The sequence below is a fragment of the Herbiconiux moechotypicola genome, assembly GCF_024979255.1.
Taxonomy (GTDB): domain Bacteria; phylum Actinomycetota; class Actinomycetes; order Actinomycetales; family Microbacteriaceae; genus Herbiconiux; species Herbiconiux moechotypicola.
Map to the genome: position 1 here is coordinate 397,681 of NZ_JANLCN010000002.1, position 56,833 is coordinate 454,513.

Consider the following 56,833-nt stretch of genomic DNA (forward strand, 5'->3'; position numbering starts at 1 on the left):
AGGCGTCACGGTTGCTCTACGGCGAGATCCCGGTGCTCGAGCGCTCGCTCGCCGAGGCCGAGGCCGCCGAGATCGACGCCGAGGGCGGCGAGCGCATGGTCAATGACCAGGTGGGCTCCGACGACATCGCCTCGGTGATCGCGGCCTGGACGGGCATCCCGGTCGACCGCCTCACCCAGGGCGAGACCGAGAAGCTGCTGAACCTCGAGGCCGAGCTCGGCCGCAGGCTCATCGGGCAGAAGGAGGCCGTGAAGGCGGTCGCCGACGCGGTGCGCCGCTCGCGGGCGGGCATCGCCGACGCCGACCGGCCCACGGGCTCGTTCCTCTTCCTCGGCCCCACCGGCGTGGGCAAGACCGAGCTGGCGAAGGCGCTCGCCGAGTTCCTCTTCGACGACGACCGCGCGCTCGTGCGCATCGACATGTCGGAGTACGGCGAGAAGCACTCCGTCGCCCGCCTGCTCGGTGCTCCTCCCGGCTACATCGGCTACGAGCAGGGTGGTCAGCTCACCGAGGCGGTGCGGCGCCGACCCTACTCGGTGGTGCTGCTCGACGAGGTCGAGAAGGCCCACCCCGAGGTGTTCGACGTGCTGCTGCAGGTGCTCGACGACGGCCGGCTCACCGACGGTCAGGGGCGCACGGTCGACTTCCGCAACACCATCCTCATCCTCACCTCGAACCTCGGTTCGCAGTTCCTGGTCGACCCGTCGCTCTCGGCCTCCGACGCGCGGGCGCTGGTGGATGCGGCGGTGCGGCAGGCCTTCAAGCCCGAGTTCGTCAACCGGCTCGACGACATCGTCGTGTTCCAGGCTCTCTCGGCCGACGACCTGGCGCAGATCGTGTCGCTCTACGTCGACCGCCTCGAGCGGCGGCTGGCGGGTCGCCGGCTCTCGCTCGCGGTGACTCCGGATGCGCGGGCCTGGCTGGCCTCGCACGGCTACGACCCCATCTACGGGGCACGCCCTCTGCGCCGGCTCATGCAGCACGAGATCGACGACCGCCTCGCCACCGCACTCCTCTCGGGCGCCGTGCGCGACGGCGACACGGTGCGCGTCGAAGTGTCGGGCGACGGGGAGGGGCTCGTGGTCGTCACGCCCTGAGTAGAAAGTACTCGGGTGCGATGCGCTCACCCCTGAGGCATCCTCCCAACAGTCGGACCGCCACTCTGCGGCCGGCTGTTGGGAGAGATCATGAGCCGGACACTCTGGCGAACACTGCTCGCGTCGACGGTGGTCGCCGCGGTGGGGTCGGTCGGCGCCCTCGTGGTGCCGACATCCGTGTCGGCCGAAGAGGCGCGACTCGGGCCCATCGATCCCGGGTCACGACTCGTGGAGTTCGACCTGCCCAACACCTCGAGCCTCCCGACCGACATCGAAGCGGGTGCCGACGGGTCGGTGTGGGTGTCGATGTTCGCCGAGAAGGCCGTCGTGCATCTCGACCGCGACGGGAGGCTGATCGCGAAGGCGCCGCTCACGGGGATGGTGACATCGCTGGCCACAGATCATGAGGGCGGCGTCTGGGGTGTCGAGCTCCTCGCGAACTACATCGTGCACGTCACCGCCGATCATCTGGCTATCGAGTACACGCTCCGACCGGACGGCGCGTTTCCCACCGGCATCTGGGACGGGGGTGATCAGGTCTACTTCACCCAACCCGGCGCGGGCGGCATCGGTATCCTCACCGAGTCCACGGGCACCATCACGGAACACCCGATCGCGGGCTCGGTCACACCGAGCGGGATCAGCGGTCTGGACGACCAGGTGTGGGTGACAGATCCCAATGCCGAACGTGTCTGGATGCTGGACCGCGCGGGTGCCGTGCTGCCGGGTGGACCGAGGTCCGAGGCATACCTCGAGGCTCGGCTGACCGGCATCGAGTCCGGCCAGCCGAAGGCCATCTACTACACAGAACGATCTGCGGGTCTCGTTACCTCCGCCTCGAGAACTGCGCTGTTCAACGCTCGCGGATCGCTGAAGGGGATCGTCCAGATCGGCGGCACCTTCTGGTCTGCCGATGCCGTCTCCAACACGATCCTCTATCTCGGCTCACGAAATTGGGGCGAGTACGTGCTGCCCTCTCCGAACAGCGGCATCACCGCTCTGACGGTCACTGAAGGTCGATTCCTCTGGGCCCTCGAGAAACGCACCGGTCGGTTGGCCCGTCTCGACACGCTAGTCGGAGTCGAGATGATGCGGAAGGGTGGAACTGATCGGTACGAGGCCGCATCGGTCATCGGGGAAGATGACCTGGCAGCGTCTGGAACGGCGTATCTGGTCAGCGGGGAGAAGTTCGCCGACGCCCTGAGTGCCGGTGCGACGGCAGCCGCCGAGGGAGCTCCGATCCTGCTCACCCGCGGCACCGAACTGCCCGCTGTCGTTCGGGCCCAGTTGTCTCGACTCAAGCCGAGAAAGATCGTGGTGGTCGGCGGGCCGTCGTCCGTGTCCGAGGGGGTGCTCGCAGCGGTCCGGGCCGCGGTGCCCGGTGCTGATCTCACCCGTGTCTCAGGAGCGGATCGTTACGAGGTCTCTCGCACGCTCGTGCGCTCGATGGACCTGCCCGACGGAGATGTTGGACTCTACCTGGCCAACGGCCAGAACTACCCCGATGCACTCTCGAGCACACCGGCTGCGGTGCATCTGGGCACAGGAGTGTTGCTGATCGACGGCTCCAAGCCGTTGCTCTCAGATGCCGATCTCGCAATCGTGAAGTCGAGGGTCACCAGAGGCAAATACGTCAAGATCGTCGGAGGGGAACTCTCGGTGAGTTCTGGAATCGAGGCCCAACTACGGGGCGTTGTACTGGTACAACGAATTGCAGGTCCCGATCGCTACGCCGTCTCTGCCGCAGTCAACGAGGATGCATTCGATGAGGCGGGCCTCCACTCGCTTTCACCGAGTTCCGGCTCGAGTGCGTACCTCGCCAGCGGCGAGAACTTTCCGGATGCGCTTGCCGGTGGGGCCGCTGCGGCGATCAGCGACTCGCCTCTCTTCCTCGCCCGCCGGGCGTGCGTACCCGAAGCGGCACTCGAGCGGATCGCATCCCAGGGTGTTGAACTCGGTGTCATTCTCGGGGGCGTGAACACCCTCAGCGAGCGGATAGAGTCACTCACCTCGTGCGGGTGATCGGACTGTGCGAAGAAGGCGCCGTCCCCTGACGGGGCGGCGCCTTCTGTCATGTGGCCCGCGGATCTCCGTGTGCCCGTGTGTGCCGACTTACGCGTCGGCGAGGAGGAGGTCGGCGAGGGGGAGGCGGGTGCGGGGGGCGGACTCGCGGGCGATGAGGGTCTCGTTGGCGAGGGCTTCGGCGGGCGCGAGGGTGCCGACGGCGGCGACCGTGAGGGGCACGTAGCGCTCCGAGAGGCCGAAGGCCGTGCGCACGGCGTCGGCGTCGAAGCCGCCCATCTGGTGCACGTGCAGGCCGTCGTGGTGGGCCTGGAAGGTGAAGCTCGCCATGGCCTGGCCGAGGTCGTACTCGGCCCAGCGGCGAGGCTGCCCCTCGTCGTCGGTCACCTCGGCCACGGCCACGAGCAGCACCGAGGCGGAGCCGGCCCAGACCGAGTTGAAGCCCATGAGCGAGTCGGCGATCTTCGAGAAGGCCTCCGATCCGCGGCGCGCCACGATGAAGCGGGCGGGCTGGGTGTTCGCAGCCGAGGGCGCCCAGCGGGCGGCTTCGAGCGCGGCCGCTAGTGCCACCTCGTCGATCGGGGTGGTCGCCTCGAACGAGCGCGGGCTCCAGCGCGAGGCGAGGGTGGGGTGGATGGGCGTCGCGGTGTCTGCGGCACGGGCGGCGGTGTCGGTGATGGTCATGATGATCGGCTCTCCAGATCGTTCGGCGGAGGCTGCACACCGTTGGACAGTCGAATCAGGCGAAGTGGACTCCGGTCCGCTTCGTGTCGATCAACCCGGGAGGGGCGGCGTCTATTCCGCCGCGGTGCCCCGCTGCGACTCGTCGGTCTGACCGGCGCGGTGCTTGCGCACCCGGGCCACGACGAACCAGAGCACCGCCAGCACCACGGCGCCGATCACCACGTACTGCAGCACATCCGTGTACTGCTCCACCACGTGCCACTGCTCGCCCAGCCAGAACCCGGCGAGGATGAACACGGTGTTCCAGATGAGCGACCCCGCCGCCGTGAGCAGTAGGAACTTCCACAGCGTCATGCGCTCGATGCCCGCCGGAATCGAGATGAAGCTGCGGAACAGCGGCAGCATGCGGCCGAAGAACACGGCCTTCGTGCCGTGCCGGGCGAACCACGCCTCGGTGCGGTCGACGTCGTGCACGTCGACCAGCGGCAGCCGGCGTGCGATGGCGCGCATCCGCTCGCGCCCGAGCCAGGCGCCCAGCCCGTAGAGCGCGAGGGCTCCGAGCACCGAGCCGAGCGTGCAGAACACGATCGCCGCCACCAGGTCGAGCTCGCCCCGGCTGGCCGCGAACCCGGCCAACGGCAGGATGACCTCGCTCGGGATGGGCGGGAACAGGTTCTCGGCGAAGACCGCGAGCCCCGCGCCGGGGGCGCCGAGCACCTCCATGAGCCCGACCGCCGTGTCGCCGATCACGCCGAGGCTCTCGTCGGAGTCGGCCGGCGCATCCGGTTCGACCGTCGCGGGTGCGGCGACGGATGCGGGCGCGACGGCAGCTGCGGGCTCGACGGCACTCACGGATGCGGGGGTGGAGATGAGGAAGGGATTCGGGTCGGCGAAGGCCAGGCTCATGCGCTCAGGTTAGGGGGCCCGCCTGGCAGAGCTCTGAGGGATGCGCTCTACGACTTCACGAGGCGGGCGATCGCGGCGGAGGCCTCTTTGAGCTTCTCCTCGGCGACCGGGCCGCCCTCGGCCACGGCCTCGACCACGCAGTGGTTGAGGTGCTCGTCGAGGAGGCCGAGCGCCACCGACTCGAGGGCGCTGGTGACCGCCGAGATCTGCGTGAGGATGTCGATGCAGTACTTCTCGTCGGCCACCATGTTCTGCAGACCGCGGGTCTGCCCCTCGATGCGCTTGAGGCGCTTGAGGTAGGCGTCCTTGTTCGAGATGTAGCCGTGGTGGGCGTGCGCGTCGCTCATGCACCGATCCTCTCAGGGACGATCGTCTCCGGGCTGAGGTCGAGGCGCCGGAGCAGCTGGGCGTTGAGCGCCACGATGATGGTCGACAGCGACATGAGGATCGCCCCGACCGCCATCGGCAGCACGAACCCGATCGGCGCGAGCACGCCGGCCGCGAGCGGCACCGACAGCAGGTTGTAGCCGGCGGCCCACCAGAGGTTCTGCGTCATCTTGCGGTAGCTCGCCTTCGACAGCGCGATGATCGACAGCACCGATCGCGGGTCGTCGCTGGCCAGGATGACACCGGCCGAGGCGATGGCCACGTCGGTGCCCGCTCCGATCGCGATGCCCACGTCTGCCCGGGCGAGAGCGGGCGCGTCGTTGACGCCGTCGCCGACCATCGCGACCGTGCGACCCTCGGCCTGCAGCTCGGCGACCTTGTCGGACTTGTCCTCGGGCCTCACCCCGGCGAACACCCGCTCGATGCCGAGCGAGGCCGCCACGGCGCGCGCCACAGGCTCGGCGTCGCCCGTGATCATCACGACCTCGACACCGCGCTGCCGCAGCGCGTCGACCGCGGCGCGCGACTCGGGCCGCACCTCGTCGGCCAGGGCGAGCCTGCCGATCACGGCGCCGTCGCGCAGCACGTGCAGCACCGTCTGCCCGTCGAGCGCGGGCTCGGGCGCGGGCTCGACGGTCTCCGTCGCCGGTCGCCCTGCCGCCGCGCTCTGCTCGAGCAGCCGCGGCCCGCCCACCTCGATCGTCGCCCCGTCGACCACGGCCGACACGCCGACCGCCGCCGAAGCGCGGAAGCCGGTGGCATCCGGGATCGCGACCCCGCGCATCCGGGCGGCCTCGACGATCGCCTTGGCCAGCGGATGCTCGCTGTCGGCCTCGGCCGCCGCGGCCAGCGCCAGCAGCTCGGCCTCGCTCGTGCCCTCGGCGGGCAGCACCGCGGTGACGGCGGGGCGGCCGAGGGTGAGGGTGCCGGTCTTGTCGAACAGGACGGTGTCGACGGTGCGCATGGTCTCCAGCGCGAGGCGGTCTTTCACGAGGATGCCCGCCTTGGCGGCGCGCTCGGTGGAGATCGAGACCACGAGCGGGATGGCGAGCCCGAGCGCGTGCGGGCAGGCGATGACGAGCACGGTGATCGTGCGGATGACCGCGTCGTCGGGGCTGCCGACGAGCGTCCACACGACGGCGGTGATGACCGCGGCACCGAGCGCGAACCAGAAGAGCCACGCCGCGGCGCGGTCGGCGATGCGCTGCGCCCGCGAGCTGGAGTTCTGCGCCTCGGTGACCAGGCGCTGGATGCCGGCGAGCGCGGTGTCGTCGCCGACGGCGGTGATGCGGATGCGCAGGGCGGTGTCGGTGGCGACGGTGCCGGCCACGACGTGGTCGCCTGGGGCGCGCGTGACCGGGCGGGACTCGCCGGTGATCATGGACTCGTCGACCGCGGCTGTGCCGTCGACGACCTCGCCGTCGGCCGGAACCCGGCCCCCGGGGCGAACGATGACGAGGTCGCCCACCCGGAGCTCGGAGGGCGCGACGGTGGAGGTGGTGCCGTCGGCGTCGAGGCGCTCGGCCTGGTCGGGCAGGAGTGCGGCGAGGGAGTCGAGGGCCGAGGTGGTCTGCGCGAGGGAGCGCATCTCGATCCAGTGGCCGAGCAGCATGATGACGATGAGGAGGGCGAGCTCCCACCAGAAGTCGAGCTCGTGGTCGAGGAGGCCGAGGGTGGCGCCCCAGCTGGCGACGAAGGCGACCGTGATGGCCAGCGCGATGAGCAGCATCATGCCGGGCTGCTTGGCGCGGAGCTCGTCGACGCCGCCGGTGAGGAACGGGCGGCCGCCGAACACGAACATGACGGTGCCGAGCACGGGGGAGATCCAGGTGGTGAAGCCCTCGCTCGGGAGGGGGTAACCGAGGATCATGGCGAACATGCCGCTGAAGCCCACGACGGGCAGTGCGATGATGAGCATCACCCAGAAGAGGCGGCGGAAGACGGCGACGTGCCCGGAGTGGTCGTGGCCGCCGTGGCCCCCGTGGTGGCCGGAGTGGTCGTGGTGGGCCGAGTGGTCGTGGTGGCCGGTGTGACCCTGGTGACCGGAGGCGGGGTTCGCCTGCGAGTGGTCGTGACCCGTGTGTGCCGAGGAGTGGTCGTGATGCGCCGAGTGGTCATGGCCGGCGTGCGTGGTGGAGTGGTCGTGCACGTCGCTGTGGTCATGGCCGTGGTGCGTGGTGTGGTCGTGCTCGGTGCTCATGGCCTCGACGGTATACCCCCTAGGGGTACTGGTGCAACCGGATGCGGGAGTTCCGCTGTCTGCGAACGTCGCGCATACGGGTGTCTACGATGGAGCATGAGCGAGCCCACCGCACCCTCTCCGGCCCCCGAACCCGAGCCCCTGTGGCGCCATCTCGTGGGGGAGAGTCTGCGGGAGCGCCGGCACGATCTCGGCGAGAAGCTCACCGAGACGGCGGGGCGGGCCGGGGTCTCGCCGCAGTACCTGTCCGAGATCGAGCGCGGCGTGAAGGAGCCCTCGAGCGAGATGATCGCGGCGGTCGCGGGCGCGCTCGGTCTCACCCTGGTCGACCTCACACTCGACGTCGCCGAGCGGCTCCGCCCGCCCGCGAGCGCGGGTGCCCAGCCGGCGGCACACCGGAGCGCCTTCGCCCTCGCGGCCTGACTGGCCCGCGCATCCCGCCCCGCCCACCGCGCGTCCCTCAGACGTCGGCGCCTCGCTCCTCGACCTCGCGCTGCTCGATGATGGCGTCGATGAGTCCGTACTCCTTCGCGGCGGTGGCCGTGAACACCCGGTCGTGATCGGTGTCGGCGCGCAGTTCGGCGGTGCTGCGCCCGGTATGCCTGGCGAGGATGTGCTCGATGTCGGCGCGCACCCGCACCACCTCGTCGGCCTGGAGGATGAGGTCGGGGATGGTGCCCCGCCCCTGCGCCGCCGGCTGGTGCAGCACCACCCGCGCGTGCGGCAGTGCCGATCGGCGCCCCTCCGCTCCCGCGGCGAGCAGTACCGCCCCGACCGCGATCGCCTGCCCCACGCCGATGGTGGCCACGGGCGGTCGGATGTAGCGCATCGTGTCGTAGACGGCCAGCATCGCGCTCGGGTCGCCGCCCTCGCAGTTGATGTAGAACTGGATCTCACGGTCGGGGTTCTCCGACTCCAGGTGCAGCAGCTGCGCCACGAGGGCGTTGGCGACGCCCGCGTCGATCGCGGTGCCGAGGTAGACCACGCGCTCGGAGAGCAGGTGTGAGTACACGTCCATCGCACGGTCGCCGTTCGGGTGCCGGGCGATGACGGTGGGGATGGTGTAGCTGCTCATCGCGACGCCTCCGCTCCGAAGCCGGTGCCGGTGAGGGCGCCGAAGCCTGACGGCGTGCCGAAACCCGCCTGCGACCGCGGTCGCGGCGCGATGGTGGCGAAGTCGCCGACGATCTCGTCGATGAAGCCGTAGTCGAGCGCCTCGGCCGCCGTGTACCAGCGGTCGTGCAGCGAGTCCTCGAACACGCGCTCGATCGGCTGTCCCGTGTCGGCGGCGATGAGTCCGAGCACGGTGTCTCGGGTGTGGCGCAGGTCGCCCGCCTGCAGCTCGATGTCGACCGCGGTGCCGCCGATTCCGGCCGACCCCTGGTGCATGAGCACGCGCGAGTGCGGCAGGGCGCGCCGCTTGCCCGGGGTGCCCGACGACAGCAAGAACTGGCCCGCGCTGTAGGCGATTCCGAGCACCAGCGTCGACACGTCGCACGGGATGAGGTGCATGACGTCGCGGATGGCGAGCATGGCGGGAACGGAGCCGCCGGGGGACTGGATCCAGAGTGCGATCTCGGCGTGCGGGTCGTCGACCGCGAGCGCCAGCAGTTGCGTGGTGAGGAGGGTGCCGTTGTCGTCGTCGAGCGGTCCGTCGAGCACGAGGACGCGCTGCTGACGGAGGGCGTGCCTGGTGCGTTCGTCGAAGCGGGGCGGGGGTGGGGGTGCGGTGTCGGTCATGCCGCCAGTCTGCGACCGGAGGCGCGGGGCGTGGCCACGATGCTGCTCACGGCGGATCCGCCGAGAGCAGCGCACCGCGACCGGTTACACGTCACACGCGCCCGAGCTCGCGCTCGAGTGCGGCGGCGAACGCGTCGACGTCGGCCTCGGTGGTGTCGAACGCGCACATCCACCGCACCTCGCCGGTGGCGGGGTTCCAGTCGTAGAAGCGGAACGACTCCCGCAACCGGTCGGCCACCCCGGGCGGCACGATCGCGAACACCGCGTTCGACTGCGTCTCCTGCGTGAGCGTCACCCCGTCGAGCCCCGCCACCGCCGCCCGGAGCCGCGCCGCCATCGCATTGGCGTGCGAAGCCGACTCGAGCCACAGCGAACCCTCGTAGAGCGCGATGAGCTGTGCCGACACGAACCGCATCTTCGAGGCCAGCTGCATGTCGAGCTTGCGCAGGAACGGGATGCCCTCCGCCGCCGACGGGTTCAGCACCACGACGGCCTCGCCGTAGAGCAGCCCGTTCTTCGTGCCCCCGAGCGACACCACGTCGACTCCGGCGTCGGTGGTGAACGCCCGGAGCGGCACCCCGAGCGAGGCCGCGGCGTTGGAGATGCGCGATCCGTCGAGGTGCACCGTCATACCCAGCGAGTGCGCATGAGCGGTGATGGCCGTGATCTCCTCGACCGTGTAGGCGGTGCCGAGCTCGGTGGTCTGCGTGATCGACACGGCGAGCGGCTGCGCACGGTGCTCGTCGCCCCAGCCCCACGCCTCCATGTCGATGAGCTCGGGCGTGAGCTTGCCGTCGGGCGTCGGCACGGTGAGCAGCTTCAGCCCCGCCACCCGCTCGGGCGCCGCGTTCTCGTCGGTGTGGATGTGCGCCGTGGTCGAGCACACCACCGCACCCCACCGCGGCAGCATCGACTGCAGCGACACCACGTTGGCGCCCGTGCCGTTGAACACGGGAAAGGCCTCCGCCTGCTCACCGAAGTGCCCGCGCAGCACGCGCTGCAGCTCGGCGGTGTAGACGTCTTCTCCGTAGGCGATCTGGTGCCCACCGTTCGCCCGGGCGATCGCCTCGAGAACCTCGGGATGCGCGCCCGCGTAGTTGTCGGAGGCGAAGCCCCGGTACGCGGTGTCGTGCAGCGGATGCGCGGGGGCGTTGATCGGTTCGGTCACCGGTCCAGTCTCTCAAACCGGCCCCGCGCATCCGTTGCGCCGCGATCAGCCTTTGAGCGCATCCAGCAGCTTCACCCTCGAACCCGTGCGCAGGAGCGAGTTGGAGTAGATGCGCGAGCCGATGAGCACGACCACGACGGTGGTGGCGAGCAGGATGACGAGGGAGAGCAGGGGCTCCCACCACGAGGCGTCGCCGAGGAACAGTCGCAGCGGCATGCCGATCGGCGCCGAGAAGGGCACGTACGACATCACGCCCATCACCGCCTCGTTGGAGTTGAAGAAGATGACGAGGAAGTACGGGATCATGACGAGCATCATCACGGGGGAGGTGACCGAGCCCACGTCCTCCTGGCGGGAGACCAGGGCCGCCGTGGCGGCGAAGAGTGCGGCGATGAGCACGAAGCCGAACACGAAGAACACCACGAACCACAGGATGGCCGGGCCGAGCATGCCGAGCAGGGCCGACTGCCCGGTGATGGTGAGGCCGAGGGCCGAGATGAGGGCGATGAGGGCGATCTGACCGAAGGCGAGGATGCTGTTGCCCACGACCTTGCCGGCCATCAGCTCGCGCGCGCTGATGGTGCTGAGCAGGATCTCCACGACGCGCGTCTGCTTCTCTTCGACCACGCTCTGTGCGATGGTGGCGCCGAAGGTGACGGCCGACATGAAGAACACCACGCCGAAGGCGATTCCGATGATGTAGGAGAGGAAGCCGTCGCCGTCGTCGGTGGGTTCGAGCAGCACGACCTCGGGGGAGGTGCTGAGCAGCTGCACGAGGGTGGTCGGCGTGGAGTCGAGGGCGACGATCTCGTAGGGGAGGGCGCCGGTCGTGCTGGTGCTCGAGGTTCCGGCGGGCAGTATGGCGGCGTCGACTTCGCCGCTGCGCACGAGCTCTTCGGCGGCGTCGGCGCTCGCCGCCTCGGTGACCTCGAGGCCCGGCACCTCGGCGGTGACGGAGGCGGTGCCCGCGACGGTCGCGACCTTCGTGGTGGAGGCCGTGGCTCCGAGGATGCCGCCCACGATGATGGAGGCGAGGATGGCGAGCATCAGGATGCCGGTGGAGATGAGGAAGGCCTTGCTGCGCAGGCGCATCGACATCTCGCGGCGGGCGACCAGCCAGGTCGCCTGGGCGGGGCCGAGGGGACGCGGGCGAGGGGTGCGGGGTGCCGTGGTGTGGGGTGCCGTGGTCACTGGACGACCTCCTTGAAGATCTGCGAGAGGGTGGGATGCACGCGGCCGAATCGCACGACCGGGCCGGTGGCCAAGGCGCGGCTGAGCACCGTCTGGGCGAGCGCGCTGCCCGCATCGCCGCGCGGCACCTCGAACAGGGCGTAGTCGCCGTCGAGCTCGATCACCTGCACACCCTCGAGGGTGCGCACCCAGCCGGCGTCGGCCGACATCTCGATCTCGTAGCGCGGCGTCGAGTGCTCATCGCGGAGGGCCTCGCGGGAGCCCGTCGCCCGGATGGAGCCGTCGGCGATGACGACGAGGTCGTCGCAGAGGCGCTCGACGATGTCGAGCTGATGGCTGGAGAACAGCACCGGGGCGCCGCCGGCGGCGTGCTCGGCGAGCACGGACTGCACCGTCTCGACGGCCATCGGGTCAAGGCCCGAGAACGGCTCGTCGAGCACGAGCACCTCGGGGTCGTGCACGAGGGCGGCGGCGATCTGCGCGCGCTGCTGGTTTCCCAGCGAGAGGCTCTCCACCGGAGCTCCGGCGCGCTCGGCCAGACCGAGCCGGTCGAGGAGGCGGTCGGTGCTGGCGGCGGCCGCGGCGGAGCTCATGCCGTGCAGTCGTCCGAGGTAGGCGATCTGCTCGGCGACCTTCATCTTCGGGTACAGGCCGCGCTCCTCGGGCATGTAGCCGAAGAGCGCCCGGTCGGCGGAGGTGAGGCGGGTGCCGTCGAGGGTGACGGTGCCGGAGTCGCTGGCGAGCACGCCCAGGATGATGCGCATGGTCGTGGTCTTGCCGGCACCGTTTCCGCCGACGAACCCGGTCATGCGACCGTCGCCGACCGTGAAGGAGACGTCGTGCAGCACCTGGCGCGACCCGAACGAGCGGGAGACACCGGAGACTTCGAGCATGGGAAGCACCTTTCTCGGGGGTGCTTCCCACGCTAGGGGTGGGGGTGTGGCGTCACATCAGCCGAGCGACGGGGAGGGCTCCACCTCGGGGGTGAGTTCGGAGCCGGGCTCTGCGCCGACGGCGGCGCCGGTGCCGGTGCCGTTGGTGACGGCGGGCGCGCAGCGGGTGAGCGAGTTGAGCGGCGAACCGAGGCTCGAGAGACCCCCGATGAGGGTGGCGTAGCCCGTGTGCAGCGACAGCATCTCTCGCCAGACCTCGTCGGGCAGGCACTCGACCGGCGACAGGAACAGGGGTGCCTCGTCGGCCGCGGCGAGGGGGCCCGACCCGAGGGCGTCGGGGAAGGTGGTGCCCGAGGCGATGTAGACGTGGGAGGTGGGGCCGAAGAAGGCCGCGGCGAGGGCGACGGAGGTCGCGTAGCGGCCGTCGCCGGCGATGCGGGTGGTGTCGGGCACCGCGGCGAGGAGGGTGCCGTACGCGGCGGCCGAGATGCTCGCCTCTCCGCCGACCGCGGTGGCCTCGGCGACTCCGAGCGTCTGCAGCAGCGTGAGGGTCGGTTCGTCCACGCCGTCCGGGGGGAGGAGGATCACGGGGCCGTCGGCCGCGGCCGCCGCCGGACCCGCCGCGAGGGCGTCGGCGAAGCCAGCGCCGCTGGCGAACAATGCCTCCGGGGCGGAGCACCCGGCACCCGGACCCGGGCTCGGTGAGCAGAAGGCGTCGGCCGCCACCAGGCGCGAGGTCTCGAAGCGGTCGGCTCCACCGAGCCGCACGGTGGCATCGGCCGGCGCGAGGGCGGAGGCCTGGGTGAAGAGCTGCGCAGACATCGAGCCCTCGCCGCCCACGACGACGATGCGCCCGGGCTGGAGGTCGGTGAGCTGCTGGGTGATGGAGGCGGAGAGAGACGTGCCGTCGGTCAGCACCACCGCGCCTCCGGCGTGGGCGGCAGCGGGCCCGGCGCTCAGCGCGTCGGGAAAGCTGAGGCCGTTCGCAAGGTAGATGGTGGGCGACTCGGGTGGGCCGTCGGGCCAGAGCTCGTCGTTCACGAGTCGATTCGTGTCGAAGCGGTCGGCACCCGCGATGCGGTCGACCCGCACGCTCCGGTACGACAGGCTGGCATCGACGTCGGCCACGGGGGAGGCGGTGCTGAGCGCGATCGGCTCGGCATCGTCGAGGTCGTAGCGCTGGGGCCAGTACACGTCGAAGTACCGGTTGCTGGTCTCGGTGAACTTCACCACGTACGAACCGGCCGGAACCCGGGCGAAACTGTAGTCGCCTGTCTCAGTCGAGGCGAGTGCCGTCGCGGTCGGCGTGGTCGACACGATCGGGTCGCCCTCGGCGGTCTCGCCCGTGACGGCGTAGAGCCAGACCTTCGGCCTCCCCTCGTGGGCCGCCGTCGGATAGGTGACGGTGCCGCTGAGGGCCGGAGCGCTCTCCTCGGCGGCCGCGGCACCTGCCGGAACGCCGGCGAGCGCGGCAGCGGCCAGCGCGATGACGAGTGTGGCTGCGGATGGCAGGAGTCGCCGCATTCTGTCCTCCATGTTGCTACGGATGTCGATCAGAGTCGGGTTGGGACAGCATAACAACGCCGTGTTACAGCTGATCGCTCGATGACGAGAACGGTGCGAGCAGGAGTCACTGCCGGTCTCCCGGAACCGTGATGCCGTTCTCGTAGGCGAAGATGACGGCCTGGATGCGATCTCGGAGCCCGAGCTTCTGCAGGATCTTCGAGACGTGCGTCTTCACCGTGGCCTCCCCCAGGTACAACTCCGCGGCGATCTCGGAGTTGGATCGACCGGTGGCGAGAAGCTGGAGCACCTCGCGTTCGCGGTCAGTGAGGTCTTCGATCGGCTCGGCTCGCCCGGCCGGCTCGACAGGCCCGCTCGGCGTCGCCTCCGCGCGCGGCGACCCCTGGCGTGCGACCGACTCGATGACCCGCCTGGTGACGTCGGGAGAGAGGAGCGCGTCTCCGCGGGCGATGATCTGCACGGCGGCGACCAGGTCTTCGGGGGTCGAGTTCTTCAGCACGAAACCGCTCGCCCCCGCCGTGAGCGCATCGAACAGGTAATCGTCGCGGTCGAAGGTGGTGAGGATGAGGACGCCGGCCGTCGTGCCCGCGGCGACGAGCTCGCGGGTGGCCGCCAAGCCGTCGAGGTCGGGCATCTGCACGTCCATGCACACCACGTCGGGTGCCAGCTCGCGCACGATCGCCACCGCCTCGCGCCCGCTGCGGGCCTCTCCCACCACCTCGATGCCGTCCTCGGACTCGAGGATGATGCGCAGGCCCACCCGCACCAGGTCTTGATCGTCGGCGAGCACCACCCGGATGGGTGCGTCGGCGCTGATCTCGGTGCTCACGACTCCACCTCCGCCGACCGTGGCGCGAGGGGGAGTCGTGCGCGCACCCGGTACCCTCCGCGGGGTTTCGCCTCCATCGTGATCTCGCCTCCGACCGCCGCCACCCTTTCGCGCATCCCCACCTGCCCCAGTCCCTTCGTCGACGCCCCCGCGACCGGTGGGCGCCCCGATCCGGTGTCGCTCACCTCGATCTCGACTCCGCTGTCGAGGAACCTCACACGCACGTCGGCCGTGGCCCGGATACCCCCGTGCTTGCGCACGTTGGTGAGCGATTCCTGCACGATGCGGTAGGCGCTCAGACCGATCACCGGGGGTACCGCCGTCGCGGGACCCACGGTGGTGAGGGTGACCGGCAGGCCCGCGGCCTCCGCTTCGGCGACCAATTCGGGGAGCTGGTCGAGCCCTCGCGTGGAGGCCGAGACCGCGGCATCGTCGTCGTCGCCCTGGCGGAGCGCACCGAGCATGCGGTGCAGCTCGTCGACCGCCTCCCGCGCGTTCTCCTCGATCTGAGCCAGGGCCTCCATCGCGCGCGGGTCGACGGCGTCGGCGGTGGCGCCAGAGGGATCGGCACGACGATCGGCGCCACCAGACGGCTCAGCACCACCACCGGCCGAACGAGTCGCCGCGGGCGCTGCGCGGCCACGGGTGAGCACGCGACGGGCCGCCCCGGCCTGCAACCCCATCACGGAGACATGGTGCGCCACGACGTCGTGCAGTTCGCGGGCGATGCGCACTCTCTCGAGGGCGACAGCCTGACGGCTGCTGACCTCGCGCTCCTGCTCCAGCTCGACGGTGCGCAGCTCGAGAGCGTCGCGTTGCCGGGCGGCGGCGTACGCGGCGTTGCCGAACACGAAGGCCGCGCCGAAGTAGAGCAGGTTGGTGATGAGCTGGATGAGGCCGATGGCGGCGAACTGCGAGAACCAGCCGTCTCGCGACACGTCGGGCGTCGACTCGGGTGTGAGCGCCTGGTAGACGATCACCGCCACGAGCCAGAGCACCATGCCCACCGTGATGATGACCCGCTCCACGGTGGCGAGAAGCCGGTTGCGCCCCCACGCCCCGAGCGAGTAGAGCGCGACGAAGAGGCAGATGTTGGCGAAGAGCTGCTCGTAGACCCCCGCGTACTGGCCCACCACGAAGGTGGCGGCCACTACGAGCGCCGTGAGCTCGGGGGCGAGTCGGCGAAACGCGAGCGAACCGGCGATCACGACCGCCCAGATGAGCGCACCCCACCACGGAGCGTGCTCCTCGTCGATCGCGCCCACGTAGAGCCACCAGCTCAGCCAGGCGGCCGCCACGAGCAACCCCGCCACGAGTGCGTCGCGGCGGAGCCCGCGGGCACTCGGTCGAGGACGCACCCAGTCGTCTGCGGTGGAGTCGGTCATGTCTCCACGGTACCCAGGCGGGTGGCGCTCGCCATCCGCCTAACGACGGATGTGCAATTCGGGGCAGTCAGCCCGAACTGTGCAGGACTACTCGCCGGCACCCGGTGCGAAACCCGCGCCGGCGATTAGACCGCTCACAGGCGGATGCGCGAACCGTTCAGCCCACCCGCATCCCGCTCGCCGCTCCACAGCTCCACAACGGCCCCGGCGAGCACGCCCACGTCGGTGAACCCGTCGAAGCTCTTCTCGGGTGCCGCTGCCCGCATGCTCTCGTCGACCAGCGCCGTCACCACGAACACGACCGCGGCCGCCCGCGCGTCGCCGCCCTGATCGGCCCGGAACCCCTGTGCCACCGATCGCATCCACGACTCGGAGGCGGCCTTCGAGGCGGTGTAGCTGGCCCCGGATGCGGTGGGCGCGTCGACCGAGGCCGACGACACGAACGCCACCCGCCCCGCGGGCGACGCCACGAGCGCGGGGTAGAACGCCCGCGTCGTGTTGCGCAGCGTGCGGAATCCGCGCTCCATCGCGGCCCAGGCTTCGTCGGTCTGCCCCGGGATACCCCGCCCGCCGACCCAGCCGCCCACCAGGTGCACGAGGCCGTCCACGCCGCCGGCCGTCGTCAGGGCGCCGGCCAGCTCATCGACCGCGGCGCTGTCGGAGAGGTCGCAGACGACCGTCTCCACGCCCGGCACCCGTGCCGCGAGCGCGGCGAGCTTCTCGGCCGACGACCCGATGCCCAGCACCGTCGCCCCGCCCGCCACGAGGGCTGCGCACACGGCCGCCCCCGACTCGCTGGTCGCCCCGGCCACCACCACACGCCGGCCGGGCAGATCGCTCACGTCAGTCATCTGCTCATCCTGTCACCGCCGGCCGCGCGAAGGGTGGGTGGAAGGGGGTCCCCACGGACGTGGACGGGACAGGGCCCGACGGTGGATGGCGGGGAGTGGGGCGTCGGCGGTCGGCGAGCGGCACGGGGGTCTGACGGCGGTCGGCGGCCCCCTACGCCCGCCCCGTGATGCCCGAGGTCGAGTCGATGACCTCGCGCATCTTCTTGTCGAGGGCCTCGTAGAACATCGAGAGCGGGAACTCGTCGTCGAGCACCGCGTCGGTGAGTCCGCGCGGCGGGCCGCCGAGCGGCAGCGCCTCGGGCCCGCGCGCCCACACCGAAGCCGGGTTGGGCGTGAGCGTCTCGGTGATGAGCGCGTACGCCGCCAGCCAGTGCGCCGTCTTCGGGCGGTCGATCGAGCGCCAGTACAGCTCGTCGATGGCGTCGCCGAGAGCTGTCACGGCGTCGGCCACGTGCTCCCAGTCGAGGGTGAGTCGCGTGTCGGTCCAGTGCAGCACACCGCGCTGGTGCAGCCAGGCGAACAGCAGCTGCCCGCCCAGTCCGTCGTAGTTGCGCACCCGCGACCCCGTGATGGCGAAGCGGAAGATGCGGTCGAACAGCACCGCGTACTGCACCAGCCTCGCGTGATCGAGCAGTTCGGCGTCGTCGTGGCCGGGTCGCCCGACCTCCGCCGCGTCGCGGGCGGCCGTGAGCGAGCGCTCGATGCGCACCGCCTCGCGGAACGCCGTGAGGTCGCACCGCAGCTCCTCCAGCGAGTAGAGGAAGTAGGGCATGCGCTGCTTGATCATGAACGGGTCGAACGGCAGGTCGCCGCGCATGTGCGTGCGGTCGTGGATGAGGTCCCACATCACGAAGGTACGCTCGGCGAGCTCCTGGTCGTCGAGCAGGCGCTCCGCGTCGGCCGGCAGCGACAGCCGGGTGACGGATGCCGCCTCCCGCACCACCCGCCGGAACCGTGCGGCCTCGCGATCGGCGAAGATGGCCCCCCAGGTGTACGCCGGGATCGACGAGGTGGCCACCGACTCCGGGAACAGCACCGCCGAGTTCGTGTCGTAACCGGCGGTGAAGTCGAGGAACCGGATGGGCACGAACAGCTCGTTGGAGTAGTCGCCGGCCTCGAGCGCGGCGATGAACGAGGGCCACAGCACCTCCACCAGCACCGCCTCCATGTGCCGGTCGGTGCTGCCGTTCTGCGTGTACATGGGGAACACGACCAGGTGACGGATGCCATCGGCGCGCTGCGCCGCCGGGGCGAACGCCACGAGCGACGCGAGGAAGTCGGGCACGCCGAAGCCACCGGCGGCCCAGGCGCCGAAGTCTGCCTGCAGGGCGGTGAGGTAGTCGGCATCGTGCGGGAAGAGCGGAGCGAGCGAGGCGATCGACCCGGCGATCGACTCGACCAGTGCGGAGGCCGCCGGATGGTCGACGGGATCGGGCACCGATCCGTCGTGCGCCTGCAGCGGCTGAAGGGCCATGACCGCCGCCTTGAGCGAGAGCCAGGCGGGCAGCGCGGCCAGGTCTTCTACGACCTCGGGTTCTCCGATGATCGATGCGGACTGTGCAGATGCAGACACCGCGGATGCGGACTGTGCGGACATGGTGGAACCTCCAATCGGTCGTCCTTTCGAGACTAGGCACAACGCATCCGCTCTTCTTTGCCCACTCCGCAGCTTCGTTGCGCATCCGCCCCGTACCTGCGCCGATTCTGTGCGCCACCGCCCGAACGGCCGAACAGAAGACCCCCGGGTAGCATGGACCCGATGGAGACGAAGACCGGCCGGGCACCCACCGCCACCCGCCCCGACCACTTCCTCCCCCATCTTCAGGGGCTGCGCGCCATCGCCGTGCTGCTCGTGGTGGTGTACCACTTCTGGCCCGGCCGTCTCACCGGCGGGTACATCGGCGTGGACGTGTTCTTCGTGATCTCGGGCTTCCTCATCACGCAGCAGCTCACCCGACAGCTCGAACGCACCGATCGCATCGCTCTGCCCTCCTTCTACGCCAAACGGGCGCGCAGACTCCTCCCCGCCGCGATCACCGTGCTGATCTTCGCGAGCCTCATGACGCTGTTCGTCATGCCGCTGTCGAGTCTGACGGAGAACGTGCGAGAAATCCTCGCCTCCACGTTCTATGTGGAGAACTGGGTGCTCGCCCTCAACTCTGTGGATTACTTGGCGGCCGCCAACGAGGCCAGCCTGGTGCAGCACTACTGGTCGCTCTCGCTCGAGGAGCAGTTCTACCTGTTCTGGCCCGTGCTGCTGCTCGGCGCCTCCGTCTTCGCGGTCAAGTTCCTCAAGGGGCGCCGCTGGGCCGCTCTCATCACCGTGCTCGCCGTGGTCGGCGTCGTCTCGTTCGCCCTCTCCGTCGTCATGACGGCGGTCGACCCGGCGGCCGCCTACTTCGTCACCTACACCCGGGTGTGGGAGTTCGCAGTGGGCGGCGCCCTGGCCCTCCTGCCGAGGTTGCGACCCACCCGCGCGTGGCAGTCCAACCTGCTCGGTTACGGCGGCATCGTCGTGGTGCTCGCCTGCGGCTACCTCTTCGACGCCGCCACGCCCTTCCCCGGCTACATGGCCGCCATCCCCGTGCTCGGCACCGCCGCGATCATCGTGGCCCACCACCGCGAGCGACCCTGGGATGCGGGCCGCGTGCTCTCCTTCCGCCCCGTGAGCTTCATCGGCGACATCTCCTACTCGCTCTACCTGTGGCACTGGCCGCTGATCGTCATCGCCCCCTACATCCCGGGCTGGGGCCTCAGCATCTGGAACCGCATCGCGCTGTTCCTGTTCTGCTTCGTGATCGCCTGGGCCACCAAGCGCTTCATCGAAGACCCGGCGCGCACCTGGCGCTTCTTCACGGTGCGCCGGCCGCGCACGACTCTCTTCGCCGTGATCGGGGCGATGGCGGTCTCCACCCTCGTGGTCACCGGTGCCTGGGCGGTGCAGCAGCCGAAGTACGAGGCCGAGGCCACCCAGCTCGCCGCCACGCTCGCCGACCCGCCCGACTGCTTCGGCGCCGCATCCGGACCCACCGACGGCCTGACCGCGATCGACCCGCTCTGCGTGAACCCCGAGCTGGCCGACGTCATCATCCCGAGCCCCGGCTTCGGCAACGCCGACCGGCCCGACCACCCCGAATGCCTCTCCACCCTCAACGACGCGACGGTGCGCGACTGCGAGTTCGGCAGCGACGACCCGGATGCGCCCCGCATCGCCCTCATCGGCGACAGCCACGCCTACGCGCTCATGGACCCCTTCATCGAGATGGCGGAGCGGAACGGCTGGCACCTCACCACCTACCTCAAGGGCGGCTGCCCGTGGACCACGACGCCGCTCTCGGCCCGCGACGCGTTCGCCGTGTCGTGCGACGACTGGCGCGCATCCCTCACCGCCGATCTCACCGCCGCCGAGCCCTTCGACGCCGTGTTCACCGCCGCGCTCACCGACCGCAACGTGCCGAACACGGCGAACGACGAAGAAGTCGGCGCCGTCGGCTACGCCGCAGCCTGGTCGCAGGTGCTCGACGCCGGTACGCCGATCGTGACCGTGGTCGACAACCCCGGTTGGCCCGACGACCCCAACAAGTGCCTGCGCACCGAGGACGCGTCGAGCTGCACCGTTCCGCGTGACGAGGGCCTCGCCGAACTCGATCCCATCGCGATCGCCGCCCGCTCGGCCATCGACTCGGGGCAGGACGTGACGCTGCTCGACTTCAGCGACACCTACTGCACCGCCACCGAGTGCCCCGCGGTCGTGGGCGGCGCCAACGTGTACCGCGACACCGACCACCTCACCCGCACCTTCGCGTTCACGCTCGAGCCGTTCCTCGAGCGTGCGATGACGGATGCGCTCACCCGGTCGCCCGCGGCCGTCGCGGCCGGCTGATGCTCGGGGTTCTCACCGGCTTCGGCATCATCGGGTTCGTCATCGCGGTCGGGTACCTCGTGGAGCGGCTCGGGTTCCTGCCGGGCGACACGCGGCTCGTGCTCAACCGGGTCGCGTTCTTCGTCGCGACCCCCGCGCTGCTGTTCTCGGTGCTGGCCGAGTCGCATCCGTCGACCGTGTTCTCAGGACCCATCCTCGTGACCTTCATCACGGTCATCATCTCGGGTGGGCTGTACGTGGCCATCTCGCGCATCTGGTTCAAGCGGCCCGTGGCCGAGACCACGATCGGCACCGCGTCGTCGGCCTACGTGAACGCGAACAACATCGGGCTGCCTGTGGCCACCTACGTGCTCGGCAACCCGCAGCTGGTGGCGCCGCTGTTGCTGCTGCAGCTCATCGTGATGGCGCCGACGACGCTCGGCATCCTCGACATCTCCACCCGGGGCAAGGCCTCGTTCGGTGCGATCGTGTCGCAACCGCTGCGCAACCCCATGATCATCGCGTCGCTCGCGGGGCTGCTGCTGGCGCTCTTCCACGTGCAGGTGCCCCCGCCGGTCATGGCGCCGTTCGAGCTCATCGGCGGCGCGGCGATCCCGATGGTACTGATGGCGTTCGGCATGTCGCTCGTGGGGCAGCGGCCGCTGCAGGCGGGGTCGGGGCGCGCGGAGATCGTGGTGGCGAGCACGATCAAGGTGGCGGTGATGCCGATCGTGGCGTTCCTGCTGGCGCGGTTCGCGTTCCATCTGCCGGCCGACCAGGTGTTCGGGGTGGTGGCGCTCGCGGCGCTGCCGACGGCGCAGAACATCTACAACTTCGCGTCGCGGTATCAGCGCGGTGTGATCCTGGCGCGGGACACGGTGCTCATCACGACGATCGGGTCGGTGCCGGTGCTCGTGGTGGTGGCGGCGCTGCTGGCCTGAACGGCGCGGGCGAGGAGCTGCGGTGGGGCGGGAAGTCACACCGGGTGAGCCGGGGTGCGTGGGGCGGGGTGTCAGACGGTACCGGGAGCGGGGCGGTCGTAACGGTCGGCCTCGCGACGGGCCGCGGCCGCGGTGCGCGCGGCGGCGGTGTGGGCGCTGCGGAGGTGGGCGAGCGAGCGCGTGAGCTTGGCGAGTTCGTCGCGGGCCCGGTCGAGCTCGTCGTGGAGTTCGCGGATGCGCTGCTCGAGCGCCGCGCGCGTCTGCTCGGCATCGTCGAGTGCGGAGTCGGTCTCGGCGAGATGCCGTTCGGCGTCGTCGGCGTCGGCGCGCGCCTCCTCGGCCTCACGCCGACGGCGCTCCTCGGTGTCGCGTCGCCGCTCCTCCTCCGCCGCTCGACGGCGGGCGTCGGCCGCCCCTGTTGTGTCGGCGCGACCCGTCGCAGCGATGCCCTCGCCGGCCGTGTGGCTCCTCGCCGCTCCTTTCTGACCCGCAGACCCCACCGCGACCGCACCCTCGAGGTCGACTGGACCCAGCCCGTCGCTCGCGATCGCTCGCACGAGCATCCCGCTCCTCACGGCGTTCGCGGCACGGGGGTCGACCATGGCGGCCTGAAAACTCTGCTGCAGTTCACCGACCGCCGCGTCCGAGAGCGGCACCTCGAACGCCTCCGCCACGGCACGCGCCTCGCGCGCGAGCTCGGCGAGCAGGGCCTGGCGCGCCTGCGCCAATTCCCGCAGCCTCGCCGCATCCCGCTCGGTGCTCGCCGCTCGGAGCGCCGACCCCAGCTCGACGACCCGCTCCACGAGCTCGGGCTGCTCCGAGTCGAGCGCGTTCACCGCCCACGCGGCCGAGCTCGGCTTGGTGAGTGCACGGATGCGCGCCGCGAGGTCGCGCTCACCCTCCGCCTGCGCCTGCTTCGCGCGCGCAGTGCGCGCTGCGACGAAGGCGGCCGGAGCCGAGGCGTGCAACTCCCGCGCGACGGTGGCGAGCGGATCGGCGGTCATCGGCGGCTCCCTCCAGGCGATGCAGCCCAGCCTACGAGGCCGAGCCGCGCTCGCAGCCCGGCATCACCCGTGAGACACGGGCCACCGGGCGCGAGCGATGGTAGGCAGGTGCCATGACGAGCGAAGACGTCGCCACCGACGCCGTGCCGGGCGACGGGCGCGACGAGACCGAGAACGAGCGGCTCGACCGCAACTGGAACGAGATGCTGCAGGAGCTGCGCGTCATCCAGACCGGCACGCAGATCCTCACCGGCTTCCTGCTCGCGGCCGTGTTCCAGTCGCGCTTCGAGGAGCTCGACGACTACCAGCGCACGGTCTACCTCTGCCTCGTGGTCACCTCCATCCTCACCACGGTGTTCGGCCTCGCGCCCGTGAGCCTGCACCGGGCGCTGTTCCGGCAGAAGGCCAAGGCGCAGGTGGTGCACGTGACCGATCGCATCCTGCAGTTCACGATGATCGGCGTGGCGCTCACGCTCGCGGGCACCGGGATGCTCATCTTCGACTTCGTGCTCGGGCGCGTCGGCGGCGTCGTGGTGGGCGTCGCGATCCTCGCGGTGATCGTGGCGGTGTGGGTGGTGGTGCCGCGGGTGATCCGCCGCTCGCACCACATCGAGCTGCGCGCCTGACCGCTGGACGCGCGGGGCCGGGTGGGGGCGGGATGCGCGTGGGGGGCGTGAGTCCGGCACGCGCGGTGTGGCGGGTGCGAGGGTGAAGTGCGCGTGGTGGGGATGACGGCAGCTCGGGCCCGCCGCCTGCGCGAGCCGCTGGCGCGGGCGGGTTCAGGATGCGGTGCCCGCGACGAGGCCGGCCCAGACGAGGTCGACCGTCGCGCGGGTGGCCTCGTGCACGGGGACGCCGTCGAGCAGGTCGTTCGTGGCGAGGGTCGCGACCCCGTGCACCGCGGCGAACGACACGAGCGCGAGGCGCTCGGGGTCGCCGGGCGCGATCTCACCCGCCCGCTGGGCTGCAGCCAGGGTCGCCGCCACGATCTCGAGCCCGCCGCTGCCGACCGCGCGGAGCGCCTCGCTCGCCCCGGGCGCGTGCTTCACCGAGTACATCAGCGCGAGCAGCGCGCTGTTCTCCACCGCGAACCCCACGTAGGCCTCGGCCAGCGCGGTGAGTCGTGCGCGCGCATCACCGCCGCCCGCCGCCGCGGTGGCGAGGGCGGAGTTCATCGCCTCGAACCCGTCGAGCGCCAGGGCGTCGAGCAGGGCCTGCCGATCGCGGAAGTGCCGGCCGGGCGCCGCATGGCTCACCCCGAGGTCGCGCGCGAGCTGCCGGAGTGAGAGGCCGTCGACCCCGTCGCTGGCCAGCGTGGCACCGGCTCGCTCGAGCAGTGCCGCCCGGAGGTTGCCGTGGTGGTAGCTCGGCGCCTCGGTCGTCATAGAGGGGAGTCTATCGCAATGTAGGCGTTGACAACAATGATGTCAGTGCCTACATTGGTCACCATGACGATGACCTACCGCGGAACCAGAGCCCTCATCACCGGCGCGAGCTCCGGGCTCGGAGCCGAGTTCGCCCGCCGCCTCGCCGGCCGTGGCGCCGACCTCGTGCTCGTCGCGCGTCGCGCCGACAGGCTCGAGGCGCTGGCCGCCGAGCTCAAGACCGCGCACGGCGTGACAGTGACGGTTCTCCCGGCCGACCTCACCGCTCCGGATGCCGCCGAGTCGCTGCACGGCCGGCTCGCCGAGCGCGGCATCGCCGTGCAGACCCTGGTGAACAACGCGGGGTTCGGCGTGCACGGTCCGGTGCTCGAGGCGGAGCCGGGGGCGCTCGCCGCCGAGATCCAGCTCAACATCGGAGCCCTCGTCGCGCTGAGCCGCGCCTTCCTGCCCGAGCTCGTCTCGGCGGCGCGAGGGGGCGCATCCACAGCCCTCGTCAACGTGGCCAGCACGGCGGCCTACCAGCCGACCCCGATGATGGCGGTCTACGGCGCGAGCAAGGCCTTCGTGCTGAGTTTCACCGAGGCGCTGGCGTGGGAGACGCGGGAGAGCAGGCTCAAGGTGCTGGCGCTGAGTCCGGGCGCGACGCGCACGGAGTTCTTCGATGTCGTCGGCACCGAGGCGGCGGCGGTCGGTTCGTACCAGACGTCGGAGCAGGTGGTGGAGACGGCGCTGCGCGCGCTCGACCGGCGGCGCACACCCGCGAGCGTCATCTCGGGGCGCGCCAACGCGGTCACGGCGGGCTTCGCGGGTGTCATGCCGCGGAGTGCGACGCTCGCGGTGAGCGGGCGGCTTCTCGCGCGCGACTGAGGGGGCGGACGCGCGAGTAGCGACTGAGGCGGGGGCGGATCCGCGGGGCCGGGGCTCCAGACGGGCGCGCTGAGCGCGTGAAGCTCCCACGCTCAGCGAAGGAGGGCGCGCACGAGCCGCTCCCAGCCGTCGCCGAGGCGGATGATCTTCGCGGGGGTCAAGTCGGCTTCGGGCAGCAGCAGCGGCGCCTCGAGCACGGCGAGCAACTCGAACGCGATCACGGGCACGTCGAGCTCGACGCCCGACTGCCGCAGCAGCGTGGCGATGTGCACCTCCACCACCACGCGCGCCGGCACCTCGAACCGTTCCTCCACCGGGCGTTCGGCGGCGCGCATCAGCGGAGCCTGGCGCGCGAGCACCTCGATGCGCGCGCGGCCGAACGCCACGAGGCGCTCCACGGGGTCGGCGCCGGGGCCGAGTGGGGGAGGTCCGCTGAGGAACCGGGCCTGGAACTCGCGCTCCACGTCGTCGAGCAGAGCGGCGAACACGCCGGCGCGGGAGCCGAAGCGGCGGAACACCGTGCCCTTGCCCACGCCGGCCTCGGCGGCGAGCCCGTCCATGGTCACGCCCGCGATGCCCTCGCAGTCCACGATCCGCTGGGCGGCGTCGAGGAGGCGGGCGCGGTTGCGTGCCGCGTCCGATCGTTCGGGCGGCTGGGGGCCGATCGGCGGCCGTGCCGGGAGGAGTCCGTGCGGATCCATGAACCGGACTGTAGCACGCGGGAATAACCGGACCACGGTCCGGTTACATCCTCCGAGCCGGCGTGTGCCGGTCAGCATCCGTCAACCCGACTCATCTGTGGAGAATCCATGTCCGAGAAGAACGTCCTCGTGCTCGTCGGCAGCCTGCGCGCCGCCTCGACCAACCGTCAGCTGGCCGAAGCGGCCGTCGAGCTCGCGCCGGAGGGCGCATCGTTCGCCCTCTACGAGGGCCACCACGCGCTGCCCCTCTACAACGAGGACGTCGACGTGGAGGGCGAGCTGCCCGAGAGCGTCGTGGCCTACCGCGCCGCCATCGCCGGTGCCGACGCCGTGCTCGTCGTGACCCCCGAGCACAACGGCACCATCCCGGCCAACCTCAAGAACGCCATCGACTGGTCGTCGCGCCCCTACGGCTCGAGCTCCATCTCGAGCAAGCCGGTCGCCGTCATCGGCACCGCGTTCGCCCAGTACGGCGGTGTGTGGGCTCAGGACGAGGCCCGCAAGGCCTACGGCATCGCGGGCGCCAACGTGCTCGACACCACCGTGCTCGCCGTGCCGAACTCGGTCGTGCGCTTCGCCGAGCTGCACCCGAAGGACGACGCCGAGATCACCGAGCAGCTCTCCGCGTTCATCGCCGAGTTCGTGGCGAAGCTCGACGGCGCTGCCGCCGCGTCGGAGGATTCGGCCGCGGCCTGACCCGAGCGCGATTCACCCGTCAAGACGAACGTCGCGGTGCACGGCCTCCTATTCGGGCTGTTCACCGCGACGTTCGTCTTTACGCGGGGGCGAGGCTACTCGGCGGGCAGGGCGCCGTCGGCGGACGCCTGCTGCGCCGCCACGGCCTCGGCGTACTCCTTCTTCACGGTCTCCATGTCGAGCGCGCGCACCTGCGAGATCACGTCGTCGAGCACGGGCGCCGGCAGGGCGCCGGGCTGGGCGAAGATCGGGATGCCGTCGCGGTAGCCGACGAGGGTCGGGATCGACGTGATGCCGTACATCGCGGCGAGCTGCTGCTGGTCTTCGGTGTCGACCTTCGCGAAGGTGATGTCGGAGTTCTGCTCCGAGGCGCGCTCGAACACTGGCGCGAACTGCTTGCAGGGGCCGCACCAGTCGGCCCAGAAGTCGATCAGCACGATGCCGTCGGAGACCGTCGCGTCGTGGTTGTCTGCGGTGAGAGTCGTGGTGGCCATGCCGGTGTCAACAGCCTGGCGGCGCAGGAATTCCCGGCCGCGCATCCCGCCCGCCGTTCGCGCGGCCGCATCTCGCGCATCCGGAGCCCGCTCTCAGCTCACGTGCACCTCGGGCCGGTGCAGCCGGTCGGGCTCGGCCCGCCGCAGCACCTCGCGCGTCACCGGCGCCACCTCGCCCTGCCCCGTCACCAGGTACCGGAACATGTTCGAGATGGGGCTCCCCTCCGTCCACTCGAAGTACACGTCGGGTACCACCCCGGTGAGCTCGCGCATCTCGAGCAGCACCGACGCGATCGTGTTCGGCGTGTTGCCGCTGCGCACCGTGAGCACCCTGAAGCCGTGCCGGGCCTGGCCCTGCACCACGAGGTCCTCCTCGAAGTCGGAGGAGTCGGTGGGCACCACCTCGAGGAAGATCACGGGCTTCCGCAGCGGGATGCCGCTGTCGCGCCGTTCGTCTTCCACCTTCTGCCGGTACTCCGCGGCCAGCTCGGCCTCGCTCGTGCCGGCCGGCGCATCCGGTTCGTGGGCGATGATCTGCAGCGAGTCGAACTCGTCGGCATCGGTGAGCACGTAGTCGAGCGCGGTGGCGTCGAAGGTGACCGAGGTCGCCCGCAGCTGGAACGAGCGCTGCACGCGCGACACGATCGACACCACGATGATGCCGAGGATGAACAGCCCCGCGATGCGCACGCCGTCGGGCCGCTCGATGATGTTCGCGACCGTCGTGTAGAGGAACACCAGCGACACCACGGCGAACCCGATCGTGGCAGCGCGCTGCCGCTTGCGCCTGGCCGAGAGGGTGACGGCGACGGATGCGCTGGTGATGAGCACGAGCACACCCGTCGCGTAAGCCCCGGCCTGGGCGTCGACGTTCGCGTCGAACACCAGTGTGATGACGACCGCGATGGCCGTGAACACGAGCACGAGCGGCCGGACGAGTCCGGCCCAGTGCGGCGCCATGCCGTAGCGCGGCAGGTAGCGGGGTACGAGGTTGAGCAGCCCGGCCATCGCCGAGGCACCCGCGAACCAGAGGATGGCGATAGTCGAGACGTCGTAGACCGTGCCGAAGCCCTCGCCGAGGTACTCGTGCGCGAGGTAGGCCAGGGCGCGGCCGTTGGCGGGGCCGCCGGCTTCGAAGTCCTTCTGCGGGATGAGCAGCGTGGTGACGATGCTCGACGTGATGAGGAACGACGACATGATGAGCGCCGCCGTCATGAGCAGCCGGCGGGCGCCCCGGATGCGCGCGGCCGGGTTCGCGGGGGTGTCGCCGGGAGCGCCCTTGATCTGGGGCATCACGGCCACGCCGGTCTCGAACCCGGAGAGCCCGAGCGCGAGTTTCGGGAAGGCGATCAGCGCGATGCCCACCATGAGCAGCGGGTTGCCGTGCTGGGCGGTGAGTGCCGACCACCAGTCGTCGATGACGACGGTGTTCTCGGCCACGTGCCCGATCGCCACGACCACCACCACCGCGTTGAGCACGAGGAACACGGCCACGAGTACCACGGCGATGTTGATCGCCTCTTTGAATCCGCGGAGGAACACGACCGCGAGCGCCGCGATCAGCACCAGCGTGATGAGCACGTTCTGCCCCTCGAGCCAGTCGGGGGCGAACGGGTTCTCGATGGCGTGGGCGCTCGCATCCGCCGCACTCAGCGTGATGGTGATCATGAAGTCGGTGGCCGCGAAGCCGAGCAGGACCAGCACCACGAGCTTGCCGCCCCACCAGGGGAGGAGCTTCTCGAGCATGGCGATCGAACCCTCGCCCTTGAAGCTCTCGCGGGCCACGCGGCGGTAGACGGGGAGGGCTCCGAGCAGGGTCACGAGCACGAGCACGATCGTGGCGATGGGGCTGAGAAGACCTGCGGCGAGCGCGGCGATGGCGGGCTGGTAGCCGAGGGTGGAGAAGTAGTCGACGCCGGTGAGGCACATGACGCGCCACCAGGAGTGCGTCTTCTCGGGGCGCACCACACCGGGGCCGGGGTGGCGGCCGGCGCGCTCGCTGAGCCCGTCGGTGAGCCAGTGCCGCAGCCCCCGCTTCTGGTCGGGTGGCAGGTGCGGCTGACCCGGGGTGATCGGCGACCCCGCGCCGACACTCGACGAAGACATGCTCCATCTATACACGCTGGGGGTGACGCCCGGGTGGCGGGTGGGGCGGCGATGCCCGGGTGGGGCCACGCCAGGGCGGTGCGGTGGCCGGCGCTAGCCGAAGATCATCGGGCGGTCGTCGTCGTCCTCCGGGGTGAGCTCGAGGTCGACGACGACGGGCACGTGGTCGGAGGGGGCGTCGCCCTTGCGCTCGTTGCGCTCGATGCGCGCATCCGTCACCAGCTCGGCGAAGGGCTTCGAACCCATGATGAAGTCGATGCGCATGCCCTCGTTGCGCGGGAAGCGGAGCTGCTTGTAGTCCCAGTAGGTGTAGCCGGTCGGCACCAGCGGGCGCACCACGTCGGCGAGCCCGAGCTGCTCGAACTCCGCGAACGCGGCGCGCTCGGGCGCCGAGACGTGCGTGGAGCCCACGAACGCGCCCATGTCCCACACATCGGTGTCGAGCGGCGCGATGTTCCAGTCGCCCATGAGGGCGAGGGGGGTGTCGGGATGCGCGGCGAGCCACGCCTTCGTCTGCTCCGCGAGTTCATGCAGCCAGACGAGCTTGTAGTGGTAGTGCGGGTCGTCGAGCAGGCGACCGTTGGGCACGTAGAGGCTCCAGAGCCGCACGCCCTCGACGGTGACGCCGAGCGCCCGTGCCTCCAGCGGCAGCGAGCCGTCGTCGAGGGGCTTGCCGAAGCCGGGCATGCCGGTGAAGGTGTTGGCGACGTCGGTCATGGGGAGGCGGCTGGCGAACGCGACGCCGTTCCACTGGTTGAGGCCGTGCAGCACCACCTCGTAGCCCGCCTCGTGGAAGGCCTCGAACGGGAACTGCGACTCGCGGCACTTGATCTCCTGCATGGCGAGCACGTCGACGTCTTCGCGCACGAGCCAGTCGGTCACCCGGCCCACTCGGGCTCGGATGGAGTTCACGTTCCAGGTCGCAACACGCATGCCTCCACGCTACCGGCAGCCGGTGACGCCGCCGGCCGCGCGCATGCGCCCGGCCCCGTGCATCCGCTCGCCCTGCGCAACCGCGCCGCCGCACCCCTGGCTAGGCTGGCCTGGTGACGAGGGAGGAACCGCCGAAGCCCGAGGCCGATCGACCTTCGACGCGCGCCGACCGCCGTGCCCGCCTCGAACGCCGCCTCGCCGAGCGCTTCGACGAGCCCATCACCAAGATCACCGAGCTCACTCAGGGCACTCTCGCCCTCTTCCCCACCCGGGTGTGGCGCCGCTTTTTGGCCGGCAACGGCTTCCTGCTCTCGTCGGGCATGAGCTACCAGGCGTTGTTCGCCGTGTTCGCCGCCGTCTACGTGCTGTTCGCGGTGGCGGGCATCTGGCTGATCGGGTCGCCCGCCACGATGGACGCCCTCATCGACCTCATCAACACCTATGTGCCCGGGCTCATCGGCGACAGCGGCGTCATCCACGAAGCCGATCTGCGTACCATCGCCACCTCGAGCGCCTCGGTGCTCACCATCACGGGTGTCTCGGCCATCGTGGTCCTCATCTGGACGGCGATCGGCTGGATCACCTACTCCCGCATCGCCGTGCGCGCCATCTTCGGCGTGCCCAAGGACCCGCGCTCGTACGTCCTCCTCAAGGCGCGCGACTTCGTGGTGTCGGTGCTCATCGGGGTCGCGCTCTTCGCGGCGGCGGTGCTGAGCGTGGTGAGCACGGCGGCGATCGACTGGCTCTACTCGATGCTGCCCGGTGTGTTCGGCGACTGGTCGTCGGGGTTCGTGACCTTCGTCGGCCTCGTTCTCGTGTACCTCATCGACACGGTCGCGCTGATGGTGCTGTTCCGCGTGCTCGCGAACGCGCGGTTGACGGTGCGCCGGATGCTCGCGGGCACGCTCCTGGGGGGCGGTGCGTTGCTGGTGCTGCAGGTGCTCGGCAGCACGCTGCTCGGTGGGGCATCACGCAATCCCCTGCTGTCGACGTTCGTGGTGTTCATCGCGATGCTGCTGTGGTTCCGGTTGACGAGCGTGGTCACGCTGGTGTCGGCGTCGTGGATCGCGGTGGCGGCGGAGGACCGCGGGGAGCTGCTCTACGAGCCGACGGCGGCCGAGAAGGCGGCGCTCGAGCAGGAGGCCCTCGTGATCGCGGCCGAGGTGAGGCTGCGCGAGGCCACGGCCGAGCTGGAGGGGGCGTCGTGGTGGCGCCGGCCGGCGGCGAAGTGGCGGCGGGATGCGGCGGCCGAGGAGCTGCGCACGCTGGCGGAGCGGTCGTAGCGGGTGGTGACGGATGCGCGAGGATGGCTGCATGATCGGAATCACGGGTGCCTCGGGTGCTGTCGGCGGGCGGGTGGCGCGGCTGCTCGCCGAAGCCGGGCATGAGCTTCGGCTGATCGTGCGCGATGCCGGGCGGGCTCCGGCGCTGCCCGGGGCGGCGGTCGCCGTGGGGTCGTACGGAGACCGTGCCGCCATGGAGCGGGCCCTGGTGGGCGTCGATCTCCTGTTCCTCGTGTCGGGTGCTGAGAGCGCCGACCGTCTGGAGCAGCACCGCACCGTCATCGAGGCCGCGCGCGCTGCCGGTGTCGAGCACGTCGTCTACACCTCGTTCGCGGGGGCTGCCCCCGATGCCACGTTCACCCTCGCCCGCGACCACTTCGCCACCGAGCAGATGCTCCGCGAGTCCGGCGTCGGCTTCACGTTCCTGCGCGACAACTTCTACGCCGACTTCCTCCCCCTGCTCGCGGGCGAGGACGGCGTCATCCGCGGCCCCGCCGGCACCGGCCGCGTCGCGGCGGTCGCCCGCGCCGACGTCGCCGACTCGGCGGTCGCCGTTCTCCGCTCGCTCGCCGCCGCGGAGTCTGCCGAGACCTCGCCGCACCTCGGCGCCACCTACGAGCTCACCGGGCCCGAGGCTCTCACGCTCGCCGGGGTCGCCGCCATACTCACGGCCGAGTGGGGCCGCGGTCCCATCCGCTTCCACGACGAGACGGTCGCCGAGGCCTACGCGTCCCGCGCCATCTACGAAGCACCCCGCTGGCAGCTCGACGCCTGGGTCAGCACCTACACCGCCATCGCCGCCGGCGAGCTCGCCCGCATCACCCCCGACGTCGAGCACCTCACCGGTCACCCGCCCCGCACCCTCTCCTCCCTCCTTGCCCCCACCCCCTGAATCGGCGCGGGCACCCATCGCCCCGAGCAGTCATCCGCAGCTCCTCGCCCGTAGACTGGCCCTGTGAGTGATGCGCGCAGCCAGTTGATCGAGTACATCAAGTCCGACGCCGTGTTCCACGGCGACTTCACCCTCACCAGCGGCAAGAAGGCGAGCTACTACGTCGACCTGCGCAAGGTCTCCCTCGACCACCGTGTGGCCCCGCTCATCGGCCAGGTGATGCTCGATCTCATCGCCGACATCCACGACGTCTCCGCCGTCGGCGGCCTCACCATGGGCGCCGACCCCATCGCGTCGGCCGTCCTGCACCAGGGCGCCGCCCGCGGTCTCGGCTACGACGCCTTCGTCGTGCGCAAAGAGCCGAAAGACCACGGTCGCGGCCGTCAGGTCGAGGGTCCGGACGTCGCGGGCAAGCGCGTCATCGTGCTCGAAGACACCTCCACCACCGGCGGCTCCCCGCTGGCCGCGATCGCCGCGCTCGAGAAGGCCGGCGCGATCATCGCCGGCGTGGCCGTGGTCGTCGACCGCAACACCGGTGCCGGGGCCCGCATCGAAGAGGCCGGCTACCCCTACCACTACGCCATCGGGTTGTCCGACCTGGGGCTCGAGTAGCGAACAAGCAATGACAGGCCCGCACGACGACCCGCCCGCCGACCCGGCGGAGCCCGGTCGAGGCGGCCGCCACGCGTCGGTCGACGACGCCCGTCTGCATGAGGGCGAGCGCCTGGTCGCACCACCCACCCCTCCGACGCCGCCCGACGGGATGCAGAGCGTCGACGCCGCGAATGACCCCGCTGGCCTCACCGCACAGCCTGGGTCGAGCGCCACCCCGGGATCGGCCGCCCGAGCGGCGCCGGCCCCACCGCCGGAGTCCTCGTCTCCGCCGTCCATGCCCTCCGCGTCGTCCGCACCACCCCCGCCGTCCGACTCCGCCGCGCCCGGTGAGCCACCCGCCTACCCCGTCCTGAACGCGCCCCCCGCATCCCCCGCAGCCGCCACCCACGTGCCCCGCCACGGCGATCCCGCCTACGTCGGAACCCACCGCCTCCCGCCCGAGCGGATGCGCGCCCGTCGCACCACGACGACGATCGCCATCGCCGCGGGAGCGGTCGCGATCGTCCTGATCGCCGGACTCTTCGCGGCCGGGCGGCTGTGGGCAGACACGGGCGGCGGTGCGGCCGCAGCGGTGTCGCCCACGAGCTCGCCCCCCGCATCCACGCCATCCGCTACCCCCACGCCGACGCCGGCACCTGAACCGACGGTGGGCACCGTCCCCACGGCCGCGGCCGCTCCCGGACTCCAGCCCTGGACGGCTCTGGCAGGCGGCGAGTGCCTGACCGGCTACACCTCTCCGTTCGCCGAGGAGTTCACCGTCGTCGACTGCGCCTCTGAGCACACCGCCCAGCTCGTGGCCACCGGGCTGTTCGCCGGCGATCCCGGCACCACCTACCCCGGCGAAGCCGAACTCGCCTCCCGCATGAACCTCCTCTGCACCGACCCGGCAGTCCTCGACCGCGCGGCGGCGGCCGCGATCGCCGACCTGCAGTGGCAACCCGCCTACCCCCTGGAGGCGGCGTGGAACGACGGTGACCGGCGCTGGTTCTGCTTCTTCAGCAGCAACTCGGGTGCGCCGCTGCCGGTCTCGCTGGTCCCGGCCGTCGGCTGAGGATTCCTCCATGAACGTCGGTGGCTCCCGGTAGAGTGACGCACATGCGGATTCCCCTCAGAGAACGGATGCGCGCCGCGCGCCACATCGCAGGCAGCGTCGCGGTAGGCCTGGTCGCCGCGCTCGGCGCCGTCGGGTTCGTCGCCGGTTCGGCGGCTCCGGCGTCCGCGGCGCCCGCCTCTGCCATCGAAGCAGCGGGAGCCATCGTCACCACCGACGTCGACGACTTCCGCTTCTCGTCGTTCGACGCGGTCTACCAGCTCGGCATCGACTCGGAGGGCCACTCCACTCTCTCCACCACCGAGACCTTCGTGGCCCAGTTCCCCGAGGCCGACCAGAACCGCGGCATCCGACGAGCCATCCCGCTCGACTATCAGGGCCATCCCACCGATCTCACCCTGGTCTCGGTGACGGATGCCCAGGGCGTCCCGCGCGAGTACGAGACCGAGACCGACGACGAGAACCTCCTCGTCACGATCGCGGGCGACGACTACGTGCACGGCCAGCAGAGCTACGTGCTCACCTACACCCAGCGCGATGTCACCGGCTACTTCGCCGACACCGACGACGACGAGTTCTACTGGGACACCAACGGTACGCTCTGGCGACAGCCCTTCGACCAGCACACCACGACGGTCGTCGTCGCGCCCGAGCTGGTCTGGGCGCTCACGGGAGACACGGCGTGTTTCGTCGGCGCGTCCGGCTCGACCACCGCGTGCGAGATCACGCGCACCGACGAGGCGGAGGGCGACGAGGGCGGGGGTGCCGTGTTCCGCACGGCGGAGTCGGGGCTCGAGGCGGGCGACAACGTCACCGTCGGAATCGCCTTCGCACCGCACACCTTCACCGAGCGCGACATGACCTACTTCTCCCTCGGGAGCAGCTGGGTGCAGGCGATCTCGGTGGGCCTGGCGCTCGTCGTGGCCGTGCTCGCCCTGCTGTACAGGTTGAGCGCGCTGAGAGACGCGAAGGGGAGGCCGGTCGTGGTGGCCGAGTACACCCCGCCGCCCGGCGCCGACCTGCTCATCGCCTCGGCGGTCATGAAGCGCACCACGCGCGCGGCGGCGTCGTCGTTCGTGGATTTCGCCGTGCGCCACAAGGTGCAGATCGTGGAGCAGAACGAGGGCGGCGGACTCTTCTCGAAGGCGCCTTCATTCTGGTTGCGGCTGCTCACCGCCCAGGGTCTCAACCCGCACGAGCGTTCGCTCGCGGAGGCGCTGTTCGGTCAGAGCCTCGAGCCCGGCGCGTGGCGGGAGCTCGCGAAGAAAGACACAGCTCTGTCGAAGTCCATCTACAAGGTGGTTCAGGCCACGAAGAAACGGTCGATCTCGGAGGGCTACTTCTCCACCGGTGTGCGAGCGGTGGGCTCGCTGCTGCTGGCCGCCGTGTTCGTGCTCGGCGTGGTGGGGGTCATCGCGGGGGTGGCGTCGGCGGATGCGGGGGTGGGCAGCGGCCTGCCCATCCTGCTGCTGGTCGTGCAGGTGGCCATGGTGCCGTTCGTGTTGGCGGTCGCCTTCCGGCAGCCCCTGACGGCGAAGGGCGCCGAGCTGCGCGACTACATCCTCGGCATCAAGCTCTACATCGAGTGGGCGGAGGAAGACCGGTTCAAGGCGCTGCAGAGCCCCGAGGGTGCGCTGCGCACCGGGGTCGATGCGCCCGACTGGGGTCAGGTCGTGAAGCTCTACGAGAAGCTGCTGCCCTACGCTGTGCTGCTCGACCTCGAGTCGCAGTGGGCCAAGGTGCTCGGCACCTACTACGAGTCGCTCGGCGGCCAGCCCGACTGGTACGGAGGATCGACCACCTTCAACTCGGCGCTGTTCGCGGCGAGCATGTCGTCGCTCTCGTCGGCGAGCGCATCCGCGTTCTCGGGCAGCTCCACCAGCAGCTCGAGCGGCTTCTCGGGCGGCGGAGGTTCGTCGGGCGGTGGCGGCGGTGGCGGTGGCGGTGGCGGGGTCTGACGCCCGACCCGCGCTGCGGGCGCACGGGGCGTGGCGTCGGCGCGCTGGGTGACGGGCCGACCGTCGGCGCCCTGCTCGTCACGGCGAACAGGGCGGGCCACAGGCTTCCACAGGAGCTATGACCCGCCAGGTTCGTCTCAGCGAGGGGCGCGTGGTCGTCAGGCCGCGCCGACGACCGAACCGAGCACCGCGACGCCCGTGACGGCGATCCAGAACAGGGCGATCGCGAGCCAGCCGGCGACGGTGACGTAGCCGAGGATGAGGCCGGCGAGCGTGATGCCGCGGCCCTCCTCGCCCGTGCGCTTGATCTGGTTGAGGGCGATGTGGCCGGTGATGACCGGCACCACGCCGAACCCGAGGATGCCGAGCACGAGGGTGATGATCCCGAGCGTGTTCGTGCGCCGCGGAGCCGCGTAGTACTGCGGTGCGGGAGCCGTGGGGGCCGTGGGAGCCGCGGGCGGCACGGACGCCGCGCCTGGAACCTGAGGGGCTCCGTAAGCCCCGCCGGACGTGGTCCAGTATCCCTGCCCCGCACCGGCCGGCACGCCGTATCCACCCGTGGGGACCGCTGCGGGAAGAACCGTCGCGGTGGGTGCGAAGGCGGCCGCCGGCGCGGGCGCGGTGACGGGGGCCGCTGCGAACTGTGTGGCGGCCGTTGCGAACGGTGCGGCTCCGGGTGTGGCGGCGGCTGTGTAGGTGGCGGCAGGTGTGGGCGTTGCGGTCGCCGCGGTCACGGTGGAGGCGGCCTCGGCGGCGCTCGCCTCGACAGGGGTGGCATCGGCGACGGCGTCGTCGTGGGCTGCGATGTCGGAGGCGGCGGTGTTGAGGACCGCAGTGTCGGCGGCGGCCGTGTCGAGGGCGGCCGTGTCGAGGGCGGCCTCGTCGAGGACGGTGGTGTCGGTGTCTTTCGTCATGTCCTCGACGCTACGCGGGCGCCCGGGCCGGGGAGTCCGACCCCGGCATCATCGCGTGGTACCGCGGGATGAATCCCCGGTACCACGCGTGCCCCGAGCACTACCCCCAGAACGCGTTGGCGCAGGTCTGCTCGGCCGCGGTCTGGCCGGTGACGCCCTCGAGCACCTCGGGCGCCGACGTCACGGGCGCATCCGTCGCAGTGGGATCGGCCGGGTCCGTCGTGGTGGTCGGATCCGGCGTCTCCGTGGTGGGATCGGCGACCACAGTCGAGCCCGTTCCCGTGGAGTCCTCGGCAAGTGTGAAGGGCTGGTCGGCGAGGATCTTCGCGAACAGCGCATCCGCCGTCGACTGCACCGGCACGACCTTGCCCGGCCAGTCCGCGTCACCCTGGGCAGGGTACTGCACGAACACGATGTTGTTGAGATCGACGTCTTTCATGGTGAGCGCGAGCGACACCATCGAGTCGAGGCTCGTGAGCGAGGTGGAGAGCTGGATGTTCTGCGCGGCGGCCGAGGCGAGCCCGTACAGCTTCGTGATGTCGGTGAGCGTGTCGGCGCTCTTCAGCGTGCGCGCCATCGACGAGAGGTACTGCTGCTGCGAGGCGATGCGCGCGAGGTCGCTGCCATCGCCGACGCCGTGACGGTTGCGGAGGAACGCGAGGGCCATCTGCCCCTGGATGACGCTGGTGCCGGCCGGGAGATCGAGGCCGGAGTCCGAGTCGAAGATGGGCTCGACGAGGCACACGGGCACGCCGCCGACGGCGTTGGTCATCTCGATCACGCCGTTGAACGAGGTCGCCGCGGCGTAGTTGATGTCGAGGCCCGTGAGGCTCTCGATGGTGGTGTTGACGCACGCCAGACCGCCTCGGCTGAACGCCTCGTTGAGCGGCTGCGCGCTCATGGCATCGTAGGTCTCGCCGGTCTGCGGGTCGGTGCACTCCGGATGCGCGATGACGAGGTCGCGCGGAAAGCTCACGACCACCGCGTTCTTGTGGTCGGCGGAGACGTGCAGCAGGATGTTGACGTCGTTCAGCGTCGCGTCGCGCTCACCATAGGTGTCGCCCTGGTTGGGGTCGTTGTCGGTGCCGATGACGAGCAGGTTGAAGCCGCCCTCGAACGCCCCGAGAACCGGAGGGGCCGCGATCACCTCGCCGCCGGAGATGTCGACGGCGTTCTCGTTGACCTGCTGAGCGAGGTTCGTGATGGCGTAGGCGGCGACACCGCTCACGCTCACCAGCACGACGGCGAGCGCCACGGCGAGGCTCTTCACCACGAGGCCGACGGCCGAGGGCGTGTGCAGGCGGCCGTGACGCACGGGGCCTGACGCGTGACGCCTGGGGCGTGCGTCGATCTCGCTCAAATCAGGAATCCTCCGTGCCGGGCGGTGCGCCCCGGGTCGGCACACCGCTTCGCCGGTCGATACTAGCCGACGCTCATATCACGGCACCGAGCACTTTCCCAGCCTCGACACGTGTCTCGGGCCGGCCCACCTCGGGTCTCCCCATCTCGGGCTGGCAGAAATTACACGTACTCAGGCAGTGCTGCCACTCGTGGCGCGAACGCGATGCTCATAGCGTTGCTGCCATGACCATCGCACTCGTGTTCTTCGTCCTCCTCGCCCTCGCGGGCATCGTCGGCACCCTCGTCGAGCTGCGTCGCGACGGGCACCGCCGCGTGCCCACCCGCCCGACTGCGGCGACCCGCTCCGAGACACCCGCTGAGCTTGCCGAGCCCTCCGAGCCCGTCGTGTCCGCCCGTGCCACCGTGCGCACTCGACGCGCCCCCGCTCGCGCCACGGCCACCGCCCGCCGCACCGTGGTCTAATGGTGCCGTGGAGCTCGAGGCCGTCGACGTGATCGATCGCAAGATCATCGATCAGCTCCGCCTCGACGGCCGCCGCTCCTTCGGCCAGATCGCCCGCTACGTCGGCCTCTCCGAGGGCAGTGTGCGCCAGCGCTACAACCGCCTCCTGGCCCTCGGCGTGGTGCAGGTGGTGGGCATGCCCAACAGCACTCGCCTCGGCTACGTGGAAGCGCACCTCTCCATCCGCGTGCGCGGCGCCACCGTCGAGCACGTGGCGCGGGCGCTCGCCGCCCTTCCCGAGGTGAAGTACGTGGGGGCGTGCATCGGCTCCTACGACCTCAGCGCCGACGTGCGCTGCGCCGACCAGGCCGGCATGAACAGCTTCCTCGCCGACACGGTGCGGTCGATCACCGGGGTGGACACCCTCGAGACCGCCGCCGTGCTCGAGGTGATCAAAGACGAGTACCTCTGGTCGGGCTTCCGCGAGCCTGTCGGCCGGCCTACCCGCCCGCATCCGTCGGCCGGCTCCGTGAGCCGCCCGTAACCGCCCCGCCCACCGCTCGCTCGCCCGACTGGTCGCGCAGCCCGTTCCACGAGTAGTCCTTGTACAGCCGCGTGAGCACGAACTGGTCGATGCGCACCACCCCCGGGGTGCGCCGGATGTCGTCGAGCAGGTCGGCGAGCTGCCCCAGATCGCGCGGGGTGGCTTCGAGGTAGATGTCGTGCGCTCCCGAGGTGAGCGCCACATGCCCGATCATCGGCAGGCTGGTGAGCGACTTCGCCACGTTGCGCGGGCTCAGCCCGTGCACGGTGAGCAGCAACCGCACCGACTGGTGACCCAGCGTGAGCGGGTTGCACAGCGCGACGATGCGCAGCGTGCCGTTCGAGGTGAGCCTCTGGATGCGCGCCCGCACGGTCGCCTCCGACACCCCCACGATCGAGGCGATGTCGGTGTAGGCGCGCCGGCCGTCCTCGCCGAGCAGCTCGACGAGGCGTCGGTCCAGATCGTCGGCGGCCACGACACCCATTCTCGCGCGGGAACGGGCCCGGGTCAGCCAACGGGCCCGGGTCAGCCCTCGAGCAGTCCCAGCACGACCTTGTCGCCCGCCGACTGCGCCGAGAGCCACGACACCGAGCCGTGCAGCTCGACGGTGGCGCCGGATGCGGGCTCGGTGAGGGTGAGGATGCGGCTGAGCCCGACCTTCGAGACGGTCGCGGTGGTGGTCGACCGCGGGAACGACGCGACCACCGTCTGCAGCCGGCCCCCGGTGTCGCGGTTGAGCAGGTGGATGGTGTCGGCGGTGACGGCGACGAGCATCTTCACGGTGACGCCCTGCGCCTCGGCCGCCGAGTGGGTGGCGGCGAGACCGCCGAGCCCGGCCCCGAGCGCTCCGCTAAGCACATCGTCGACCGCCACCGCGCCCGCGAGGCCGCCCACCACGCCGCCTGCCAGGTGCGCCCCGCGGAGCGACGCCAGGCCGAAATGCCCCGCCGCCACGACCTTCTCGCCGTCGCCGAGCAGCCCTTCGGCCTCGGCGATCAGTGCGGCCTCGCTGGAGTCTGCCATGGGGTCCTCGTCTCGTGCGGCGGTGGCGGCCTGGCGCTCGGGTCGCGCCTCCGGGTTCACTGCAAGGCTATCGACCCTGTTCGAGGCGCCGCGCCAGCTCCACCATCGCGGCGTTGTCGGGGGCGAACGACCCGTCGTCGAGCGTGAGCATGTCTTCGAACCCCACCCGCACCTCGGCGCCGTCGTCGAGCGCGGCTCGCACGAGCGGCCAGGCGGTCGCGTCGTAGCCGTGGTACAGCAGCGGTGTGGTCACTCCCGCGGCGCGCACCGCGGCGGCGATGGCGCGGGCGTGGGCGACGGCCTCGGCCGGGTCTTCGTCCTCGGGTTCGATGAGGATGCGCACGTTGCGGTGCAGCGTCGGCGACGCGAGCAGGGCGGGCACCTCGTCGAGGTGCCACACGGCGCTCTCGAGCACCATGCCGCGGGCGAGCACGAGTTCGGCGGCCTCGGCGGCCCCCTCCTCCGAGAACGCGACGGAGGCGAAGTCGGGCAGGGCGTCGGCCGGCCATGCGGCCAGGTGCCGCATGCGCTCCTCGTGGCCCGAACACGTCCAGAGCCCGGTGGTGGTGCCGACGACGATCGACGGGTCGGCCGCCTTGACGGCGCGCACCATGGCGGCGACGGCGTCGGGCGCGATGGTCTGGCCGCCGTCGGGGGTGCGCACGTGGGCGTGCACCACGTCGGCTCCGGCGGCGACGGATGCGCGTGCCGCGTCGGCGATCTCGGCGTCGGTGAGCGGGATGGAGGGGTGCTCGGTGCGGGTGCGGCCGCCGTTCACCGCGGCCTTCACGAGGGTGCGGGCGGCGGCAGACGTGGCGGCGGCCGGGACGGTGGCCGTGAAGCCTCGCACCGCATCCGACGCCCCGGTCAACTCGCCCAGGCGGGCGCCTTGGCGCAGCTCCTCGACCAGGTCGGGCTCCTCGGCGTCGTCGGCGAGCGCGGTGTCGATGAGCGCGGCCACGACGGAGGGTGTGCCGAAGAACACGCCGTTGCGGTCGGCGAGCACGACGTCGCCCGGCGACACCGTCACCCCGCCGCACACGACGGGCACGTTCACGCCGCCCGCGTCGACGGAGAGCAGCTTCGTGGTGAGCACGCTCGAGCCCCGCGCATACACCGGCAGGCCGAAGTGCTCCACCTCGTCGAGGTCGGTCACCACGCCGTCGACGATCACGCCGGCGGCTCCGCGGAGGGCCAGCGTGGCGGCGAGCACCTCGCCGACGGGCGCGTGCCGGGTGTCGCCGCCGGTGTCGATGACGAACACGTCTCCGGGCTCGCACCAGCCGGCGGCGTGGTGCAGCACGGTGGAGTCCTGGGCGGTGATGCGTACGGTGACGGCGCGGCCGACCACGCGAGCGGTGCCGGCGAGGCGGCGGATGCCGAAGTCGGCGAACCCCTCCTCGAGGTAGTGGCCGAGCGTGGGGAACGAGACGCGGGAGAGCTTCTCGAGCAGCTCGGGGTCGAGCGGCTCGGGGGCGGGGCCGGCGTGGAAGGGCATGGTGGGACTCCGGGGTGGTGCGGGTTGGGTGGTCACGCGGTCGGGTGAGCGCGGGGCGGGGCGGCAGCGCTCAGGCGGGCAGCGGCTGCACCTCGACGGTGGAGAGGAGGCGCCGATTCGCCAGCGCGGGCAGGCTCTCGCGCACCTCGGCGGTGCGGTCGAGGGAGAGCTCGACGAGGGCGATCCCGGCCCGCACGGGGCCGAGCCCGGCGCGTTCGACGCCGAGCGGGTCGACCACGAGGCTGTTGCCGATGCAGTCGGGCGACGACGACGAGGAGGCGAGCACCCAGCAGGTGTTCTCGATGGCCCTGGCCTTCACCAGGGTCGACCAGTGCTCCTCTTTGCGAGCGCCGGCCACCCACGCGGCCGACACCGAGAGCACGTCGGCACCGCGCGCCACGAGATCGCGGCTGAGCTCGGGGAAGCGGATGTCGTAGCAATTGACCAGGCCCAGTGCGACGCCCTCGATCATGACGACGGGTGGCAGTTCGGTGCCCCCGGTGACGTAGTCGCTCTCCCGGTACGAGAACGCGTCGTAGAGGTGCAGCTTGCGGTACGACTCGACGACCTCGCCGCGCGGGTTCACCACGACGAGCGTGTTGTAGGGGCGGTCGCTGCCGCTCGGCTCGTAGCCGCCGGCGATGATCCACAGCTCGTGCTCCACCGCGAGCACCGAGAGCTGGGCGAGGAAGAGGGGCCACTCGTTCTCCACGACCTCCCGCAGCGACCCCTCCACGTCGCCGGCCAGCAGCATGGCCTCCTCGGGGAAGACGACGAGCCGTGCGCCCGCACCGGCCGCCTCGGCGGCCAGCGCGGAGAGCGTCTCGCGGTTCGCGACGGCGTCGGTGGTGGGGGCGAGCTGCGCCACGGCGGCGACGAGCGCGGGGTTCATGCGGAGACCTCGGAGGTGGAAGGAGCGGATGGCGGAACGGATGCGGATGCGGAAGCGGACGGTGGAACGGATGCCGACGGTGCGACAGGTGCGACGGGCGCCGACGGCGCCACGGGCGCAGAAGCCGCCACCGCCGACGGCAGCGCCCCCTCCTGCGGCAGCACCCGCGCGGCGGACGCCGCCCACGACAGCGCCACCGCCCCGCCGTCGGGAATCGCGCCGAGCTCGGCGGCGGTCGCGCCGCTCGGCACGCTCACCGTGAGCACCGCACCCGACTCGAGTCGCACGTGGAAGGTCCACTCGTCGCCGAGGAACACCCGCTCGACGAGCGTTCCCCGCACCGAGCCGGCCGGTGCGTCGCCGGTGAGGGCCTCGAGCGCGACCCTCTCGGGCCGTACGGCGAGGGTCACACCCGTCCCAGGGCCGAACCCGGCGGGCACCTCGGCCGGGAACGTCCCGACGCCGGGCACCGTCACGCCGTCGCCCCGCGCATCCACCACCCCGTCGAGCACGTTGCACGAGCCGATGAAGGTGGCGACGAAGCGCGAGACGGGCGCGTCGTAGATCTCGGTGGGCGACGCCACTTGCAGCACGCGACCCTCGCTCATGACCGCGATGCGGTCGCTCATGGTGAGCGCCTCCTCCTGGTCGTGCGTCACGTAGATGAAGGTGATGCCCACCTCGCGCTGCATGCGCTTGAGCTCGAACTGCATCTCTTTGCGCAGCTTCTGGTCGAGCGCGCCGAGCGGCTCGTCGAGCAGCACCACCGCGGGGCGGCCCACGACGGCGCGGGCGAGCGCCACGCGCTGGCGCTGACCGCCCGAGAGCTCGGCCGGCTTCCGCGAGGCGAACGCCCCGAGCCGCACGAGCTCGAGCGCCTCGCGCACCCGGGTGTCGATCTCCTTCTTCGGCGTGCGGCGCACCCGCAGCTCGAAGGCCACGTTCTCGTACACCGAGAGGTGCGGGAAGAGCGCGTAGCTCTGGAACAGCATGTTGAGGTCGCGCGACTTGGTGGGCACCCGGTCGACGTTGGTGCCGTCGAGCTCCACCGAGCCGCCGGAGGGCGTCTCGAAGCCGGTGATCATGCGCATGAGAGTGGTCTTGCCGCATCCCGAGGGGCCCAGGATGCTGAAGAACTCGTTGCGGCCGATCTCGAGGTCCAGGGGCTGGACGACGGTGTTGGCTCCGAAGCTCTTGGTGAGGCCGATCAGCTTCACCGCCGGCGACTCGGTGGTCTCGTTCATGGTTCTGCCTTCCAGAGGACGGATGTGCGCGGAACGGGCGTGCCTAGGAGGCGCGCACCCGGGTCCAGCCGTCCTGGAAGTACGCCAGCGCGTCTCCCGGGTCGACGATGAACTCCGACTTCACGAGCGAGTCGGCCGGAGCGTAGATGGCGGGGTTCTCCACCTGCGACTGGTCGGCGACCAGCGGCAGTGCGGCCTCGTTGGTGGACGCGAGCGACGCCTCGTCGGTGAGCAGTGCGGCCACCTCGGGGCGGAGGGTGTAGTTCAGCCACTGGTAGGCCGCATCCTCATTGGAGGTGCCCTTCACGATCGAGAAGCTGTCGGTCCAGAGCGTGCCGCCCTCTTCGGGGATGATGTAGTGCACGTCGGGGTTGGCCTCGACGGCCTTGGCCGCGGTGGTGCCCGAGTAGGCCTCGGCGATGCAGGCATCGCCGGTGCCCACGAGGTCGGCGTAGTTGGTGCTGTTGTAGCCGCCGAGGAGGGGCTTCTGCTCGAGCAGCGAGTCGGTCGCGGTCTCGATCTCGGCCTGGTCGGTGGTGGTGGCGGAGAGGCCGTTCACCTGCAGGCCCGCGATGTAGGCCGAGAGCATGTTGTCGAGCATGTAGACCTTGCCGGTGAACTCCGGGTCCCACATGTCGGCCCAGCCGGTGATCTCGCGGCCGGTGCAGGCCTCGTTGTAGAGGATGCCGGTGGTGCCCCAGGCCCACGGGATGCTGTGGGCGTTGCCCGGGTCGAACGAGGGGTCGACGAACTTCTCGGCGAGGTTGTCGAAGCCCTCGAGCTTCGATTGGTCGATCTCGGCCACGAGGTCGCGCTCCACCATGAGCTGCACGGCGTACTGGCTGGGCTCGACCACGTCGTAGCCCGAGTTGCCGGCGGCGAGCTTGGAGATCATGGTCTCGTTGCTGTCGAAGGTGTCGACGGTCACCTGGATGCCGGTCTCCTCCTCGAAGCCCGAGATGACCGAGTCGGGGATCTCGCCCGCCCAGGCGTAGATGCTGAGCGTGCCGTCGCCGGCGGCGCCGGTGCTGGAGGCGTCGCCCGACGAGCAGGCGGTGAGCACGGTGGCGGAGGCCACGGCCACGGCCGCGAGGGCCAGTGCTGTCTTCTTCATGATGGGACCTTCGTGTTCGGGATGATGGATGGAGCGGGAGGGGTGGAGCAGGGGGAGTGGTGCGGGTGGTGCGGGGCCCGGTTCGGAGCGGGGGGAGGTCTACGAACCGGGGGACTGAGGGCCGGCAAGGATGCGGCGCATCTGCGAGACGCCCACGACGAGGATGACGCCGAGGGTCGCCACGACCAGCAGGGTGCCGAGCGCGTTGAGCTCGGGGGTGAGGCCGGTGCGCAGCGTGGAGTAGATGCGCAGCGGGAGCGTCGTGGTGCCGACGCCGGCGGTGAAGGTGGAGATGACGATGTTCGAGAACGAGGTGGTGAAGCTCAGCAGGAAGGCGGCGAGGATGCTCGGCCGCAGCAGGGGGAACAGCACCCGCCGGAAGGTGACCCAGGGCGACGCCCCGAGATCGGTCGCGGCCTCGGAGAGGCTCGGGTCGAGCGACGACATCGCGCCCAGGAGCACGAGGGTGGCCAGCGGCAGCGTGATGACCACGTGCCCGAGCACCAGCGTGAGAAGGCCCGTGGGCACGTTCGCCGTGCTGAACACCGTGAGCAGCGCCACGCCGAGCACGATCTCGGGCACGATCAGTGGGATGAGGATGGCCCCCACGAAGAACGCGCGCCCCTTCACCCGGAACCGCACCAGTGCGAACGCCGTGAGGAAGCCGATCACGGTGGCCGCGAGAGCCGCGATGAGGCCCACCACCGCGCTGGTGCGCAGCGAGTCGAGCAGCATCTCGTCGCGGAACAGCTCGGCGTACCAGCCCAGGGTGAACCCGTCGAACCGGTAGCTCACCTCGGAGGAGTTGAACGAGTAGATGATCAGTGCGGCGATCGGCAGGTAGAGGAACACGAACACGAGTCGTGCGATCCAGGAGGTCAGGCGGTCCATCAGGCGGCGCTCCCCTTCTCCCCGCGCTCCGCGGTCTTCGCGCGGCGGCGCAGCAGCAGTCCCGCTCCGGCCACCGAGGCGAGCATGAGCACGAGCACCACCATCGACAGCGCGGCGCCGAGCGGCTCGTTGCGGAACTCGGTGAACAGGGTCACGATGAGGTTCCCCACGAGCGGGTCCTTCCCGCCGCCGAGCAGCACGGGGATGACGAACACGCCGAGCGACGGCACGAAGGTGAGCATCACCGACGAGGCCAGGCCGGATGCGGACAGCGGCACGAACACGCGGGCGTGGGTCTGCCACCACCCGGCGCCGAGGTCGGCCGCCGCCTCGCGCAGCGACGGGTCGATCGACCGCATCGAGGCGTAGATGGGGAACACGGCCACGGGGAGGAACGCGTAGAGGAGTGAGAGGGTCACCGCCAGCTGCGAGGGCACGAGCGACTGGGCGTCGATGCCGAGCAGCCGGGCGAGCGTGATGAAGGGTCCGCCCGAACCGAGCAGCGTGATCCACGCGAAGGTGCGCACCAGGAAGTCGGTGAGGAAGGGGATGATGACCAGCACGAGGAGCACCGGCTGCCGGCCGGCCGGGCGGGTGGCGATGTAATAGGCCACGATGTAGCCCACCACCGTGCACACCACTGCGTTGAGCGCGGCCATGCCGAGGCTGTAGCCGAGGGTCTTGGCGTAGACGGGGTCGATGAGCTTGGCGTAGTTGTCGAGGGTGAAGCCGCCGAGGTTTCCGCCGAGCGGGTCGCTCACGGCGAAGCTGTCGCGGGCGATCACGAGCATGGGCACGATCACCAGCAGCACGATCACGGCCACGGCCGGCACGAGCATCAGGTAGCCGGCGGCCGACGGCGCGAACCGGCGTCTCGTCGCGGGTGTCGATGCGTTCACGGGTTGTTCCTCGTTCGTGGGTGGTGCCGGAAGGGGAGGGTGCCCCGGCGGGTCGGTGTGCCGTCCATCATGCGGCACGCGGATGCGCGGTGCGGGGGCGGGGTGCCTCGAAATCCGTGGCGCGCACGTTTCGTGCTTGCGCATTTCGCAGGGTGGGCGACCGCGCCGGCGGGTGTGCCCCGCGAACACGGGCCGCAGCGGCTTTCGCACTTCGCAGAGCTATCGAAATCCGCTGTCCACATGGCATCATGGTTCTGCATCCATCGTTTCGCGGGTGCTTTCACAACGAAAAGAGTTGTCGTGGAGAAGATCGAACGCGATGTCGTCATCGTGGGCGCCGGGGCCACCGGCCTCACCGCCGCCCACCGCCTGCAACAGGCGGGCAAGTCGGTGCTGGTGCTCGAGGCGCGCGACCGCATCGGCGGCCGGCTCTGGACCGACCACATCGACGGCCAGCTCTACGAGATCGGCGGCCAGTGGGTGTCGCCCGACCAGACCGCCCTCATCGACATGCTCGACGAACTGGGCCTCGACACCTACTCGCGGTACCGGGAGGGTGAGAGCGTGTACGTCAGCCCCGACGGCACCGCGCACCGCTTCACGGGCGACATCTTCCCCGCCGGGGCGACCACCGAGGCCGAGCTCGAGCGACTCATCGGCGTGCTCGACGGCCTCGTGGCCGAGATCGACCCGGCCGCGCCCTGGGAGCACCCCCGCGCATCCGAGTTCGACCACATCTCGTTCACGCTCTGGCTCGAGCAGCAGAGCGACGACGCCGAGGCGCGCGACAACATCGCGCTGTTCATCGCCGACGCCATGCTCACCAAGCCCGCGCACTCCTTCTCGCTGCTGCAGGCGCTGCTCATGGCGGCCAGCGCGGGCAGCTTCAGCCACCTCGTCGACGCCGACTTCATCCTCGACAAGCGCGTGGTGGGCGGCCTGCAGCAGGTGCCGCTCGCGCTCGGTGAGAGGGTCGGTGCCGAGAACGTGCTGCTGGGGCGGCCGGTGCGCCGCATCGAGTGGTCGGAGACCGCGGCACCGGGCACCCCCGGCGCGGTTCGGGTGCTGACCGACGAGCTCGAGGTGACGGCCGGGCACGTGATCGTGGCCGTGCCGCCGAACCTCTACAACCGCATCGAGTACGCCCCCAACCTGCCGCGTCTGCGTCAGCAGCTGCAGCAGCATCAGTCGCTCGGCCTCGTCATCAAGGTGCACGCCACCTATCCCACTCCGTTCTGGCGTGCGGCGGGGCTCTCGGGCACCGCGTTCAGCCCCTACCAGCTCGTGCACGAGGCCTACGACAACACCAACTTCGGCGAGGAGCAGGGCACGCTCGTGGGCTTCGTCTCCGATGAGAAGGCGGATGCGGTGTTCCGGCTGCCCGCCGAGGAGCGCAAGCGCCGCATCCTCACCTCGCTCGCCGCCTACTACGGGCCCGAGGCGCTGTCGCCGACCGTGTACTACGAGAGCGACTGGGCCGCGGAGGAGTGGACGCAGGGCGCCTACGCCGCGAGCTTCGACCTCGGCGGCCTCACCCGCTACGGGGCGTTGCAGCTCGAGCCGGTCGGGCCGATCCGCTTCGGTTCGAGCGACCTCGCGGCCGAGGGCTACCAGCACGTCGACGGCGCGATCCGGGTGGGGGCCAGGCTCGCGGCCGAGATCCTCGCGGAGTCGCCCGCTGCCCAGTAGCCTCGGGCGTGAGCCGCCCGCCCATCCGACCCTCTCGAACACCCCGAAGGAAACACGCATGAGCCTCTACGCCGTCATCAACCCCGCCACGGGCGAGACCCTGGCCGAGTACCCCACCATCACCGCCGCCGAGCTCTCGGAGGCCATCGCGTCGGCGAGCTCGGCCTACGAGACGTGGCTGCGCAAGGTGGGCGTGGCCGAGCGCAGCGCGCTCATCGCGAAGGTGGCCGAGCTGCACACCGAGCGCCGCGACGAGCTCGCCGCCATCGCCGTGCGCGAGATGGGCAAGCCGCTCGAGCAGGCGCTCGGCGAGGTCGACTTCGCCGCCGCCATCTACCAGTACTACGTCGACCACGGCGCGGAGTACCTCGCCGACGAGCCGATCGAGCTCTCCGACGGCACCGGCTCCGCGTTCATCCGCCGCGCCGGCCTCGGTGTGCTGCTCGGCATCATGCCCTGGAACTTCCCCTACTACCAGGTGGCTCGCTTCGCCGGGCCGAACATCGTGGCCGGCAACAGCATCCTGCTCAAGCACGCGCCGCAGTGCCCCGAGTCGGCGGCCGCGATGGCCGCCATCTTCGCCGAGGCCGCGGAGGCCGTCGGGGCGCCGGCCGGCGTCTACGTGAACATCTTCGCCACCAACGAGCAGATCGCCGACGTGATCGCCGACCCGCGCGTGCAGGGCGTGTCGGTCACCGGCTCCGAGCGTGCGGGCGCGGCCGTGGCCGAGATCGCCGGCCGCCACCTCAAGAAGGTCGTGCTCGAGATGGGCGGCTCCGACCCGTTCATCCTGCTCTCCACCGACGACCTCGACGCGGTGGTGACGGATGCGGTGAACGCCCGCCTCGACAACAACGGGCAGTCGTGCAACGCCGCCAAGCGCTTCATCGTGATCGACGGGCTCTACGAGGAGTTCGCGGCGAAGTTCACCGCGGCGTTCACCGCCGTGCAGCCGTCGGACCCGTTCGCCGACGGTTCCGAGCTCGGGCCGCTCTCCTCGGCCGCCGCCGCGTCGCGCCTGGGCGAGCAGGTCGACCGTGCCGCTGCGCAGGGCGCCACGGTCGCCGTCGCCGGCACGCGTGACGGCAACTACTTCGGCCCGACCGTGCTGGCCGACGTGAAGCCGGGCATGGACGCCTACCGCGAGGAGTTCTTCGGGCCGGTCGCCTCGCTCTACCGGGTGTCGTCGGAGGCAGAGGCGGTGGCGCTGGCCAACGACACGCCCTTCGGGCTCGGCTCCTACGTGTACACCACCGACTCCGAGCAGGCGATGCGGGTGGCCGACGCCATCGATGCCGGCATGGTGTGGGTGAACCTCGTGCTCGGCGACGCCGTCGAACTGCCCTTCGGCGGCGTGAAGCGCTCCGGCTCGGGCCGCGAGATGGGCCGCTTCGCGCTCGAGGAGTTCGTGAACAAGAAGCTCATCCGCATCGCCTGACGCGCGCGGGTCAGAGCTCGGTCTCGAAGGGCTCCTGGGCGAGGAGCTCGGCGACCGAGTCGAGGATCTCGGAGGGGCGGAACGGGTACTTCGCGATCTCGGCGTCGTCGCTGATGCCCGTGCGCACGAGGATCGTGTGCAGGCCCGCCTCGATGCCGGCCACCACATCCGTGTCCATGCGGTCGCCGATCATGCCGGTGTTCTCGGAGTGCGCGCCGATGCGGTTCATCGCCGAGCGGAACATCATCGGGTTGGGCTTGCCCACCACGTAGGGCTCCTTGTTGGTGGCCTTCGTGATCAGCGCGGCGATCGCGCCGGTCGCGGGCAGCGGGCCCTCGGTGCTGGGGCCCGTCGCATCCGGGTTCGTCACGATGAACCGCGAGCCGGCGTTGATGAGCCGGATCGCCTTCGTGATGGCCTCGAAGGAGTAGTTGCGGGTCTCGCCGATCACCACGTAGTCGGGCGCCGTCTCGGTCATGATGAAGCCGGCCTCGTGCAGGGCCGTGGTGATGCCCGCCTCGCCGATGACGAAGGCGCTGCCGCCCGGCATCTGGTCTTTGAGGAAGGCGGCCGTGGCGAGCGCGCTGGTCCAGATGAACTCCTCCGGCACCTCGAGACCGGATGCGCGGAGCCGGGCGCTGAGGTCGCGCGGCGTGAAGATGGAGTTGTTGGTGAGCACGAGGTAGGGCTTGCCCTGGTCACGCCACTGCTGCAGCAGCTCGGCCGCGCCGGGGATGGGGGCGTTCTCGTGCACGAGCACGCCGTCCATGTCGGTGAGCCAGCATTCGATCTCGTCACGGCGGGACATCGTGGTTCTCCTTCTCGAGGCGTCGCCCCCAGGCTACCGGTGCGGCATGGGCGGCTCCCAGGTGCGGGCTTCGAGGCGGCCACGCGTGCTCAGAGGTTGCGCACGTAGGCGGTGGGATAGGTGAAGTACTCGCCCGCGACGAAATAGTGGGCTGCCGTCGTGCCGACGTAGTGCAGACGCACCGGGTAGTACGACCAGTTGTCGTAGCGGATCTGCCACCAGCCCGCCGACGGAACCGTGACAGTGCCGCAGTTCCGCGCATCCAGCTGCACCGAGTTGCCGTACGGCGTGAAGCTCTGCCCGTCGGCGGAGAACTGCAGGGAGGCGAGCCCGTTCGACGGGATGGCCCCCGCGCCGGAGGCCGCGAAGCAGACTCTGGCGGTGGCGGTCTGCGACACCGGTGGGGTGGGGGCGAGGGTGGTCGAGGCCGTCAGCGCGACCCCGGGCTGCACGTCGAACGGGGTGGTGGAGTACCAGCCGGCGCCGAAGTTCGGTGTGCCGTCGAAGTAGACGTTGTAGCGCCCCGAGGTGAGGCCGGTGAACCGGTAGCGGCCGTTCGTGTCGGTCGCGGTCGCGACGAGGTCTCGGTAGCTGCCGTCGGTGAGCAGCTGTTTCAGGGTCACCCTCACGCCTGAGATGACCTGACCCGAGGTGCTCGTGACTACGCCGTCGAGGGTGCTCGTGGCCGCCGCGAGCACCTTGTTCGCGGTGTACGACGTGCCGCCCGCCACGGTGAAGGGCGCGGTGGAGTACCACGCGCCGCCGTAGGTCGAGCCGCCGTCGTAGTAGACGTTGTAGCGGCCGGGCTGCAGGCCGGTGAACGAGAACGCGCCGTTCGCCCCCGTGGTCACCGTGGAGTCGCCGGTGGTGCCGTCGTCGAAGAAACGGCGGAGGGTAACCGTCACGCCCGAGATCGGGGCCCCGGATGCGGTGACCGTGCCGCCGAGGGTGCTGGTGACCGAGGCCAGGGTGCGATCGGCGGTGTAGCTGCTGCCGCCCTCCACGCTGAACGCCGCCGTCGAGTACCAGGCCGAGACGAACGCCGTGCCGCCGTCGAACAGGAGGTTGTAGCGGCCGGGAGTCACTCCGCGGAAGGCGTAGCGGCCGGTCGCGTCGGTGGAGGTGGCGACGACGTCGCGGTAGCTGCCGTCGGTGAGCAGCTGCTTGAGGGTGACCCGCACGCCCGAGATGGCCTGGCCCCCGGTGGTCCTCGCGGTGCCGCCGATGCTGCTCGTCGCGTAGGCGAGCGTGGTGTCGGCGGTGTAGCTGGAGCTGCCGGTCACCGAGAACGCCGAGGAGGAGTACCAGGCCGCGACGTAGTTCGGCGGGGCCGACACGTGCAGGTTGTACCGGCCGGGCGTGAGGCCGGTGAACTGGAAGCGCCCGTCGCTGGTGGTGCGGGCGGTGGAGACGTCGCGGTAGCTGCCGTCGGTGAGCAGCTGTTTGAGCGTCACGGTGGCGCCGGCGACGGCACCGGCCGGCCCCGTGACCCTGCCGCCGAGGGTGCTCACCGGTTGCCGCACGACGGCGGTGGCGGCGGAGATCTTCGTCGCCGAGGAGTAACCGGTCTTCGCGCCGGTGATCCGCACGCTGAGCGTGGAGCCGACGTCGGCCGCGGTGGGGGTGTAGCTCTTCGCGGTCGCGCCGGGGATGGCGGCGGTGCCGCGGTACCAGGCGTAGGTGAACGACACGGGTGCGGGGCCCCATGTGCCGGGTGAGGCGGTGAGGGTCGAGCCGGTCAGTGCCTGGCCGGTGACGGTGGGGGTGGCGATGGTGAGGGTGCCCTTCGCGATCGCCGCCGTCGGTGTGCTCGTGCGGGTGGTCGTGGTGTAGCCGCTCCGCTTGACGGTCACCGTCACCGTGACGGTGGTGCCCGCGTCAGCCCCGACGAGGAGATACGTCGAGGCGGTGGCGCCCGGGATGCTTGCGCCGCCGCGCTTCCACTGGAACGCGGTCGTCGTCGCGGCCGGTGACCACGTTCCCGGCTTCGCGGTGAGGGTCGAGCCCACCTTGGCGGTACCCGTGACCGCCGGAGTGGGCGCCGTGGTGAAGGGGCGCGTGGCGACCGTCGGGGTCGCGGCACTGGTTCGGGTCGTGGTGGTGTAGCCGGCCCGCGACGCCGTGACGGTGACGGTGATGCGGTGCCCCGCATCCGCGGCGCCGAGCGTGAGGCTCTGGCCGGTCGCACCGGTGATCGGGGCGCCGTCGCGGTTCCACTGCAGGCGGAGGGTGGGTGCCGGCGACCAGGTGCCCGTGGTGGCGGTGAGGGTGGCGCCCACGCGGGCCGTGCCGGCGACGGTCGGGGTGGGGGCCGTGGTGAAGGCGAGCGGCTTCGCGACCTTGGCGGTGGCCGCGCTGGTCTTGCTGGTGGTGGTGTAGCCGGTGCGGGATGCGCTGACGGTCACGGTGATGGTCGACCCGACGTCGGCGGCGGTGAGCCGGTACGTCGACGCGGTGGCGCCCGGGATGGAGGTGGTGCCGCGTGTCCACTGGTAGGCGAGGGTGGTCGGCTTCGGCGTCCAGGTGCCCGCGCTCGCGGTGAGGGCGAGTCCGGCGCGTGCGGTGCCGCTCACGATGGGGGTCGGTGCGCTCGTGAAGCGGGAGCGGGCGGCGTTGGTGACGGCGGGGGTGGCGGGAGTGAGGGTGGGTGCGGGTGTCGCGGGGGCTTTGGTGGGAGTGGGGGCGGGTGTCGTGGGGAGTTTGGTGGGCGTTGTGGGGGGTTTGGTCGAGGTGGGAGTCGGGGTCGCCGGTGCTGGTGTGGGTGCGGGGCCGGGCGTGGTGGGGGGTCTGGTCGGGGTGGGCGCCGGGGTCGCCGGTGCTGGTGTGGGTGTGGGTGTGCTCGACTCAGCGGGCTGGGTGGGTGTGGGTGTGGGTGTGGGTGCCGGTGTCGGGGTGGGCGCCGGTGCGGCAGCGGCCGGGGAGGGTGTGGAGGTCGGGCTCGGTGTGGCGGGGAGGGGCGCGGCCGTCGGGGTGACGGCGGATGCCGTCGCCGTCGGGAGGGCCTGGGGTGGTGCGGCGAGGGCTTGGGCCGGCACGGCGAGAGTGGCGAGGAGAGCGGCGAGCACGGTCGTGGTCAGGGTGAGCGCGATGCGGCGGGGTCGCGACCGGCGGGGTCGTTGCCGGCGGGCGCGGTCTCTCGCGGCGGGGTGGAGCGGGCGGCGCGTCGTCACGGTGTCCTCCGGGGCGGCCCTGGGCCGCGTGCGCTCACTGTAGCGGTCCGGGTGTTCGGGCGCTGCCACCCGAACGGGTGACGGGGTGCCCTCGGCGCGGCGAGGGGAGAGCGACTCGCTTAGGATGGCGCTGGCTGAGCCGACGACGGCGCGGTCGAGGGGGAGAGATGGCTCGTGTGAAGAGTTCGGCGTGGGGTTCGGCGGCCGGAGTGATGCTCGTCGTGGGGGTGCTCGCGGGGGCGCTCGGCGGATGCGCGGGGCCGACGACAGGTGGTGACACGGGATCGCCGCCCGGTGAGGTGCCGACGGTGGCTACCGCAGAGCCGTCGCCCGTACCGATCGAAGAGGTCGTCGAGATCGACCCCGGGGCGGAGCAGCTCGTGACGGATGCGCGGGAGCTCGTCACTGCATCCGACGGCTGGGCGACGCTCGAGGCGCGCACCGCCCTCGACGCGGCGACGCAAGCACTGGCGAGGGACATCGAGGTGGCGCAGCTGTCGATGGCCGGAGGGCCCGCGGCGAGCCAGGCCGACCCGCCCGTGACCGCCGAGTCGGCCGCAGTCGACTTCGAGTCGGTGCTGACCGCGACGGGCGTGGTGCGCGACGGCGTCGTGGCCACCGCGATCGAGGTGGTGAACGTGGGGGCGGCGCAGGCCGAGCAGACGCTCCGGGACGCGCTCTACACTGCGATCGTCACGCAGCAGCAGAGCGGCGTGACGGCCGAGACGCCGCGCGCGCTCGTGGCTCTGCTCGCGGCGGGCCGCGCCGCGCAGGACTCGCAACTCGCCTACAACGAGGAGCAGGCGCGCCTCGCGGCCGAGCAGGCGGCCGCGGGCGGGTCGGGCGAAAGCGGCTCGGGCGGGGAGATCGTCTGGCGTGCGCCCCCTGGCTACTACGACAACCCGCACGAGGTGTGCAATGTGGTCGAGGGTACGGAGTTCTGCTGGATCGCGCCGTGGTGAGCATCCGCATGTTTGGGTGTTCTCGACCTTAAGGGTTATAGTCAGTCCTACCTTTAGGTCGGGCCGGTGCCCGGCCGGTGAACGGACGGCGACATGAGCGAGCGCACCACCCCGAGCGGCGCCTCCGCTGCGCCCGTCGTGCCCGCCGTGGCCGGCGTGCTGCTCGCCGTCTCGACGGTCATCTTCGCCCTCCGCCCCGACGCCGACCGGGTCGCGAGCGGCGGCATCGACGCCGACCACACCGCCCCGTCGCTGCCCTCCCTCTGGCTCCCGCTGGTGCGCCGCATCCGGCCGCCCTACGAGGGCCAGTGGGCCCTCCCCGGCGGCCCCCTCCAGCGCGACGAAGACCTCGAGGCCGCCGCAGCCCGCACCCTCGCCGCCACCACGGCGCTCGACCCGAACTACCTCGAACAGCTCTACGCCTTCGGCACCCTCGACCGTGCGCCCGGCGATCTCGACGATCGGGTCGTGTCGATCGTCTACTGGGCCCTCGTCAGCTCCGACGAGGCGGCGCAGAGCGCCCGCGCCGAGGGGCTCGAGAACGTGGCCTGGTTCTCGGTCGACGACCTGCCCGACCTCGCCTTCGACCACGACGTCATCATCGAGTACGCCCTCTGGCGCCTGCGCAACAAGGTGGAGTACAGCCGCATCGCGCACGCCTTCCTCGGCGACGTGTTCACCCTCGCCGAGCTGCGTGAGGTGCACGAGGCCGTGCTCGGCCGCACCCTCGACCCGGCGAACTTCCGGCGCCAGATCGAGTCGTCGAACTCGGTGGTGCCCACGGGCAAGCGCGTCACCGGCACCAGCTACCGTCCGCCCAGGCTGTACCGCTACAACAACAGCGCGGAACCCGTCGATCGCGGGCCCCTCGCACGAACCACCGTTCCTCTGAGAAAGCCGCAACCATGACCACGTCCACCCTGTCGGTCGACACCGAGATCCAGCTCATAGCCGCCGGCGCTCCCGGCGCCACGGGCTCCACCTGCACCCCCGGCCTCGCCGACGGCCCCTGGGTGTTCGACCTGCAGCCCGCCCCGAGCTACGGGCCGGGGGCGTCGCTGGCCGACCCCATCCCGGCCGACACCCCGCGGCAGGGCGTGCTGCCCGAGGTCTACAAGACCGCGTCGAAAGACGAACTGGATGCGCGCATCCGGGCCGCGAAGGCCACCCTGGGCGACCGCGTGGTCATTCTCGGCCACTTCTACCAGCGCGACGAGGTGGTGCAGTACGCCGACTTCGTGGGGGACTCCTTCCAGCTGGCGAACGCGGCGCTCACCGTGCCGCAGGCCGAGGCGATCGTGTTCTGCGGTGTGCACTTTATGGCCGAGACCGCGGACATCCTCGCGGGCGAGTCGCAGAGCGTCATCCTGCCGAACCTCGCGGCCGGCTGCTCGATGGCCGACATGGCTGACATCGACTCGGTCGAGGAGGCCTGGGCGCAGCTCGCCGAGCTCTACGGCACCGAGCCCGACGCAGACGGTCGCGTGCCCGTCATCCCGGTCACCTACATGAACTCCTCAGCCGACCTCAAGGGCTTCTGCGGCCGCAACGGCGGCATCGTGTGCACCTCGTCGAACGCCGCCACGGTGCTCGAGTGGGCCTTCGAGCGGGGGCAGCGGGTGCTGTTCTTCCCCGACCAGCACCTCGGCCGCAACACCGCGAAGGCGATGGGGGTGCCCCTCGAGCAGATGCCCATGTGGAACCCGCGCAAAGAGCTCGGCGGCTCGACCGAGGCCGAGCTGCTCAATGCGCGCGTGATTCTCTGGCACGGCTTCTGCTCGGTGCACAAGCGGTTCTCGGTGGCGCAGATCGAGCGCGCCCGCGCGGCGTACCCGGGCGTGCAGGTGATCGTGCACCCCGAGTGCCCGATGCCGGTGGTCGACGCCGCCGACTCGGCCGGCTCGACCGACTTCATCGTGAAGGCGATCGCCGCGGCCCCCGCCGGCACCACCTTCGCCATCGGCACCGAGATCAACCTCGTGCAGCGCCTCGCCAACGAGTACCCGCAGCACACCATCTTCTGCCTCGACGACGTCATCTGCCCCTGCTCCACCATGTACCGCATCCACCCCGGCTACCTCGCCTGGGTGCTCGAGGAGCTCGTCGAGGGTCGCGTCGTGAACCAGATCTCGGTGTCCGCCGACGTGGCGGTGCCGGCGCGCGTGGCGCTCGACCGGATGCTCGCGGCCCGGCCGTGAGCGCGGAGTCGGGTGGGCGCCCGGCCGAGGTGGCGGCTGGGGCCGCGGGGGCTGTGCCCGTCGGGGCTGGGCCTGCCGGAG

The 56,833-nt window shown here is 71.0% G+C and carries 52 protein-coding genes (1 of these 52 cut by a window edge); 20 read left to right on the forward strand and 32 right to left on the reverse strand.

Annotated elements, in window-relative coordinates; genetic code table 11:
• Positions 1-1,097: the 3' portion of an ATP-dependent Clp protease ATP-binding subunit gene (locus tag N1031_RS04630; protein WP_259478416.1), read on the forward strand. The gene continues 1,057 nt to the left of window position 1, outside the view; the window shows 1,097 of its 2,154 coding nt (coding positions 1,058-2,154); its start codon lies beyond the left edge, outside the window; the stop codon is at positions 1,095-1,097.
• A 129-nt stretch (positions 1,098-1,226) separates the two neighbouring features.
• Entirely contained in the window at positions 1,227-3,119 is a 1,893-nt protein-coding gene (locus N1031_RS04635) for a cell wall-binding repeat-containing protein (protein WP_259478417.1), read from the forward strand.
• 90 nt (positions 3,120-3,209) lie between these two features.
• Here the strand turns inward: N1031_RS04635 and N1031_RS04640 are convergent, their stop codons facing one another.
• From N1031_RS04640 to N1031_RS04655, 4 genes are all read right to left on the reverse strand, one after another.
• Positions 3,210-3,803 (reverse strand): nitroreductase family protein, encoded by a 594-nt coding sequence (locus N1031_RS04640; RefSeq protein ID WP_259478418.1) that lies wholly within the window; start codon positions 3,801-3,803, stop codon positions 3,210-3,212.
• Positions 3,804-3,914: 111 nt separating this feature from the next.
• Positions 3,915-4,709: a DedA family protein gene (locus N1031_RS04645; RefSeq protein WP_375163604.1), complete on the reverse strand. Its 795-nt coding sequence runs from the start codon at positions 4,707-4,709 to the stop codon at positions 3,915-3,917.
• 47 nt (positions 4,710-4,756) lie between these two features.
• Positions 4,757-5,056, reverse strand: coding sequence for a metal-sensitive transcriptional regulator (locus N1031_RS04650; RefSeq protein ID WP_259478419.1), 300 nt, complete (start codon positions 5,054-5,056; stop codon positions 4,757-4,759).
• Positions 5,053-7,296: a heavy metal translocating P-type ATPase gene (locus N1031_RS04655; protein ID WP_259478421.1), complete on the reverse strand. Its 2,244-nt coding sequence runs from the start codon at positions 7,294-7,296 to the stop codon at positions 5,053-5,055. Before N1031_RS04655 ends, N1031_RS04650 begins: the two co-directional genes overlap by 4 nt.
• A gap of 96 nt (positions 7,297-7,392) precedes the next feature.
• Between N1031_RS04655 and N1031_RS04660 the strand changes: the two genes are divergently transcribed.
• Entirely contained in the window at positions 7,393-7,719 is a 327-nt protein-coding gene (locus N1031_RS04660) for a helix-turn-helix domain-containing protein (RefSeq protein WP_259478422.1), read from the forward strand.
• A 37-nt stretch (positions 7,720-7,756) separates the two neighbouring features.
• Here N1031_RS04660 and N1031_RS04665 read toward each other — a convergent pair whose 3' ends face one another.
• The 10 genes from N1031_RS04665 to N1031_RS04710 form a co-directional block, all read right to left on the reverse strand.
• Positions 7,757-8,371: a ClpP family protease gene (locus tag N1031_RS04665; RefSeq protein WP_259478423.1), complete on the reverse strand. Its 615-nt coding sequence runs from the start codon at positions 8,369-8,371 to the stop codon at positions 7,757-7,759.
• On the reverse strand, positions 8,368-9,036 hold the full coding sequence (locus N1031_RS04670) for a ClpP family protease (RefSeq protein WP_259478424.1): 669 nt from the start codon (positions 9,034-9,036) through the stop codon (positions 8,368-8,370). Before N1031_RS04670 ends, N1031_RS04665 begins: the two co-directional genes overlap by 4 nt.
• Positions 9,037-9,127: 91 nt before the next feature.
• A complete protein-coding gene (locus N1031_RS04675; protein ID WP_259478425.1) occupies positions 9,128-10,204 on the reverse strand; it encodes a threonine aldolase family protein in 1,077 nt (358 codons plus the stop codon).
• Between the two features lie 45 nt (positions 10,205-10,249).
• Complete coding sequence (locus N1031_RS04680) at positions 10,250-11,395, reverse strand: ABC transporter permease (RefSeq protein WP_375163605.1); 1,146 nt, start codon at positions 11,393-11,395, stop codon at positions 10,250-10,252.
• On the reverse strand, positions 11,392-12,288 hold the full coding sequence (locus N1031_RS04685; RefSeq protein ID WP_259478426.1) for an ABC transporter ATP-binding protein: 897 nt from the start codon (positions 12,286-12,288) through the stop codon (positions 11,392-11,394). The genes N1031_RS04680 and N1031_RS04685 overlap by 4 nt, the downstream gene beginning before the upstream one ends.
• Before the next feature lie 57 nt (positions 12,289-12,345).
• Positions 12,346-13,812, reverse strand: a complete 1,467-nt coding sequence (locus tag N1031_RS04690; protein WP_259478427.1) for a cell wall-binding repeat-containing protein — start codon at positions 13,810-13,812, stop codon at positions 12,346-12,348.
• Positions 13,813-13,918: 106 nt separating this feature from the next.
• Positions 13,919-14,641 (reverse strand): response regulator, encoded by a 723-nt coding sequence (locus tag N1031_RS04695; RefSeq protein ID WP_259478428.1) that lies wholly within the window; start codon positions 14,639-14,641, stop codon positions 13,919-13,921.
• The gene (locus tag N1031_RS04700) at positions 14,638-16,026 is read right to left on the reverse strand and encodes a sensor histidine kinase (RefSeq protein WP_259478429.1); all 1,389 of its coding nucleotides are present in this window, start codon (positions 16,024-16,026) and stop codon (positions 14,638-14,640) included. The genes N1031_RS04695 and N1031_RS04700 overlap by 4 nt, the downstream gene beginning before the upstream one ends.
• Positions 16,027-16,160: 134 nt before the next feature.
• Entirely contained in the window at positions 16,161-16,877 is a 717-nt protein-coding gene (locus tag N1031_RS04705; protein ID WP_259478430.1) for an SDR family oxidoreductase, read from the reverse strand.
• Positions 16,878-17,028: 151 nt separating this feature from the next.
• Complete coding sequence (locus tag N1031_RS04710) at positions 17,029-18,474, reverse strand: DUF6421 family protein (protein WP_259478431.1); 1,446 nt, start codon at positions 18,472-18,474, stop codon at positions 17,029-17,031.
• Between the two features lie 162 nt (positions 18,475-18,636).
• Between N1031_RS04710 and N1031_RS04715 the strand changes: the two genes are divergently transcribed.
• Together N1031_RS04715 and N1031_RS04720 are read left to right on the forward strand one after the other, a co-directional pair.
• Positions 18,637-20,760 (forward strand): acyltransferase family protein, encoded by a 2,124-nt coding sequence (locus N1031_RS04715; protein WP_259478432.1) that lies wholly within the window; start codon positions 18,637-18,639, stop codon positions 20,758-20,760.
• Positions 20,760-21,680: an AEC family transporter gene (locus N1031_RS04720; RefSeq protein ID WP_259478433.1), complete on the forward strand. Its 921-nt coding sequence runs from the start codon at positions 20,760-20,762 to the stop codon at positions 21,678-21,680. Before N1031_RS04715 ends, N1031_RS04720 begins: the two co-directional genes overlap by 1 nt.
• A 71-nt stretch (positions 21,681-21,751) precedes the next feature.
• On the opposite strand, the gene N1031_RS04725 is transcribed toward N1031_RS04720, so the two are convergent.
• Positions 21,752-22,684: a hypothetical protein gene (locus N1031_RS04725; RefSeq protein ID WP_259478434.1), complete on the reverse strand. Its 933-nt coding sequence runs from the start codon at positions 22,682-22,684 to the stop codon at positions 21,752-21,754.
• 113 nt (positions 22,685-22,797) lie between these two features.
• Here N1031_RS04725 and N1031_RS04730 point away from each other — a divergent pair, with 113 nt between their 5' ends.
• Positions 22,798-23,310, forward strand: coding sequence for a DUF6328 family protein (locus N1031_RS04730; RefSeq protein ID WP_259478435.1), 513 nt, complete (start codon positions 22,798-22,800; stop codon positions 23,308-23,310).
• 153 nt (positions 23,311-23,463) lie between these two features.
• Here N1031_RS04730 and N1031_RS04735 read toward each other — a convergent pair whose 3' ends face one another.
• The gene (locus tag N1031_RS04735) at positions 23,464-24,069 is read right to left on the reverse strand and encodes a TetR/AcrR family transcriptional regulator (RefSeq protein WP_259478436.1); all 606 of its coding nucleotides are present in this window, start codon (positions 24,067-24,069) and stop codon (positions 23,464-23,466) included.
• Between the two features lie 63 nt (positions 24,070-24,132).
• On the opposite strand from N1031_RS04735, the gene N1031_RS04740 reads away from it, so the two are divergent.
• Entirely contained in the window at positions 24,133-24,936 is an 804-nt protein-coding gene (locus N1031_RS04740; protein ID WP_259478437.1) for an SDR family NAD(P)-dependent oxidoreductase, read from the forward strand.
• Positions 24,937-25,028: 92 nt separating this feature from the next.
• On the opposite strand, the gene N1031_RS04745 is transcribed toward N1031_RS04740, so the two are convergent.
• Positions 25,029-25,637 (reverse strand): TetR/AcrR family transcriptional regulator, encoded by a 609-nt coding sequence (locus tag N1031_RS04745; RefSeq protein WP_259478438.1) that lies wholly within the window; start codon positions 25,635-25,637, stop codon positions 25,029-25,031.
• Between the two features lie 108 nt (positions 25,638-25,745).
• On the opposite strand from N1031_RS04745, the gene N1031_RS04750 reads away from it, so the two are divergent.
• Positions 25,746-26,333, forward strand: coding sequence for an NAD(P)H-dependent oxidoreductase (locus tag N1031_RS04750; protein ID WP_259478439.1), 588 nt, complete (start codon positions 25,746-25,748; stop codon positions 26,331-26,333).
• Between the two features lie 95 nt (positions 26,334-26,428).
• Here N1031_RS04750 and trxA read toward each other — a convergent pair whose 3' ends face one another.
• The 3 genes from trxA to N1031_RS04765 form a co-directional block, all read right to left on the reverse strand.
• Positions 26,429-26,827, reverse strand: coding sequence for a thioredoxin (gene trxA / locus N1031_RS04755; protein ID WP_259478440.1), 399 nt, complete (start codon positions 26,825-26,827; stop codon positions 26,429-26,431).
• A gap of 93 nt (positions 26,828-26,920) precedes the next feature.
• Positions 26,921-28,933: an APC family permease gene (locus tag N1031_RS04760; protein ID WP_259478441.1), complete on the reverse strand. Its 2,013-nt coding sequence runs from the start codon at positions 28,931-28,933 to the stop codon at positions 26,921-26,923.
• Positions 28,934-29,026: 93 nt separating this feature from the next.
• Entirely contained in the window at positions 29,027-29,866 is an 840-nt protein-coding gene (locus tag N1031_RS04765; RefSeq protein WP_259478442.1) for an exodeoxyribonuclease III, read from the reverse strand.
• Between the two features lie 113 nt (positions 29,867-29,979).
• On the opposite strand from N1031_RS04765, the gene N1031_RS04770 reads away from it, so the two are divergent.
• The 5 genes from N1031_RS04770 to N1031_RS04790 all read left to right on the forward strand — a co-directional run bounded on the left by N1031_RS04770 (position 29,980) and on the right by N1031_RS04790 (position 35,665).
• Positions 29,980-31,149 carry a YihY/virulence factor BrkB family protein gene (locus tag N1031_RS04770; RefSeq protein WP_259478443.1) on the forward strand — a complete coding sequence of 390 codons (1,170 nt, stop codon included), beginning with the start codon at positions 29,980-29,982 and terminating at the stop codon, positions 31,147-31,149.
• 31 nt (positions 31,150-31,180) lie between these two features.
• The gene (locus N1031_RS04775) at positions 31,181-32,041 is read left to right on the forward strand and encodes an SDR family oxidoreductase (RefSeq protein ID WP_259478444.1); all 861 of its coding nucleotides are present in this window, start codon (positions 31,181-31,183) and stop codon (positions 32,039-32,041) included.
• A 63-nt stretch (positions 32,042-32,104) separates the two neighbouring features.
• Positions 32,105-32,653: an orotate phosphoribosyltransferase gene (gene pyrE / locus N1031_RS04780; RefSeq protein WP_259478445.1), complete on the forward strand. Its 549-nt coding sequence runs from the start codon at positions 32,105-32,107 to the stop codon at positions 32,651-32,653.
• A gap of 10 nt (positions 32,654-32,663) precedes the next feature.
• Positions 32,664-33,707, forward strand: coding sequence for a septum formation family protein (locus N1031_RS04785; protein ID WP_259478446.1), 1,044 nt, complete (start codon positions 32,664-32,666; stop codon positions 33,705-33,707).
• Positions 33,708-33,751: 44 nt separating this feature from the next.
• A complete protein-coding gene (locus tag N1031_RS04790; protein WP_259478447.1) occupies positions 33,752-35,665 on the forward strand; it encodes a DUF2207 domain-containing protein in 1,914 nt (637 codons plus the stop codon).
• Between the two features lie 158 nt (positions 35,666-35,823).
• Here the strand turns inward: N1031_RS04790 and N1031_RS04795 are convergent, their stop codons facing one another.
• Entirely contained in the window at positions 35,824-36,579 is a 756-nt protein-coding gene (locus tag N1031_RS04795) for a DUF4190 domain-containing protein (protein ID WP_259478448.1), read from the reverse strand.
• Positions 36,580-36,679: 100 nt separating this feature from the next.
• Positions 36,680-37,939 carry an LCP family protein gene (locus N1031_RS04800; RefSeq protein WP_259478449.1) on the reverse strand — a complete coding sequence of 420 codons (1,260 nt, stop codon included), beginning with the start codon at positions 37,937-37,939 and terminating at the stop codon, positions 36,680-36,682.
• Between the two features lie 224 nt (positions 37,940-38,163).
• Between N1031_RS04800 and N1031_RS04805 the strand changes: the two genes are divergently transcribed.
• Positions 38,164-38,403 (forward strand): hypothetical protein, encoded by a 240-nt coding sequence (locus N1031_RS04805; protein ID WP_259478450.1) that lies wholly within the window; start codon positions 38,164-38,166, stop codon positions 38,401-38,403.
• A gap of 7 nt (positions 38,404-38,410) precedes the next feature.
• Positions 38,411-38,926, forward strand: coding sequence for an Lrp/AsnC family transcriptional regulator (locus N1031_RS04810; RefSeq protein ID WP_259478451.1), 516 nt, complete (start codon positions 38,411-38,413; stop codon positions 38,924-38,926).
• On the opposite strand, the gene N1031_RS04815 is transcribed toward N1031_RS04810, so the two are convergent.
• The 8 genes from N1031_RS04815 to N1031_RS04850 all read right to left on the reverse strand — a co-directional run bounded on the left by N1031_RS04815 (position 38,883) and on the right by N1031_RS04850 (position 46,487).
• Entirely contained in the window at positions 38,883-39,401 is a 519-nt protein-coding gene (locus N1031_RS04815; RefSeq protein WP_259478452.1) for an Lrp/AsnC family transcriptional regulator, read from the reverse strand. The two genes, N1031_RS04810 and N1031_RS04815, sit on opposite strands and share 44 nt — an antisense overlap.
• Positions 39,402-39,451: 50 nt before the next feature.
• Positions 39,452-39,949, reverse strand: a complete 498-nt coding sequence (locus N1031_RS04820) for a hypothetical protein (RefSeq protein WP_259478453.1) — start codon at positions 39,947-39,949, stop codon at positions 39,452-39,454.
• Between the two features lie 67 nt (positions 39,950-40,016).
• Entirely contained in the window at positions 40,017-41,447 is a 1,431-nt protein-coding gene (locus N1031_RS04825) for an RraA family protein (protein ID WP_259478454.1), read from the reverse strand.
• Between the two features lie 70 nt (positions 41,448-41,517).
• Positions 41,518-42,339, reverse strand: a complete 822-nt coding sequence (locus tag N1031_RS04830; RefSeq protein ID WP_259478455.1) for a carbon-nitrogen hydrolase family protein — start codon at positions 42,337-42,339, stop codon at positions 41,518-41,520.
• Complete coding sequence (locus N1031_RS04835; RefSeq protein ID WP_259478456.1) at positions 42,336-43,583, reverse strand: ABC transporter ATP-binding protein; 1,248 nt, start codon at positions 43,581-43,583, stop codon at positions 42,336-42,338. The genes N1031_RS04830 and N1031_RS04835 overlap by 4 nt, the downstream gene beginning before the upstream one ends.
• Before the next feature lie 43 nt (positions 43,584-43,626).
• Positions 43,627-44,697, reverse strand: coding sequence for an ABC transporter substrate-binding protein (locus N1031_RS04840; RefSeq protein ID WP_259478457.1), 1,071 nt, complete (start codon positions 44,695-44,697; stop codon positions 43,627-43,629).
• A gap of 99 nt (positions 44,698-44,796) precedes the next feature.
• On the reverse strand, positions 44,797-45,588 hold the full coding sequence (locus N1031_RS04845) for an ABC transporter permease (RefSeq protein ID WP_259478458.1): 792 nt from the start codon (positions 45,586-45,588) through the stop codon (positions 44,797-44,799).
• Positions 45,588-46,487, reverse strand: a complete 900-nt coding sequence (locus N1031_RS04850; RefSeq protein WP_259478459.1) for an ABC transporter permease — start codon at positions 46,485-46,487, stop codon at positions 45,588-45,590. The genes N1031_RS04845 and N1031_RS04850 overlap by 1 nt, the downstream gene beginning before the upstream one ends.
• Before the next feature lie 300 nt (positions 46,488-46,787).
• Between N1031_RS04850 and N1031_RS04855 the strand changes: the two genes are divergently transcribed.
• Positions 46,788-48,176 carry a flavin monoamine oxidase family protein gene (locus N1031_RS04855; protein WP_259478460.1) on the forward strand — a complete coding sequence of 463 codons (1,389 nt, stop codon included), beginning with the start codon at positions 46,788-46,790 and terminating at the stop codon, positions 48,174-48,176.
• Positions 48,177-48,234: 58 nt separating this feature from the next.
• On the forward strand, positions 48,235-49,614 hold the full coding sequence (locus N1031_RS04860) for an aldehyde dehydrogenase family protein (protein WP_259478461.1): 1,380 nt from the start codon (positions 48,235-48,237) through the stop codon (positions 49,612-49,614).
• Between the two features lie 10 nt (positions 49,615-49,624).
• Here the strand turns inward: N1031_RS04860 and N1031_RS04865 are convergent, their stop codons facing one another.
• Positions 49,625-50,422 carry an HAD-IIA family hydrolase gene (locus N1031_RS04865; protein WP_259478462.1) on the reverse strand — a complete coding sequence of 266 codons (798 nt, stop codon included), beginning with the start codon at positions 50,420-50,422 and terminating at the stop codon, positions 49,625-49,627.
• Between the two features lie 89 nt (positions 50,423-50,511).
• Positions 50,512-53,592, reverse strand: a complete 3,081-nt coding sequence (locus N1031_RS04870; protein ID WP_259478463.1) for a carboxypeptidase regulatory-like domain-containing protein — start codon at positions 53,590-53,592, stop codon at positions 50,512-50,514.
• A gap of 167 nt (positions 53,593-53,759) precedes the next feature.
• Here N1031_RS04870 and N1031_RS04875 point away from each other — a divergent pair, with 167 nt between their 5' ends.
• From N1031_RS04875 to nadA, 3 genes are all read left to right on the forward strand, one after another.
• Entirely contained in the window at positions 53,760-54,554 is a 795-nt protein-coding gene (locus N1031_RS04875; protein ID WP_259478464.1) for a hypothetical protein, read from the forward strand.
• A 93-nt stretch (positions 54,555-54,647) separates the two neighbouring features.
• Positions 54,648-55,463 (forward strand): NUDIX hydrolase, encoded by an 816-nt coding sequence (locus N1031_RS04880; protein WP_259478465.1) that lies wholly within the window; start codon positions 54,648-54,650, stop codon positions 55,461-55,463.
• Positions 55,460-56,752 carry a quinolinate synthase NadA gene (gene nadA, locus N1031_RS04885; RefSeq protein ID WP_259478466.1) on the forward strand — a complete coding sequence of 431 codons (1,293 nt, stop codon included), beginning with the start codon at positions 55,460-55,462 and terminating at the stop codon, positions 56,750-56,752. The genes N1031_RS04880 and nadA overlap by 4 nt, the downstream gene beginning before the upstream one ends.
• The last annotated feature ends 81 nt before the right edge of the window (positions 56,753-56,833 follow it).

Bases quoted from the DNA above. Each gene is read 5' to 3' on its own strand.
- N1031_RS04835 (WP_259478456.1), bottom strand. From the start codon at position 43,583: ATGAACGAGACCACCGAGTCGCCGGCGGTGAAGCTGATCGGCCTCACC.
- N1031_RS04710 (WP_259478431.1), bottom strand. From the start codon at position 18,474: ATGTCCGCACAGTCCGCATCCGCGGTGTCTGCATCTGCACAGTCCGCA.
- N1031_RS04730 (WP_259478435.1), top strand. From the start codon at position 22,798: ATGACGAGCGAAGACGTCGCCACCGACGCCGTGCCGGGCGACGGGCGC.
- N1031_RS04860 (WP_259478461.1), top strand. From the start codon at position 48,235: ATGAGCCTCTACGCCGTCATCAACCCCGCCACGGGCGAGACCCTGGCC.
- N1031_RS04650 (WP_259478419.1), bottom strand. From the start codon at position 5,056: ATGAGCGACGCGCACGCCCACCACGGCTACATCTCGAACAAGGACGCC.
- N1031_RS04670 (WP_259478424.1), bottom strand. From the start codon at position 9,036: ATGACCGACACCGCACCCCCACCCCCGCCCCGCTTCGACGAACGCACC.
- N1031_RS04750 (WP_259478439.1), top strand. From the start codon at position 25,746: ATGTCCGAGAAGAACGTCCTCGTGCTCGTCGGCAGCCTGCGCGCCGCC.
- trxA (WP_259478440.1), bottom strand. From the start codon at position 26,827: ATGGCCACCACGACTCTCACCGCAGACAACCACGACGCGACGGTCTCC.
- nadA (WP_259478466.1), top strand. From the start codon at position 55,460: ATGACCACGTCCACCCTGTCGGTCGACACCGAGATCCAGCTCATAGCC.
- N1031_RS04865 (WP_259478462.1), bottom strand. From the start codon at position 50,422: ATGTCCCGCCGTGACGAGATCGAATGCTGGCTCACCGACATGGACGGC.
- N1031_RS04765 (WP_259478442.1), bottom strand. From the start codon at position 29,866: ATGCGTGTTGCGACCTGGAACGTGAACTCCATCCGAGCCCGAGTGGGC.
- N1031_RS04660 (WP_259478422.1), top strand. From the start codon at position 7,393: ATGAGCGAGCCCACCGCACCCTCTCCGGCCCCCGAACCCGAGCCCCTG.
- N1031_RS04740 (WP_259478437.1), top strand. From the start codon at position 24,133: ATGACGATGACCTACCGCGGAACCAGAGCCCTCATCACCGGCGCGAGC.
- N1031_RS04840 (WP_259478457.1), bottom strand. From the start codon at position 44,697: ATGAAGAAGACAGCACTGGCCCTCGCGGCCGTGGCCGTGGCCTCCGCC.
- N1031_RS04775 (WP_259478444.1), top strand. From the start codon at position 31,181: ATGATCGGAATCACGGGTGCCTCGGGTGCTGTCGGCGGGCGGGTGGCG.
- N1031_RS04640 (WP_259478418.1), bottom strand. From the start codon at position 3,803: ATGACCATCACCGACACCGCCGCCCGTGCCGCAGACACCGCGACGCCC.
- N1031_RS04830 (WP_259478455.1), bottom strand. From the start codon at position 42,339: ATGAACCCCGCGCTCGTCGCCGCCGTGGCGCAGCTCGCCCCCACCACC.
- N1031_RS04705 (WP_259478430.1), bottom strand. From the start codon at position 16,877: ATGACTGACGTGAGCGATCTGCCCGGCCGGCGTGTGGTGGTGGCCGGG.
- N1031_RS04875 (WP_259478464.1), top strand. From the start codon at position 53,760: ATGGCTCGTGTGAAGAGTTCGGCGTGGGGTTCGGCGGCCGGAGTGATG.
- N1031_RS04690 (WP_259478427.1), bottom strand. From the start codon at position 13,812: ATGCGGCGACTCCTGCCATCCGCAGCCACACTCGTCATCGCGCTGGCC.
- N1031_RS04700 (WP_259478429.1), bottom strand. From the start codon at position 16,026: ATGACCGACTCCACCGCAGACGACTGGGTGCGTCCTCGACCGAGTGCC.
- N1031_RS04720 (WP_259478433.1), top strand. From the start codon at position 20,760: ATGCTCGGGGTTCTCACCGGCTTCGGCATCATCGGGTTCGTCATCGCG.
- N1031_RS04735 (WP_259478436.1), bottom strand. From the start codon at position 24,069: ATGACGACCGAGGCGCCGAGCTACCACCACGGCAACCTCCGGGCGGCA.
- N1031_RS04795 (WP_259478448.1), bottom strand. From the start codon at position 36,579: ATGACGAAAGACACCGACACCACCGTCCTCGACGAGGCCGCCCTCGAC.
- N1031_RS04820 (WP_259478453.1), bottom strand. From the start codon at position 39,949: ATGGCAGACTCCAGCGAGGCCGCACTGATCGCCGAGGCCGAAGGGCTG.
- N1031_RS04645 (WP_375163604.1), bottom strand. From the start codon at position 4,709: ATGAGCCTGGCCTTCGCCGACCCGAATCCCTTCCTCATCTCCACCCCC.
- N1031_RS04665 (WP_259478423.1), bottom strand. From the start codon at position 8,371: ATGAGCAGCTACACCATCCCCACCGTCATCGCCCGGCACCCGAACGGC.
- N1031_RS04725 (WP_259478434.1), bottom strand. From the start codon at position 22,684: ATGACCGCCGATCCGCTCGCCACCGTCGCGCGGGAGTTGCACGCCTCG.
- N1031_RS04685 (WP_259478426.1), bottom strand. From the start codon at position 12,288: ATGCTCGAAGTCTCCGGTGTCTCCCGCTCGTTCGGGTCGCGCCAGGTG.
- N1031_RS04845 (WP_259478458.1), bottom strand. From the start codon at position 45,588: ATGGACCGCCTGACCTCCTGGATCGCACGACTCGTGTTCGTGTTCCTC.
- N1031_RS04825 (WP_259478454.1), bottom strand. From the start codon at position 41,447: ATGCCCTTCCACGCCGGCCCCGCCCCCGAGCCGCTCGACCCCGAGCTG.
- N1031_RS04880 (WP_259478465.1), top strand. From the start codon at position 54,648: ATGAGCGAGCGCACCACCCCGAGCGGCGCCTCCGCTGCGCCCGTCGTG.
- N1031_RS04760 (WP_259478441.1), bottom strand. From the start codon at position 28,933: ATGTCTTCGTCGAGTGTCGGCGCGGGGTCGCCGATCACCCCGGGTCAG.
- N1031_RS04785 (WP_259478446.1), top strand. From the start codon at position 32,664: ATGACAGGCCCGCACGACGACCCGCCCGCCGACCCGGCGGAGCCCGGT.
- N1031_RS04745 (WP_259478438.1), bottom strand. From the start codon at position 25,637: ATGGATCCGCACGGACTCCTCCCGGCACGGCCGCCGATCGGCCCCCAG.
- N1031_RS04790 (WP_259478447.1), top strand. From the start codon at position 33,752: ATGCGGATTCCCCTCAGAGAACGGATGCGCGCCGCGCGCCACATCGCA.
- N1031_RS04715 (WP_259478432.1), top strand. From the start codon at position 18,637: ATGGAGACGAAGACCGGCCGGGCACCCACCGCCACCCGCCCCGACCAC.
- N1031_RS04655 (WP_259478421.1), bottom strand. From the start codon at position 7,296: ATGAGCACCGAGCACGACCACACCACGCACCACGGCCATGACCACAGC.
- N1031_RS04805 (WP_259478450.1), top strand. From the start codon at position 38,164: ATGACCATCGCACTCGTGTTCTTCGTCCTCCTCGCCCTCGCGGGCATC.